Source organism: Streptomyces daqingensis (genome assembly GCF_014645895.1).
Classification (GTDB): domain Bacteria; phylum Actinomycetota; class Actinomycetes; order Streptomycetales; family Streptomycetaceae; genus Streptomyces; species Streptomyces daqingensis.
In genome coordinates, this window is sequence record NZ_BMMP01000001.1 from 225760 (window position 1) to 283430 (window position 57671).

The 57671-nt window shown below is 72.4% G+C and carries 41 protein-coding genes and 1 pseudogene; 32 read left to right on the forward strand and 10 right to left on the reverse strand.

Annotation, left to right across the window (positions count from 1 at the left end; all coding sequences use genetic code 11):
* The first annotated feature begins 104 nt into the window (after window positions 1-104).
* From IEY56_RS01055 to IEY56_RS01115, 13 genes and pseudogenes are all read left to right on the forward strand, one after another.
* Window positions 105-1115, forward strand: a complete 1011-nt coding sequence (locus tag IEY56_RS01055) for an aspartate carbamoyltransferase catalytic subunit (protein WP_189035112.1) — start codon at window positions 105-107, stop codon at window positions 1113-1115.
* 2 nt (window positions 1116-1117) lie between these two features.
* Complete coding sequence (locus IEY56_RS01060; protein ID WP_189035113.1) at window positions 1118-2425, forward strand: dihydroorotase; 1308 nt, start codon at window positions 1118-1120, stop codon at window positions 2423-2425.
* Window positions 2422-3093, forward strand: coding sequence for a PH-like domain-containing protein (locus tag IEY56_RS01065; protein ID WP_229711439.1), 672 nt, complete (start codon window positions 2422-2424; stop codon window positions 3091-3093). Before IEY56_RS01060 ends, IEY56_RS01065 begins: the two co-directional genes overlap by 4 nt.
* Window positions 3093-4247 (forward strand): annotated as a pseudogene (gene carA / locus IEY56_RS01070) (glutamine-hydrolyzing carbamoyl-phosphate synthase small subunit); the annotation flags it as partial. The gene IEY56_RS01065 and the pseudogene carA, both read left to right, overlap by 1 nt.
* A gap of 73 nt (window positions 4248-4320) precedes the next feature.
* A complete protein-coding gene (gene carB, locus IEY56_RS01075; protein ID WP_189035114.1) occupies window positions 4321-7635 on the forward strand; it encodes a carbamoyl-phosphate synthase large subunit in 3315 nt (1104 codons plus the stop codon).
* A gap of 112 nt (window positions 7636-7747) precedes the next feature.
* On the forward strand, window positions 7748-8890 hold the full coding sequence (locus IEY56_RS01080; RefSeq protein WP_189035115.1) for a quinone-dependent dihydroorotate dehydrogenase: 1143 nt from the start codon (window positions 7748-7750) through the stop codon (window positions 8888-8890).
* Window positions 8887-9747, forward strand: coding sequence for an orotidine-5'-phosphate decarboxylase (gene pyrF, locus IEY56_RS01085; RefSeq protein ID WP_189035116.1), 861 nt, complete (start codon window positions 8887-8889; stop codon window positions 9745-9747). The genes IEY56_RS01080 and pyrF overlap by 4 nt, the downstream gene beginning before the upstream one ends.
* A 341-nt stretch (window positions 9748-10088) precedes the next feature.
* On the forward strand, window positions 10089-10412 hold the full coding sequence (gene mihF, locus IEY56_RS01090; RefSeq protein ID WP_028431629.1) for an integration host factor, actinobacterial type: 324 nt from the start codon (window positions 10089-10091) through the stop codon (window positions 10410-10412).
* 83 nt (window positions 10413-10495) lie between these two features.
* Window positions 10496-11092, forward strand: a complete 597-nt coding sequence (gene gmk / locus IEY56_RS01095; RefSeq protein ID WP_189035117.1) for a guanylate kinase — start codon at window positions 10496-10498, stop codon at window positions 11090-11092.
* Between the two features lie 48 nt (window positions 11093-11140).
* Window positions 11141-11416 (forward strand): DNA-directed RNA polymerase subunit omega, encoded by a 276-nt coding sequence (gene rpoZ / locus IEY56_RS01100; protein WP_028431631.1) that lies wholly within the window; start codon window positions 11141-11143, stop codon window positions 11414-11416.
* A gap of 132 nt (window positions 11417-11548) precedes the next feature.
* Window positions 11549-12787: a bifunctional phosphopantothenoylcysteine decarboxylase/phosphopantothenate--cysteine ligase CoaBC gene (coaBC, locus tag IEY56_RS01105; protein ID WP_189035118.1), complete on the forward strand. Its 1239-nt coding sequence runs from the start codon at window positions 11549-11551 to the stop codon at window positions 12785-12787.
* A 284-nt stretch (window positions 12788-13071) separates the two neighbouring features.
* Window positions 13072-14280 (forward strand): methionine adenosyltransferase, encoded by a 1209-nt coding sequence (gene metK / locus IEY56_RS01110; RefSeq protein ID WP_045862252.1) that lies wholly within the window; start codon window positions 13072-13074, stop codon window positions 14278-14280.
* A gap of 179 nt (window positions 14281-14459) precedes the next feature.
* Window positions 14460-16598: a primosomal protein N' gene (locus IEY56_RS01115; RefSeq protein WP_189035119.1), complete on the forward strand. Its 2139-nt coding sequence runs from the start codon at window positions 14460-14462 to the stop codon at window positions 16596-16598.
* A gap of 208 nt (window positions 16599-16806) precedes the next feature.
* On the opposite strand, the gene IEY56_RS01120 is transcribed toward IEY56_RS01115, so the two are convergent.
* Window positions 16807-17406, reverse strand: a complete 600-nt coding sequence (locus IEY56_RS01120) for a hypothetical protein (protein ID WP_189035120.1) — start codon at window positions 17404-17406, stop codon at window positions 16807-16809.
* A gap of 263 nt (window positions 17407-17669) precedes the next feature.
* Here IEY56_RS01120 and fmt point away from each other — a divergent pair, with 263 nt between their 5' ends.
* On the forward strand, window positions 17670-18614 hold the full coding sequence (fmt, locus tag IEY56_RS01125) for a methionyl-tRNA formyltransferase (RefSeq protein WP_189035121.1): 945 nt from the start codon (window positions 17670-17672) through the stop codon (window positions 18612-18614).
* A gap of 168 nt (window positions 18615-18782) precedes the next feature.
* Entirely contained in the window at window positions 18783-20240 is a 1458-nt protein-coding gene (locus tag IEY56_RS01130) for an RsmB/NOP family class I SAM-dependent RNA methyltransferase (RefSeq protein ID WP_189035122.1), read from the forward strand.
* Between the two features lie 58 nt (window positions 20241-20298).
* Here IEY56_RS01130 and IEY56_RS01135 read toward each other — a convergent pair whose 3' ends face one another.
* From IEY56_RS01135 to IEY56_RS01150, 4 genes are all read right to left on the reverse strand, one after another.
* On the reverse strand, window positions 20299-21108 hold the full coding sequence (locus IEY56_RS01135) for an enoyl-CoA hydratase (protein ID WP_189035123.1): 810 nt from the start codon (window positions 21106-21108) through the stop codon (window positions 20299-20301).
* On the reverse strand, window positions 21105-22268 hold the full coding sequence (locus IEY56_RS01140; protein WP_229711441.1) for a CaiB/BaiF CoA transferase family protein: 1164 nt from the start codon (window positions 22266-22268) through the stop codon (window positions 21105-21107). The genes IEY56_RS01135 and IEY56_RS01140 overlap by 4 nt, the downstream gene beginning before the upstream one ends.
* Entirely contained in the window at window positions 22265-25291 is a 3027-nt protein-coding gene (locus IEY56_RS01145; protein ID WP_189035124.1) for an FAD-binding and (Fe-S)-binding domain-containing protein, read from the reverse strand. The genes IEY56_RS01140 and IEY56_RS01145 overlap by 4 nt, the downstream gene beginning before the upstream one ends.
* Window positions 25292-25370: 79 nt before the next feature.
* Complete coding sequence (locus IEY56_RS01150) at window positions 25371-26543, reverse strand: pyridoxal-phosphate-dependent aminotransferase family protein (protein WP_189035125.1); 1173 nt, start codon at window positions 26541-26543, stop codon at window positions 25371-25373.
* A gap of 98 nt (window positions 26544-26641) precedes the next feature.
* Between IEY56_RS01150 and IEY56_RS01155 the strand changes: the two genes are divergently transcribed.
* The 6 genes from IEY56_RS01155 to IEY56_RS01180 all read left to right on the forward strand — a co-directional run bounded on the left by IEY56_RS01155 (window position 26642) and on the right by IEY56_RS01180 (window position 33160).
* Window positions 26642-27406: an IclR family transcriptional regulator gene (locus IEY56_RS01155; protein ID WP_189035126.1), complete on the forward strand. Its 765-nt coding sequence runs from the start codon at window positions 26642-26644 to the stop codon at window positions 27404-27406.
* Between the two features lie 231 nt (window positions 27407-27637).
* Window positions 27638-29095 carry an SLC13 family permease gene (locus IEY56_RS01160; protein WP_189035127.1) on the forward strand — a complete coding sequence of 486 codons (1458 nt, stop codon included), beginning with the start codon at window positions 27638-27640 and terminating at the stop codon, window positions 29093-29095.
* Window positions 29096-29217: 122 nt separating this feature from the next.
* Window positions 29218-29910 carry a ribulose-phosphate 3-epimerase gene (rpe, locus tag IEY56_RS01165; protein ID WP_189035128.1) on the forward strand — a complete coding sequence of 231 codons (693 nt, stop codon included), beginning with the start codon at window positions 29218-29220 and terminating at the stop codon, window positions 29908-29910.
* Window positions 29911-30160: 250 nt separating this feature from the next.
* On the forward strand, window positions 30161-31150 hold the full coding sequence (locus IEY56_RS01170) for a sugar-binding transcriptional regulator (RefSeq protein WP_189035129.1): 990 nt from the start codon (window positions 30161-30163) through the stop codon (window positions 31148-31150).
* A gap of 233 nt (window positions 31151-31383) precedes the next feature.
* On the forward strand, window positions 31384-31860 hold the full coding sequence (locus IEY56_RS01175; protein ID WP_189035130.1) for a cation:proton antiporter regulatory subunit: 477 nt from the start codon (window positions 31384-31386) through the stop codon (window positions 31858-31860).
* A gap of 58 nt (window positions 31861-31918) precedes the next feature.
* On the forward strand, window positions 31919-33160 hold the full coding sequence (locus IEY56_RS01180) for a cation:proton antiporter (protein ID WP_189035131.1): 1242 nt from the start codon (window positions 31919-31921) through the stop codon (window positions 33158-33160).
* A gap of 62 nt (window positions 33161-33222) precedes the next feature.
* Here the strand turns inward: IEY56_RS01180 and IEY56_RS01185 are convergent, their stop codons facing one another.
* Window positions 33223-34017 carry a S1 family peptidase gene (locus IEY56_RS01185; RefSeq protein WP_189035132.1) on the reverse strand — a complete coding sequence of 265 codons (795 nt, stop codon included), beginning with the start codon at window positions 34015-34017 and terminating at the stop codon, window positions 33223-33225.
* Window positions 34018-34514: 497 nt separating this feature from the next.
* Here IEY56_RS01185 and IEY56_RS01190 point away from each other — a divergent pair, with 497 nt between their 5' ends.
* The 10 genes from IEY56_RS01190 to IEY56_RS01235 all read left to right on the forward strand — a co-directional run bounded on the left by IEY56_RS01190 (window position 34515) and on the right by IEY56_RS01235 (window position 51605).
* Complete coding sequence (locus tag IEY56_RS01190; RefSeq protein WP_189035133.1) at window positions 34515-36509, forward strand: AfsR/SARP family transcriptional regulator; 1995 nt, start codon at window positions 34515-34517, stop codon at window positions 36507-36509.
* Window positions 36510-36584: 75 nt separating this feature from the next.
* Entirely contained in the window at window positions 36585-38921 is a 2337-nt protein-coding gene (locus tag IEY56_RS01195) for a TOMM precursor leader peptide-binding protein (RefSeq protein WP_189035134.1), read from the forward strand.
* A complete protein-coding gene (locus IEY56_RS01200; RefSeq protein WP_189035135.1) occupies window positions 38911-40896 on the forward strand; it encodes a TOMM precursor leader peptide-binding protein in 1986 nt (661 codons plus the stop codon). The genes IEY56_RS01195 and IEY56_RS01200 overlap by 11 nt, the downstream gene beginning before the upstream one ends.
* A 58-nt stretch (window positions 40897-40954) precedes the next feature.
* On the forward strand, window positions 40955-42598 hold the full coding sequence (locus IEY56_RS01205) for a nitroreductase family protein (protein ID WP_189035136.1): 1644 nt from the start codon (window positions 40955-40957) through the stop codon (window positions 42596-42598).
* Window positions 42599-42618: 20 nt separating this feature from the next.
* Window positions 42619-45399, forward strand: coding sequence for a lantibiotic dehydratase (locus IEY56_RS01210; RefSeq protein WP_229711443.1), 2781 nt, complete (start codon window positions 42619-42621; stop codon window positions 45397-45399).
* The gene (locus tag IEY56_RS01215; RefSeq protein ID WP_189035137.1) at window positions 45399-46571 is read left to right on the forward strand and encodes a lantibiotic dehydratase C-terminal domain-containing protein; all 1173 of its coding nucleotides are present in this window, start codon (window positions 45399-45401) and stop codon (window positions 46569-46571) included. The genes IEY56_RS01210 and IEY56_RS01215 overlap by 1 nt, the downstream gene beginning before the upstream one ends.
* The gene (locus IEY56_RS01220) at window positions 46568-47722 is read left to right on the forward strand and encodes a M50 family metallopeptidase (RefSeq protein WP_189035138.1); all 1155 of its coding nucleotides are present in this window, start codon (window positions 46568-46570) and stop codon (window positions 47720-47722) included. The genes IEY56_RS01215 and IEY56_RS01220 overlap by 4 nt, the downstream gene beginning before the upstream one ends.
* A 144-nt stretch (window positions 47723-47866) precedes the next feature.
* Window positions 47867-48850, forward strand: a complete 984-nt coding sequence (locus IEY56_RS01225; RefSeq protein WP_189035139.1) for an ABC transporter ATP-binding protein — start codon at window positions 47867-47869, stop codon at window positions 48848-48850.
* Window positions 48847-49602, forward strand: coding sequence for an ABC transporter permease (locus IEY56_RS01230; RefSeq protein WP_189035140.1), 756 nt, complete (start codon window positions 48847-48849; stop codon window positions 49600-49602). The genes IEY56_RS01225 and IEY56_RS01230 overlap by 4 nt, the downstream gene beginning before the upstream one ends.
* The gene (locus tag IEY56_RS01235) at window positions 49599-51605 is read left to right on the forward strand and encodes a TOMM precursor leader peptide-binding protein (protein WP_189035141.1); all 2007 of its coding nucleotides are present in this window, start codon (window positions 49599-49601) and stop codon (window positions 51603-51605) included. Before IEY56_RS01230 ends, IEY56_RS01235 begins: the two co-directional genes overlap by 4 nt.
* A 176-nt stretch (window positions 51606-51781) precedes the next feature.
* Here IEY56_RS01235 and IEY56_RS01240 read toward each other — a convergent pair whose 3' ends face one another.
* On the reverse strand, window positions 51782-51958 hold the full coding sequence (locus IEY56_RS01240) for a thiazolylpeptide-type bacteriocin (RefSeq protein WP_045862230.1): 177 nt from the start codon (window positions 51956-51958) through the stop codon (window positions 51782-51784).
* 164 nt (window positions 51959-52122) lie between these two features.
* Between IEY56_RS01240 and IEY56_RS01245 the strand changes: the two genes are divergently transcribed.
* Window positions 52123-53433 (forward strand): amidohydrolase, encoded by a 1311-nt coding sequence (locus tag IEY56_RS01245; RefSeq protein WP_229711444.1) that lies wholly within the window; start codon window positions 52123-52125, stop codon window positions 53431-53433.
* Window positions 53434-53733: 300 nt separating this feature from the next.
* Here the strand turns inward: IEY56_RS01245 and IEY56_RS01250 are convergent, their stop codons facing one another.
* The 3 genes from IEY56_RS01250 to IEY56_RS01260 all read right to left on the reverse strand — a co-directional run bounded on the left by IEY56_RS01250 (window position 53734) and on the right by IEY56_RS01260 (window position 56999).
* Window positions 53734-54636 (reverse strand): SCO0930 family lipoprotein, encoded by a 903-nt coding sequence (locus tag IEY56_RS01250; protein ID WP_189035142.1) that lies wholly within the window; start codon window positions 54634-54636, stop codon window positions 53734-53736.
* A gap of 189 nt (window positions 54637-54825) precedes the next feature.
* On the reverse strand, window positions 54826-56397 hold the full coding sequence (locus tag IEY56_RS01255) for an NADH-quinone oxidoreductase subunit NuoF family protein (RefSeq protein ID WP_189035143.1): 1572 nt from the start codon (window positions 56395-56397) through the stop codon (window positions 54826-54828).
* Complete coding sequence (locus IEY56_RS01260) at window positions 56394-56999, reverse strand: hypothetical protein (RefSeq protein WP_229711506.1); 606 nt, start codon at window positions 56997-56999, stop codon at window positions 56394-56396. The genes IEY56_RS01255 and IEY56_RS01260 overlap by 4 nt, the downstream gene beginning before the upstream one ends.
* Window positions 57000-57671 lie beyond the last annotated feature (672 nt).

Below are 57671 nucleotides of genomic sequence, written 5' to 3' on the forward strand. Positions count from 1 at the left end.
CGCTCGCCGGCCCACCTCCGGCGAGCCCGTGCGCGGCCGCACAACGCCCACACCGCCCGCACGCCTGACCTGCGCCCACGGGCGACCATCCATGGAAGGCAACGATGAAGCGCCACCTCATCTCGGCCGCCGACCTCACCCGCGACGACGCCGTGCTCATCCTCGACACCGCCGAGGAGATGGCCCGGGTCGCGGACCGGCCGATCAAGAAGCTGCCGACCCTGCGCGGCCGCACCGTCGTCAATCTCTTCTTCGAGGACTCGACGCGCACCCGCATCTCCTTCGAGGCCGCGGCCAAGCGCCTCTCGGCGGACGTCATCAACTTCTCCGCCAAGGGCTCGTCCGTCTCGAAGGGGGAGTCGCTGAAGGACACGGCGCTGACCCTGGAGGCCATGGGCGCGGACGCGGTCGTCATCCGCCACCCCGGTTCCGGGGCACCGCACCGGCTCGCCACCTCGGGCTGGATCGGCGGCTCCGTCGTCAACGCGGGCGACGGCACCCACGAGCACCCCACGCAGGCGCTGCTCGACGCGTTCACCATCCGCCGCCGCCTCTCGGGCGGGGAGGGCGACCTGGCGGGGCGGCGGATCACGATCGTCGGCGACGTGCTGCACAGCCGCGTCGCCCGGTCGAACGTGTACCTGCTGAGCACGCTCGGAGCGGAGGTCACCCTCGTCGCGCCGCCCACGCTGGTGCCCGTCGGCGTCGGGGCGTGGCCCTGTGAGGTGAGTTACGACCTCGACTCCGTCGTCGCCAAGTCCGACGCCGTGATGATGCTGCGCGTCCAGCGCGAGCGGATGAACGCGGCGTTCTTCCCCACGGAGCGCGAGTACTCCCGCCGCTACGGCCTGGACGGGCAGCGCATGGCGCGGATGCCCGAGCACGCCGTCGTGATGCACCCCGGCCCGATGAACAGGGGCATGGAGATCACGGCGGAGGTCGCCGACTCGCCGCGCTGCACCGCCGTCGAGCAGGTCGCCAACGGTGTGAGCATCCGCATGGCCGTGCTGTACCTGCTGCTGGGCGGCGCCGAACCCGCCGTCTCAGGCTCCCTTCCGCCGGAGGCAGCGTCGTCTGCACCCGGGACCGCCGCCCGTACCGAGGAGAACGAGTGACGATGACAGGCAACACCGGCAACAACGGCAGGACGCTCCTCCGCGGCGCACGCGTGCTGGGCGGCGAGCCCCTGGACGTACTGATCGACGGCGAGAGGATCGCCGAGGTGGGCAGCGGCCTCGACGCGGCCGGCGCCGAGGTGGTGGAGGCGGAGGGACGGGTCCTGCTGCCCGGCCTCGTCGATCTGCACACGCATCTGCGCGAGCCCGGCCGCGAGGACTCCGAGACCGTGCTGACGGGCACCAGGGCCGCCGCGAAGGGCGGCTTCACCGCGGTGCACGCGATGGCCAACACCTTCCCCGTCGCCGACACGGCCGGCGTCGTCGAGCAGGTGTGGCGGCTGGGCCGCGAGTCCGGCTACTGCGACGTGCAGCCCGTCGGGGCGGTCACCGTCGGCCTGGAGGGCAAGCAGCTCGCCGAGCTCGGCGCCATGCACGACTCCGCCGCTGACGTGCGCGTCTTCTCCGACGACGGCAAGTGCGTCGACGACGCCGTGATCATGCGCAGGGCGCTGGAGTACGTGAAGGCCTTCGACGGCGTCGTCGCGCAGCACGCCCAGGAGCCGCGCCTGACCGAGGGCGCGCAGATGAACGAGGGCGTCGTCTCGGCCGAACTCGGCCTGGGCGGCTGGCCGGCCGTCGCCGAGGAGTCCATCATCGCGCGGGACGTGCTGCTGGCCGCGCACGTCGGATCGCGGGTGCACATCTGCCACCTGTCCACGGCGGGCTCCGTCGAGCTGGTGCGCTGGGCGAAGTCCAAGGGCTGGCAGGTGACGGCCGAGGTCACCCCGCACCACCTGCTGCTGACGGACGAGCTCGTCCGCTCCTACGACCCGGTCTACAAGGTGAATCCCCCGCTGCGGACCGAGGCGGACGTCCGAGCCCTGCGCGAGGCGCTCGCGGACGGGACCATCGACTGCGTGGCCACCGATCACGCCCCTCACCCGCACGAGGACAAGGACTGCGAGTGGGGCGCGGCGGCCATGGGGATGGTGGGCCTGGAGACCGCGCTGTCGGTCGTGCAGCACACCATGGTGGAGACGGGCCTGCTGGACTGGGCAGGAGTGGCCGAGCGCATGTCCGGCCGCCCCGCCGCGATCGGCCGGCTCGAGGGCCAGGGCCGCCCCGTCGCCGCTGGTGAACCCGCGAACCTGGTGCTCCTGGACCCGGACTACCGTGGAAGCGTGGATTCCGCATGCTTCGCCTCCCGCAGCCGCAACACCCCCTACCAGGGCCGTGACCTGCCGGGACGCGTCACTCACACCTGGCTGCGGGGACGCGCGACAGTCGTGGACGGGAAGCTGGCGTGAACGTACGACCCGGACCTGCGCTCCTGACCGCGCTGCCGGCCGCCGAACCCCGGTCGCAGGAGGTCACCGACTGGGCCGCCCGCATCGGCTGGGTCGTCGGGCTGCTCCTGTTCGTCGCCCTCCTGTACTGGCTCATGCGTCAGGGCTGGAAGTGGCGGGGGACGCTCCAGGGCGACCTGCCCGAACCGGCCGCGCCGCCAGCCGACGGGACGTCCGGCGGGACGCTGCTCGCCGCGGCCGGCCGCTACCACGGCTCCACCAGCGCGGGGCAGTGGCTCGACCGGATCGTCGCCCACGGCCTGGGCACCCGCAGCCGCGCGGCTCTGACCCTCACGGCGGCGGGGCTCACGGTCGAACGGCCGGGGGCGAGGGACTTCTTCGTGCCCGTGGAGAAGTTCCGCGGTGCGCGCCTCGAGAAGGGCATCGCGGGCAAGGTGCTCACCGAGGGAGGCCTGCTGGCCGTCACCTGGGAACTCGGGGACCGGCTCCTCGACTCGGGGTTCCGCCTCGACCACCCGTCCGAGCAGGCCGCCTGGGTGGAGCAGATCACCGGCCTCGCGGCGGACGGATCCGCCACCCCGGGAGCGGAACCCGGGACGGCCCCCGCCGGTGACAGTGCGGTCACCGGCCCGTACCACCACGCAGTAACCCCGGAGAGGGACACATGATGACGACCGTCACCGGCCCAGCCGCACCTGCTCCCGCAGTGCTCGTCCTCGAGGACGGCCGCAGCTTCCGCGGGCGCGCCTACGGCGCCGTGGGGGAGACCGTCGGCGAGGCCGTCTTCAACACCGGCATGACGGGGTACCAGGAGACGCTCACCGACCCCTCGTACCACCGGCAGGTGGTCGTCATGACGGCGCCGCACATCGGCAACACCGGCGTCAACGACGAGGACCCGGAGTCCGCCCGCATCTGGGTGGCCGGATACGTCGTACGCGACCCCGCCCGCACCCCCTCCAACTGGCGCTCCGTACGCACCCTCGACGAGGAGCTGACCGCGCAGGGCGTCGTGGGCATCAGCGGGGTCGACACCCGCGCGCTCACCCGCCACCTGCGGGAGCGCGGCGCGATGCGCGCCGGGATCTTCTCCGGCGAGGCCGCCGCCGCGAGCGAGGGCGAGCTGCTGGAGCGGGTGCGGTCCGCTCCCGCGATGGCGGGCGCCGACCTGTGCGGCGAAGTCGCCACCAAGGAGGCGTACGTCGTACCGGCCCAGGGCGCCAAGCGCTTCACGGTCGCCGCCGTCGACCTCGGCATCAAGGGCATGACGCCGTACCGCATGGCGGAGCGCGGCATCGAGGTCCACGTACTGCCCGCCGACGCGAGCGTCGAGGACGTCTACGCGGTGCGGCCCGACGGCGTCTTCTTCTCCAACGGTCCAGGCGACCCCGCCGCGGCGGAGCACCCCGTCGCGCTGATGCGCGCCGTGCTGGACCGGGGCACGCCCCTGTTCGGCATCTGCTTCGGCAACCAGATACTGGGCCGTGCACTGGGCTTCGGGACCTTCAAGCTCAAGTACGGCCACCGCGGCGTCAACCAGCCCGTACAGGAACGCACCCCCTCCGGGGAGTGGACGGGCGGCAAGGTCGAAGTGACCGCGCACAACCACGGTTTCGCCGTCGACGCCCCGCTGGACGGACCGAGCCCCACCCCGTACGGCCCGGCCGAGGTGACCCACGTCTGCCTCAACGACAACGTCGTGGAGGGGCTGCGGCTGCTGGAGCGGCCGGCGTTCAGCGTCCAGTACCACCCAGAGGCGGCGGCCGGACCGCACGACGCCTCCTACCTCTTCGACCGCTTCGTCGCGCTCATGGGCGGCGAGGGCCCCGGCGCCGGCGCCGGCCACCGGAGCGGCGGAACCCCTCACAGCACCACCCAGCACATGGAGGGCCAGAGTGCCTAAGCGCACCGACATCCAGTCCGTCCTGGTCATCGGGTCAGGCCCGATCGTCATCGGCCAGGCCGCAGAGTTCGACTACTCGGGTACGCAGGCATGCCGGGTCCTCAAGGCCGAGGGCCTGCGCGTCATCCTGGTGAACTCCAACCCGGCCACGATCATGACCGACCCGGAGATCGCCGACGCGACCTACGTCGAGCCGATCACGCCCGAGTTCGTCGAGAAGATCATCGCCAAGGAGCGTCCCGACTCGCTGCTGCCCACACTCGGCGGCCAGACCGCGCTGAACACGGCGATCTCCCTGCACGAGTCGGGGACGCTCGCGGAGTACGGCGTGGAGCTGATCGGCGCCAACGTCGAGGCGATCAACAAGGGCGAGGACCGCGACCAGTTCAAGGACGTCGTGGCGGCCGTGCGGGAGCGGACGGGCCACGGCGAGTCCGCCCGCTCCGTCATCTGCCACTCCATGGAAGAGGTGCTGGACGGAGTCGAGGGCCTCGGCGGCTACCCCGTCGTCGTGCGGCCGTCCTTCACCATGGGCGGCGCGGGCTCCGGGTTCGCACACGACGAGGAGGAGCTCCGCCGCATCGCGGGCCAGGGGCTGACCCTCTCGCCGACGACCGAGGTGCTGCTGGAGGAGTCCATCCTCGGGTGGAAGGAGTACGAGCTGGAGCTGATGCGCGACAAGCACGACAACGTCGTGGTCGTCTGCTCCATCGAGAACTTCGACCCGATGGGCGTCCACACGGGCGACTCCATCACTGTGGCGCCGGCGATGACGCTCACCGACCGCGAGTACCAGGTGCTGCGGGACATCGGGATCGCCGTCATCCGCGAGGTCGGCGTCGACACCGGCGGCTGCAACATCCAGTTCGCCGTGAACCCCGCCGACGGACGCGTCGTCGTCATCGAGATGAACCCGCGTGTCTCCCGCTCCTCCGCGCTCGCGTCGAAGGCCACCGGCTTCCCCATCGCGAAGATCGCGGCGAAGCTGGCCGTGGGGTACACGCTCGACGAGATCCCCAACGACATCACCGAGAAGACGCCCGCGTCCTTCGAACCCACCCTCGACTACGTGGTGGTGAAGGTTCCGCGGTTCGCCTTCGAGAAGTTCCCGGCCGCCGACGACACCCTCACCACCACGATGAAGTCGGTGGGCGAGGCGATGGCGATCGGGCGCAACTTCCCCGAGGCGCTGAACAAGGCGCTGCGCTCGCTGGAGAAGAAGGGCAGCCAGTTCGACTTCGTCACCCCTCCCGGGGACAAGGCGGAGCTGTTGGCGAAAGCCGCGCGTCCCACCGACGGCCGCATCAACACCGTCATGGAGGCCATCCGCGCCGGGGCCGCCCCCCAGGAGGTCTTCGACGCCACGAAGATCGACCCCTGGTTCACCGACCAGCTCTTCCTGATCGACGAGATCGCCGGGAAGCTCGCCGGCGCCCCGGAGCTGAGCGCGTTCCTGCTGGCCGAGGCCAAACGTTACGGCTTCTCCGACGCCCAGATCGCGAGCCTTCGTTCGCTGCGCGAGGACGTGGTCCGCGAGGTGCGCCACGCGCTGGGCGTGCGCCCCGTCTACAAGACGGTCGACACCTGCGCGGCCGAATTCGCCGCGAGCACGCCCTACTTCTACTCCTCGTACGACGAGGAGACCGAGGTGGCCCCGCGCGAGAAGCCGGCCGTGATCATCCTCGGGTCGGGCCCCAACCGCATCGGCCAGGGCATCGAGTTCGACTACTCCTGCGTCCACGCCTCCTTCGCCCTCGGCGAGGCCGGCTACGAGACCGTGATGGTCAACTGCAACCCCGAGACCGTCTCCACCGACTACGACACCTCGGACCGGCTCTACTTCGAGCCGCTCACCCTCGAGGACGTCCTGGAGATCGTCCACGCCGAGCAGGCGGCGGGCCCGGTCGCCGGGGTGGTCGTGCAGCTCGGCGGGCAGACGCCGCTGGGCCTCGCCCAGGCGCTGAAGGACAACGGCGTGCCCATCGTGGGCACTTCGCCCGAGGCGATCAACCTCGCCGAGGAGAGGGGCGCGTTCGGACGTGTACTGGAGGAGGCCGGCCTGCCGGCTCCCAAGTACGGCACGGCCTACTCCTTCGAGCAGGCCAAGGGAATCGCCGCGGAGATCGACTACCCCGTGATGGTGCGCCCTTCGTATGTGCTCGGCGGACGGGGCATGGAGATCGTCTACGACGAGGCCTCGCTCGCCGTATACCTGGAGCGCCACGCCGGCCTGATCTCCGAACACCCCGTCCTCATCGACCGGTTCCTCGACGACGCGATCGAGATCGACGTCGACGCCCTCTACGACGGCGAGGAGCTCTACCTCGGCGGCGTGATGGAGCACATCGAGGAGGCCGGCATCCACTCCGGGGACTCGGCGTGCGCGCTGCCGCCCATCACCCTGGGCGGCCACGACATCAAGCGGCTGCGCGCGTCGACGGCGGCCATCGCGCGGGGAGTCGGCGTACGCGGACTGATCAACATCCAGTTCGCCATGGCCGGCGACATCCTCTACGTGCTGGAGGCCAACCCGCGCGCCTCCCGCACCGTCCCCTTCACCTCCAAGGCCACCGCCGTCCCGCTGGCGAAGGCCGCGGCCCGCATCTCCCTGGGCGCCACGGTCGCGGAGCTGCGTCAGGAAGGGATGCTTCCGGCGGAGGGCGACGGCGGCGACCTGCCGCTGGACGCCCCCATCTCCGTGAAGGAGGCCGTGCTGCCCTGGACCCGCTTCCGCGACGTCCAGGGGCAGGGCGTGGACACCATCCTCGGCCCCGAGATGCGCTCGACCGGTGAAGTCATGGGCATCGACTCGGTGTTCGGCACCGCCTACGCCAAGTCGCAGACGGCGGTCTACGGCGCGCTGCCCACGAAGGGGCGCGCGTTCGTCTCCGTCGCCAACCGCGACAAGCGCTCGCTGATCTTCCCGGCCCGTGAACTGGTCGCCATGGGGTTCGAGTTGCTGGCGACGTCCGGCACCGCGGAGGTCCTCAAGCGCAACGGCATAAACGCCACCGTCGTACGCAAGCACAGCCAGGGGCCGGGCCCCGACGGCGAGCCGACGATCGTCCAGCTCATCCACGCCGGGCGGGTCGACCTGATCGTCAACACCCCCTGGGGCACCGGCGGCCGCCTCGACGGGTACGACATCCGCACCGCCGCGGTCGCCCGCGCCGTCCCCTGCCTCACCACCGTCCAGGCCCTCGCCGCGGCGGTCCAGGGCATCGAGGCGCTCACACGCGGCGAGGTGGGGGTCCGTTCGCTCCAGGAGCACGCGGACCGCCTCACCGCGGCGCGCAGCTCCGGCTGACGCCCGGCGGGGCGGGGAGTAGCGGCCCGCTCAGCGCGACCGCTCCTCCCCGCCCCGCGGCCCCGCCGCACCCACCGCCCCCGACACCGCCCGTACTCATGCGAAGGCCGCCATGTACCACCTGCTGTTCGAGACCGTCCTGAGACGGCTGGACCCCGAGAGGGCCCACCGGCTGGCCTTCGCGCTGATCCGCGGGGTCTCGCGGCTGCCGCTGCTGCGGACGTGCGTCGCGGCGAGGTTCGCCGCCCGCCCGGGCGAGCTGCTGACCGAGGCGCTGGGGCGCAGCATGCCGGGCCCCTTCGGGCTCGCCGCCGGGTTCGACAAGAACGCCGAAGGCATCGACGGACTGGCGATGCTGGGCTTCGGCCACGTCGAAGTCGGCACCGTCACGGGCCAGGCCCAGCCGGGCAACCCCCGGCCGCGTCTCTTCCGCCTCCCCGCGGACCGCGCCCTGATCAACCGGATGGGCTTCAACAACGAGGGCTCGGCCGCGGTCGCCGCCCGGCTCGCTGCCCGCGCCCGGCGCCGTGGAGCGGGAGGCGCACGGGGAGCTGCCGCGTCCCCGGTGGTCGGGGTCAACATCGGCAAGACGAAGGCCGTTTCCGAGGAGGAGGCCGTCAGGGACTACGTCACATCCACCGAGCGCCTCGCCGTCCACGCCGACTACCTCGTCGTGAACGTCTCCTCGCCCAACACCCCCGGTCTGCGCGCCTTCCAGGCCACCGACGCGTTGCGCCCGCTGCTGAGCGCCGTGCGCGAGGCCGCCGACCGTGCCGTCGAGGGACGCCGCGTGCCGCTGCTGGTGAAGATCGCGCCCGACCTCGCCGACGAGGACGTCGACGCCGTCGCCGACCTCGCGGTGGAACTGGGCCTGGACGGCATCATCGCCACCAACACCACCATCGCCCGCGACGGCCTCGGCCTCACCGCACCGCCGTCGCTCACGGCGGAGACCGGCGGCCTCTCCGGGGCGCCGCTGCACGACCGGTCCCTCCAGGTGCTGCGGCGGCTGTACGCCCGGGTCGGCGGACGCGTCACGCTCGTCGGCGTCGGCGGCGTCACGACGGCGGACGACGTGTGGGAGCGCATCCTCGCCGGCGCCACCCTCGTGCAGGGTTACAGCGCCTTCGTCTACGAGGGCCCCGGCTGGGCCCGGGCCGTCCACAGGGGGCTGGCCGCGCGCCTCGCCGCCAGCCCGTACGCCACGCTCGCCGACGCCGTCGGCGCCGGACACCGGAAGGCCGAGGCAGCATGAACCAGCAGGCTCCGCACCAGGAACCCTTCGGCGCGCGGCTGCGCCGCGCCATGGACACGCGCGGTCCCCTGTGCGTCGGCATCGACCCGCATCCCGGGCTCCTCGCCGACTGGGGCCTGACCGACGACGTCGCGGGTCTGGAGCGCTTCACCTCCGGCGTCGTCGAGGCGCTGGCCGGCCAAGTCGCCGTGCTCAAGCCGCAGTCGGCGTTCTACGAACGGTTCGGCTCCCGCGGCGTCGCCGTGCTGGAGCGCGCCGTCGCCGAAGCGCGCGCCGCCGGTGCGCTGGTGCTGACGGACGCCAAGCGGGGCGACATCGGCTCCACCATGTCCGCCTACGCGGACGCCTACCTCGACCCCGCGTCGCCGCTCTTCTCCGACGCGCTGACGGTGAGCCCGTACCTGGGGTTCGGTTCCCTGCGCCCGGCGGCCGAGCGTGCCCGCGCGAGCGGCTGCGGCCTGTTCGTCCTCGCGCTCACCTCCAACCCGGAGGGCGCCGAAGTACAGCACGCGGTACGGGAGAACGGCCGGAGCGTGGCCGCGACCGTCCTCGCGCACCTCGCGCAGGAGAACGCCGGCGCGGAGCCCCTCGGTTCGATGGGCGCGGTGGTCGGTGCGACTCTCGGCGGCACGCTCCACGCCGCGGGCGTGGACCTGGCCGTCAACGGGCCGCTGCTCGCACCGGGGATCGGAGCGCAGGGAGCCACGGCGGCCGACCTCCCGCGCGTCTTCGGGGCCGCGAAGGGGAACGTCCTGCCCAGTATCAGCAGGGGCGTGCTCCGTCACGGGCCGTCGCCGAAGGCGCTGCGCGAGGCGGCCCTCGCGGAGGCGGAGGCCCTCGCGGAGGCACTGGCCTGACGGGCGCGAGGTCCCGGACCGGACGTATGAGGGCGGTACGTCCCTTCCTGTACTGCTCCGTACCTGCTTCGTACCTGCGGTGATGCGCGGCCGGAACCCCGACAGCCGTGAATTGAGGCGGAGTTGAGCCGAGAACTGGGGGTATTTGTCCATTAATGTACCGATCGACTTGAGTCTGACCAGGACTTTTCCGCAGTTCTCGCTGACTCAGGCGCCACAGGCCGCTAGTCTCCGTCGGGAGCAGCGCGAACAGGCGCGTTGCTCGTTGCCCCGTGCTGGCGGGGCTATGAGAAAGCTCCTCACGAATCCATTCCGACAGTTCTAACTGAGGTGACGTAGGCGTGGCTCTTCCGCCCCTTACCCCTGAACAGCGCGCAGCCGCGCTCGAAAAGGCCGCCGCGGCTCGCCGGGAGCGCGCCGAGGTCAAGAACCGGCTGAAGCACTCCGGCGCGACCCTGCACGACGTGATCAAGCAGGGCCAGGAGAACGACGTCATCGGCAAGATGAAGGTCAGTGCTCTCCTGGAAAGCCTCCCGGGCGTCGGCAAGGTCCGCGCCAAGCAGATCATGGAGCGTCTCGGGATCTCCGAGAGCCGCCGAGTGCGCGGCCTGGGCTCCAACCAGATCGCCGCTCTGGAGCGGGAGTTCGGCGGAGCCTCCGCCTGATCGCCCCGTGACGAGGACGCCGCGGGCCACGGCCTGCGGCGTCCTGGTGGCAAGGCACTGCTCCGAACCGGGATAATCACTGCATGAGTTCTGCAGTTCCCCGGGGGGACACCCCGGAACCTCCCGCCGGCAAGCCTCGGCTGACCGTGCTCTCCGGCCCTTCAGGGGTCGGGAAGAGCACGGTCGTCGCACATCTGCGCAAGGCCCATCCGGATGTCTGGCTGTCCGTGTCCGCGACGACGCGCAGGCCGCGCCCCGGTGAGAAGCACGGCGTGCAGTACTTCTTCGTCAGCGACGACGAGTTCGACAAACTCGTCGCGAACGGGGAACTGCTGGAGTGGGCCGAATTCGCGGGAAACCGGTACGGCACCCCCCGCGCCGCCGTTCTCGAGCATCTGGAACGGGGCGAACCCGTCCTTCTCGAGATCGACCTCCAGGGCGCCAGGCTCGTACGGAAGGCCATGCCCTCCGCCCGGCTCGTATTCCTCGCCCCGCCCAGCTGGGAGGAGCTCGTCCGCCGCCTGACCGGCAGGGGGACGGAGCCCCCCGAGGTCATCGAGCGGCGGCTGGCGGCGGCCCGTACGGAGCTGGCGGCCGAAGAGGAATTCGACACCACCCTCGTCAATACCTCGGTCGAGGACGTCAGCGCCGAGCTGCTAGCCTTGATGCGGATCGCTTGATTCTCGATCTCTTTCTGAACTTCACCACACCCCTCCGGAAGGCAGAGCGTGTCCTCTTCCATCTCCACGCCCGAGGGCATCATCAATCCGCCCATTGATGAGCTGCTCGAAGCCACCGACTCGAAGTACAGCCTCGTGATCTACGCCGCCAAGCGTGCGCGCCAGATCAACGCGTACTACTCGCAGCTCGGTGAGGGTCTCCTCGAGTACGTGGGCCCCCTCGTGGACACCCACGTCCACGAGAAGCCGCTCTCGATCGCGCTCCGCGAGATCAACGCCGGCCTGCTGACCTCCGAGGCCGTCGACGTCCCGGTGACGCAGTAGGCACCGGCAGGAACCACCTCCACGGGCCCGGCAGCCGCGCTGCCGGGCCCGTGGTGTGTCATGTGTAGGTGGTAGGCAGCCCGCCTGACGCCCGTCAGGCACCGTCGGGCACCGCATGGGGAGAGGTCGGCGATGGAGCAGCGCCAGCACGGCAGTCCGCAGGAGAGCAGGCCGCGGGTCGTACTCGGAGTCAGCGGCGGCATCGCCGCCTACAAGGCGTGCGAGCTGCTGCGGCGGCTGACGGAGAGCGGGCACGATACGCAGGTCGTGCCGACGGCCTCCGCGCTGCGCTTCGTCGGGGAGGCCACGTTCTCGGCGCTCTCGGGCCGTCCCGTGAGCACCGACGTGTGGGAGTCGGTGCACGAGGTGCCCCACGTGCGCATCGGGCAGAGCGCCGACCTGGTCGTGGTCGCGCCCGCGACGGCCGACATCCTCGCGAAGGCCGCCCACGGCCTCGCCGACGACCTGCTGACGAACACCCTGCTCACCGCGCGGTGTCCGGTCGTCTTCGCCCCCGCCATGCATACCGAGATGTGGGAGCACCCGGCCACGCAGGAGAACGTCGCCACGCTGCGCCGCCGGGGCTGCCTCGTCATCGAGCCCGCGGTGGGACGGCTGACGGGAGCGGACACGGGCAAGGGGCGCTTCCCGGAGCCGGAGGCGGTCTTCGAGTTCTGCCGCGGGGTGCTCGCGCGCGGTACGGCCGCGGAGCGGACGGACCTCACGGGCCGGCACGTGGTCGTCAGCGCGGGCGGCACGCGCGAACCCCTCGATCCGGTGCGTTTCCTGGGCAACCGCTCGTCGGGGAAGCAGGGCTTCGCCCTGGCTCGTACCGCCGCCGCGCGCGGCGCCCGCGTCACCCTGGTCGCGGCGAACAGCGAGCTTCCCGGCCCGGCCGGCGTCGACGTGGTCCGGGTGGGGACGGCCGCACAGCTCCGTGAGGCGGTGCTGGAGGCGGCCGCCGACGCGGACGCCGTCGTGATGGCGGCAGCGGTCGCGGACTTCCGTCCGGCGGCCTACGCCGAAGGCAAGATCAAGAAGCGGAAGGACGCGGAGCCCGAGCCCCTGGAGCTGGTGCGCAATCCGGACATCCTCGCCGAGCTGTCCACCGACAGGGCCCGCGCCGGCCAGATCGTCGTCGGCTTCGCGGCCGAGACCGACGACGTCCTCGCCAACGGCCGGGCCAAGCTGGCCCGCAAGCGCTGCGACCTGCTCGTCGTCAACGAGGTGGGGGAGGGCAAGACGTTCGGGGCGGAGGAGAACGAGGCCGTCGTCCTGGGTGCGGACGGAAGTGAGACGGCGGTTCCGTACGGACCGAAGGACGTCCTCTCCGACAAGGTCTGGGACCTGGTGGCCCTGCGCTTCCCCTGACCGTTTCGCCCTTTTCGCCCGTCCGTCGCAAGCGAGCGGAATCAGTCCGTCCGCGGGATCCGTTATGTCTGTGATGGCGTGATATGACGCACACTCCGCAGGCCCGTCAAGAGCGCACCGCATCTCCTGGTGGATGAGCTTGCGCAGGTCATGGCCTGTATCGAAGTTCGGGACTACGTGATTGGATACGGCTCCAGATGGATAAACTGGCGGCGGACCGTGCTTGGGCCCCCGACCGGTCCGCCCATTGATAGCCAGCAGCCGCTGCAACCCCAGGGAGCGATGTGTCCCGCCGTCTGTTCACCTCGGAATCCGTGACCGAGGGTCACCCTGACAAGATTGCTGACCAGATCAGCGACACCATCCTCGACGCGCTGCTCAAGGAAGACCCGCACTCGCGGGTCGCCGTCGAGACTCTGATCACCACCGGGCTCGTGCACGTCGCCGGTGAAGTGACCACCAAGGCCTACGCACCCATCTCGTCGCTCGTGCGCAACAAGATCCTCGAGATCGGCTACGACTCGTCGAAGAAGGGCTTCGACGGCGCCTCCTGCGGCGTCTCGGAGTCGATCGGCGCGCAGTCCCCCGACATCGCGCAGGGCGTCGACACCGCGTACGAGAACCGCGTCGAGGGCGACGACGACGAGCTGGACAAGCAGGGCGCCGGCGACCAGGGCCTGATGTTCGGCTACGCCTGCGACGAGACCGCCGAGTACATGCCGCTTCCCGTCCAGCTGGCTCACCGCCTCTCGGAGCGCCTCTCCGACGTGCGGAAGAACGGCACCATCCCCTACCTGCGCCCGGACGGCAAGACGCAGGTGACGATCGAGTACGACGGCGACAAGGCCGTCCGCCTCGACACCGTCGTGGTCTCCTCGCAGCACGCCGCGGACATCGACCTGGACTCGCTGCTCGCCCCCGACATCCGCGAGTACGTCGTCGAACCGGAGCTCAAGCGCCTCGTCGAGGACGGCGTCAAGCTGGACACCGCCGGCTACCGGCTTCTGGTCAACCCCACCGGCCGCTTCGAGATCGGCGGCCCGATGGGCGACGCGGGCCTGACCGGCCGGAAGATCATCGTCGACACCTACGGCGGCATGGCCCGCCACGGCGGCGGCGCTTTCTCCGGCAAGGACCCGTCCAAGGTCGACCGCTCGGCGGCGTACGCGATGCGCTGGGTCGCCAAGAACGTCGTCGCGGCAGAGCTGGCCACGCGCTGCGAGGTCCAGGTCGCCTACGCGATCGGCAAGGCCGAGCCCGTCGGTGTCTTCGTGGAGACCTTCGGCACCGCCACCGTCGACGTCGAGAAGATCGAGCAGGCGATCAGCGAGGTCTTCGACCTCCGCCCCGCCGCGATCATCCGCGACCTCGACCTGCTCCGCCCGATCTACGCCCAGACCGCGGCCTACGGCCACTTCGGCCGTGAACTCCCCGACTTCACCTGGGAGCGCACGGACCGCGTCGACGCGCTGCGCAAGGCCGCGGGGCTGTAACTACCGCTTGTCGGCGGGCGTTTGAGGCGTCCACGGCCCGCAGGGCCCGGTCGTTCCGCGTCACGCGGGGCGGCCGGGCCCTGCGCGTGCCAGGGTGCTTGCCGTAAGCCGTGTGGGGAGTGTCCTCCGGGCCGGTGGGGCCCCGCTGGTGTCCGCGCCGTCTGCTAAGACTGAAAGCTGTGAGCAGCGATGACGAGCAGCGGGGGACCTCCGGGGAGGCGCCGGAGCAGCTTGCGCTGCTGCGCGAGACCGTGCGGAAGAGCAAGCCGCCGAAGGCGAAGCCGAGGACGTGGCGCGGGGCGGCGCTCGCCGGGGAACTGCCGGTAGCCCGCGTCCTGGTGGACAAAGGGCTGGTCCACCTGGACAGGTACTTCGACTACGCGGTTCCCGCCGCCATGGACGCCGAGGCCCAGCCGGGGGCCCGGGTGCGGGTGCGCTTCGGCGCGGGGGAGCGCGAGGGCCGGCGCGAGGGCGGCGGGCTGATCAACGGGTTCATCGTCGAACGCGTCGCGCAGAGCGACTATCCGGGTGCTCTGGCCCCGATCGCGCAGGTGCTCTCCCCGGAGCCTGTGCTCTCTCCGGAGTTGCTGCGGCTGTGCCGGGCGGTGGCCGACCGGTACGCGGGGTCGCTCGCCGACGTGGTGCAGCTTGCCGTGCCGCCGCGGATGGCGAGGGCCGAGAAGCGGGCCTCGCCCGAGGCCCAGCCGCCGCCGTCAGCACCTCAGCCCGGCGGCTGGGAGCGGTACGTCGACGGGCCCGCCTACCTGGAGAGGCTCGCCGAGGGCGGCAGCCCCCGCGCCGTATGGACGGCGCTGCCCGGCCCGGAGTGGCCGCAGGAGCTGGCCCGGGCCCTCGCCGCCGCGCTCGCCTCCGGACGCGGCGCCCTCGCGGTGCTGCCGGACGGCCGTGCGGCGGGACGGGTCGACGCCGCGCTAGCGGAGCTGATCGGTGACGGGCGGCACGTCCTGCTGACCGCCGAGTCCGGCCCCGAGCAGCGCTACGCCCGCTGGCTGGCGGTGAGCCGCGGCGCCGTGCGGGCGGTGGTGGGGACGCGCGCGGCGATGTTCGCTCCGGTGCGCGATCTCGGCCTGGCGGCCCTGTGGGACGACGGGGACGCGGCGCACAGCGACGACCACGCGCCGCAGCCGCACGCCCGGGAGGTGCTGCTGCAGCGCGCCGTCACCGAGCAGGCGGGTTTCCTGGCGGGCGGCCACGGGTGCACCGTCGAGGCGGCGCAGCTGGTGGAGACCGGCTGGGCGCGGCCGCTGACGGCGTCCCGCGAGACCGTGCGGGAGACGGCCCCCCTGATCCGTACGGTCGGCGACCTCGACGAGGCCCGCGATGCGGCGGCCCGCACCGCCCGGCTGCCGACGCTCGCATGGAACACGGCCCGGGACGCTTTGAGCCGGGGGCCCGTCCTGGTGCAGGTGCCACGGCGCGGTTACGTCCCGCGGCTCGCGTGCGCGCAGTGCCGGGCGCCCGCGCGCTGTGCCCGGTGCTCCGGCCCGCTGGAGGCCACCGACGACCGGGGGAGCCTCCGGTGCGGCTGGTGTGCGCTCGAGGTTCCGGACTGGCACTGCCCCGACTGCGGCGGGACGCGGCTGCGCGGGCAGGTCTTCGGCGCCCGGCGGACCGCGGAGGAGCTGGGACGCGCCTTTCCGTCCGTCCCGGTGCGCACCTCGGGCCGCGATCATGTCCTTGAGAGCGTGCCGGACGCGCCCGCGCTCATCGTCTCGACTCCCGGCGCCGAGCCTCCCGCGGACGGCCCCGGCTATGCGGCCGCGCTGCTGCTCGACGGCTGGGCGCTGCTGGGCCGGCCTGATCTGCGTGCCGGTGAGGAGGCGCTGCGCCGCTGGCTGTCCGCTTCCGCGCTGGTACGGCCCCAGGGGGAGGACGGCACGGTCCTCGTCGTTGCCGAGCCGACTCTGCGCCCTGTGCAGGCGCTCGTGCGCTGGGACCCGTCCGGGTTCGCGCTGCGGGAGCTGTCGGAGCGGGCGGAGCTGGGGTTTCCGCCGGTCTCGCGGATGGCCGCCGTCAGCGGGCGGGCGGAGGCGGTCGCCGAGCTGCTGGGTCAGGCCGGGCTGCCGGCGGACGCGGAGGTGCTGGGCCCTGTGGGGCTTCCCGTCGTCGAACCCGGACGGCCCCGGCGTCCCGGCGATCCGCCTGTGGGGGAGCGGTGGGTGAGGGCGCTGGTGCGGGTGCCGCCGGGGTCGGGTGCGGCGATGGCGGCGGCGCTGAAGACGGCGCACGCTGCCCGCCTTGCGCGGCGCGAGGGGACCCCCGTTCAGATCCGCGTCGATCCGCCCGACATCGGCTGACGAGTGCGGTCCCACCGCTGCTGCCGACTGCCCCGCGCGGAGCGGCAGTCGACGGGGTATGCCGGTCAAGTGCGTGGTGAGCGGGGGCCGGACGGGACTCCGTTCGTGCCGGCGGTGTGATGAGCCGGCAATCCGTACGGGCTGCGGACGTCGCACCGCCCGGTGCGTGCGGCGCGCACCGGGCGGTGGGGCAACGGCCGAGGAGGAGTCAGCCGTTGCGAGGGCCGGGGAATGCCCCCGGTCTGTGGTCACGTGAGGGCTGCCCGGGAACGGGCGGCCGTGACGGGGTGAGCGCGGTGCCCTGGACGGTGCCGGTCTGTGCGGACGCGGCAGGCGCGGCGGCCGGCAGGGCCGGACCCGACGGGCCGTTCCCTGCCGCTGCGGGGAGGGCGGGCGCTGCCGGCGCCGAATCGGACGGGAAGTCGGACTGCCCGCCGGCGTCCGCCAGTTCGCGGGACGCGTTGCGCCGCGAACCGTAACGACGGTGCACGGCCTGCTTGGTGACGCCGAGCGCGGAGCCGACGGCGTCCCAGGAGAAGCCCAGCGACCTGTCGAAGTCCACCGCGGCGGTGACCAGGGTCTCCACGCTGTCCCGCAGTTCCTGTGCCAGCCGCACGGTGGGTGCGGGCGCGCGCCCGTAGACGACGAAGCCCGCTGACGGGGCGGAGCGTCGCGGTCGGTAGACGTTGCCGAGCTGGGCGGTGAGGGTGCGCAGCGCGTCCACCTGGCGGCGGACCCGCTCGATGTCCCGCACCAGCAGGTGCAGGCTCGCCCTGGCCTGGGCGTCGTGGGTTGCGTGGTCGGCCATTGAAGAAGCCTCTCGAAACCGTTGTGCAGCGGATACGGAGCCGCGAACGGCTCGTTTCGGTCAATCTGGTTTGACCAACGCGATAGGGGCGTTCGGGTCACGCCCGGAGGCGTGCCGACGGTCGGCGCGGGTGTGCGCGCCTCTACGTACGCCCCCTCGGGTGGCGCAACGGAACACCAAGTGCGGCCCGTAGACTGGCGCGTCGTCCATGACCGCGGGTTCCGCGGTGCCGCCGCCGTTCCGTGAGAGGTGGACCCCAACCGATGAAGCTCGTCTTCGCCGGCACCCCCGAGGTCGCCGTGCCCGCGCTCGACGCCCTGATCGCCTCGGAGCGGCACGAGGTGGCGGCCGTGGTGACGCGCCCCGACGCCCGTGCCGGACGGGGACGGCGGCTGGTGCCGAGCCCCGTGGCGCAGCGCGCCGAGGAGGAGGGCATCGAGGTACTCAAGCCCGCACGCCCCCGCGACGAGGACTTCCTCGCCCGCCTCCGCGAGATCGGGCCCGACTGCGCTCCCGTCGTCGCCTACGGCGCGCTGCTGCCCCGGGTCGCCCTGGACGTGCCGGCGCGCGGTTGGGTCAATCTGCACTTCTCCCTGCTGCCCGCCTGGCGCGGTGCGGCACCCGTCCAGCACGCCCTGCTGGCGGGGGACGAGATGACGGGCGCGTCCACGTTCCTCATCGAGGAGGGCCTGGACTCCGGGCCGGTCTACGGCGTGATCACGGAGAAGGTGCAGCCCACCGACACCAGCGGCGACCTGCTGACCCGGCTCGCGTTCGCGGGCGCCGGACTGCTCGCCGCCACGATGGACGGCATCGAGGACGGCACCCTCCGCGCCGTGCCGCAGCCCGAGGAGGGCGTCTCGCTCGCTCCGAAGATCGGCGTCGAGGACGCGCGGATCGACTGGGAGGCCCCGGCCCTGCGCGTCGACCGGCTCGTGCGGGCGTGCACCCCCGCTCCCGGTGCCTGGACGGTCTTCCGCGGCGAGCGGCTGAAGGTGCGGTCCCTGACGCCCGAGACCGGGCAGCCGTCCGGGGGCGGCGGCCTCGGCCCGGGGGAGCTGGCCGCCGGGAAGAACTCCGTTCTGGTGGGCACCGGTTCGCATCCGGTGGAGCTGCAGTGGGTGCAGCCGCAGGGCAAGAAGCCGATGCCCGCGGCCGACTGGGCGCGCGGCGTGCGAGTGGCCGAGAGCGAGCGGCTGGGCGTGTAGGGGGGAGGCGGCGGTCCGGTCCTGCCCCTGGCCTTCCGGCCCCTCGTCTGCCCGTTCCTGCCACCGGTCCCGGCCCTGCTCGTGTGCCGCCGCCCGTGACGCGGCGTCCGGCCACCGGCGTAGGCTGAACGGGCACCTCGTCATCGCAGATCCGGAGCACCTTTCCCCGTGAGCAACAGGCCGCGCCGCCCGTCGAAGCCCTACCGCCGTCCCCGCAAGGACCCGGTCCGCATCCTCGCCTTCGAGGCGCTGCGCGCCGTCGACGAGCGCGACGCGTACGCGAACCTCGTGCTGCCTCCGCTTCTGCGGAAGGCCCGCGACAAGGGCGACTTCGACTCCCGGGACGCGGCCCTGGCCACCGAGCTGGTCTACGGAACGCTGCGCTGGCAGGGCACCTACGACGCGATTGTCGCCGAGTGCGTGGACCGTCCGCTGCGCGAGGTCGACCCGCCCGTGCTCGACGTGCTCTCTCTCGGCGTGCACCAGCTGCTGAACACCCGCATCCCCACCCATGCGGGAGTGAGCGCCACCGTCGAACTGGCCCGTGTCGTACTGGGGGACGGGCGTGCGAAGTTCGTCAACGCGGTGCTCCGCAAGGTCGCCGCGGACGACCTGGAGGGCTGGCTGGAGAGGGTGACGCCTTCGTACGACGAGGACCCGGAGGAGCACCTGGGAATCCGTCACGCGCATCCGCGCTGGGTGGTCTCCGCGCTCTGGGACTCCCTCGGCGGCGGCAGCAACGGCATGGAGGACCTGCTGGCCGCGGACAACGACAGGCCGGAGGTGACCCTGGTGGCCCGTCCGGGCCGTGCCACCACGGAGGAGCTGCTCACCGGCGATGCCGTCCCCGGCCGCTGGTCGCCCTACGCGGTGCGGCTCGCGGAGGGCGGCGAACCCGGTGCGATCGACGCCGTGCGCGAGGGGCGGGCCGGCGTGCAGGACGAGGGGAGCCAGCTCGTCGCGCTGGCGCTCGCCGGCGCACCGCTGGAGCCTCCCGCCGAGGACGGCGCGAGCGCGTCCGGCGAGGAGCGGGACGGGAGCGGCCGGGGCGAGCGGTGGCTGGACGGCTGCGCCGGGCCCGGGGGCAAGGCCGCGCTGCTCGGGGCCCTCGCCGCGCAGCGCGGCGCCGTGCTCCTCGCCGCGGAGAAGCAGCAGCACCGTGCGGGCCTCGTGGCCCGCTCCCTGGACGGCAACCCGGGCCCGTACGCGGTGGTCACCGCGGACGCGACGCGTCCCGCGTGGCGGCCGGGCTCCTTCGACCGCGTCCTGGTCGACGTGCCCTGCACGGGGCTGGGTGCGCTGCGCCGGCGCCCCGAGGCGCGCTGGCGCCGCAGCCCCGAGGACGTGACCGGCTTCGCGCCTCTCCAGCGCGACCTGCTGCGGCAGGCCCTGAACTCGGTGCGCGTGGGCGGGGTCGTCTGCTACGCCACCTGCTCACCGCACCTCGCGGAGACCCGGGCCGTCGTCGGGGACCTGGTCAAGGAGACGGGCGCCGAACAGATCGACGTCAGGCCGCTGCTGCCCGAGATGCCCCACCTGGGCGACGGACCGGACGTGCAGCTGTGGCCCCATCTCCACGGGACCGACGCGATGTACATGGCGCTGCTGCGCCGTACCCCTTCCTGAGCGGGACGAGGGCCTGGACGAGGGTCTGCACAAGCGCTTCCCGGGACCGCGTCCCGTGTCAGTTCCCCTGCCAGTCGGGGGTGCGCTTGTCGAGGAACGCGGTCACGCCCTCGCGGAAGTCGCGGCTCCCGTAGCAGAGTTCGTACAGGTCGTCGGCGGGGCCGGGGGCCGAGGCGGCCAGCACCCGCCGGTCGGCCTCCTTCAGCGCGGCGAGCGTGAGGGGCGCTCCGCGGGCGATGCCGGCGCACGTCGCGGCGATGCGCTCGTCGAACTCCTCACGTTCCACGACCTCCTGGACGAAGCCGGCCGTCAGCGCCTCCTGCGCGCCGATCAGTTCGGCGGTGAGCAGCGCCCGCAGCGTGCGGGCCCTGCCGAGCGAGGCGTAGAGACGCGCGACGACGGCCGGTGCGAGGCAGTTGCCGAGCGTGCGGGCGATGGGTGCGCCGAACACCGCGTCCGGCGTGCACAGTACGAGGTCGCAGCAGGCGGACAGGGCGATGCCGGCGCCCACCGCCGGTCCTTCGACGGCGCCGACGACCGGCATGCGCACCGAGGCGAGACGTTCCACGGCCCGCCCCACGCGCTTCTCGTAGGCGACGCCGTCGGCGCCCGACGTGAACCCCCGGAACTCGCGGATGTCGGTGCCCGCTGCGAAGGCGCGGCCGCCGGCGCCGCGCAGCACGGTCACCTGGACCTCCGGGTCGGCGTCGATCTCCTCGCAGGCGAGTTCGAGCTGGTCGTACATGCCCATCGTCAGGGCGTTCCGCTGACGCGGGTTGGAGAGCGTCAGATGCGCCGCGGAGGAACCTGTGCCGGGTACCTCCTGCTTCGTCCAGCGGGCGGACGGCGGATGGACGTCGGTGGTCATGCGTCCCCCAGCAGTTCCTCGTTGTGCTCTCCGAGCAGCGGCGGATGGCGGCGCACGCGGGCCGGGGTGCGGCCCAGTTTGACCGGGAAGCCGAGGACCTGCGCCCTGCCCTCGACGGGGTGCTCGTACTCCTCGACCATGCCGCGTGCCTCGGCGTGCGGGTCGCCTCCGAGGATCTGCCCGTAGTCGAGGATCGGGCCGGCGGGGATGCCCGCGTCCAGGAGCAGCCGTACGCACTGCTCCGTGGTCTCCGTCGCCAGCCGCCCCTCCAGCAGGGCGATCAGCTCGGCCCGGTGCTCCATCCGGTCGGTGTTGGAGGCGAAGCGCTCGTCGCCGGCGAGGTGCTCCAGGCCGAGGGCGTCGCACAGGCGGTGCCACAGTCGCTGGTTGTTGGCGGCGATGGTGACGTGGCCGTCGGCGGTGCGCACCGCCTGGTACGGGGCCGCCATGCGGTGGGCCGAGCCGAGCGGCCGGGGCGTGCGCCCGGAGGCGAAGTACTCCGTCGACTCCCACACCGACATCGCCAGCACCGCCTCGTACAGGGACGTCTCCAGGTACTGGCCCTCGCCGGTGCGCAGCCGGTGGTGGTACGCGCCGAGGATGCCGATCGCGCAGAGCATCCCCGCTCCCAGATCGCCCACGGGCAGACCGCACTTGACGGGGTCGCCGCCGGGCTCGCCGGTGACGCTGAGGGAGCCGGCCATGGCCTGCGCGATCAGGTCGTAGCCGGGCCGGTCCGCGTACGGGCCGTACTGGCCGAACCCGGAGATCGAGGCGTAGACGACGTCCGGCCGGATCCGCCGTGCCGCTTCGTAGCCGACGCCGAGGCGGTCGGCGACACCGGGGCGGAAGTTCTCCACGACGACGTCGGCATCGGAGACGAGCCTGCGGAAGCCCTCCTGCCCGTCGTCCGAGCGCAGATCGAGGGTGACGCTGCGCTTGTTGCGGTTCAGCGCGTGGAAGGCGGGGCTGTCGCGCCCGGGGAGGGGGGTGTCCCAGGAGCGCCGGATCTGGTCGCCGGTGCCGGCGGGCTCGACCTTCACCACGTCCGCGCCGAGGTCGGCGAGGAGCATCGTGCAGTAGGGGCCCGCCATGACCTGGGTGAAGTCCACGACGCGTACGCCTTCGAGCGCCCCGGGCGGGAGGGGGGTGGGGGTCACGTGCGGGCTGCTCCCTCGTCGTCGGCTCCGGCTTCCGTGGCGGGACCGGTCAGCAGCGCCTCCCGCACGAGTTCCACGGGATGCCAGGCGCTGCGCTCGGTGCCGTGGAAGATCTGCTGGCGGCAGGAGACCCCGGTGGCGGCGAGGACGGTCGCGCCGGACTCCGCGGCGATGGCGGGGAAGAGGCGGTCGCCGCCGACCGTCATCGACAGCTCGTAGTGCTCGGACTCGAAGCCGAACGAACCGGCCATGCCGCAGCAGCCCGCGTCCAGTTCGACGACCTCCGCGCCCGGTATCCGCTTCAGCAGCTCCACGGTGGCGGCCGTCCCGACCTCCGCCTTCTGATGGCAGTGGCCGTGGTACAGGATTCTGCGGCCCGCGGGCCAGCTCGCCCCGTCCAGGCGCAGCCTGCCGTCGTCGACCGCCTCGGCGAGCATCTCCTCGACCTGCCGCACCCGTCCGGCCACGTCCTGGACGGCGGGGTCGTCCGGGAGCAGGGCGCGGTGTTCGTCCCGCAGCGTCATCAGGCACGACGGCTCGCAGCCCACGACGGGGGAGCCCGGCTCCCCCGACTCGGCCAGCAGCGACGCCAGGTGCCGTGCCTCGTCCTTGGCCTGCTCGACGAGCCCCTTGGAGAAGGCGGCACGTCCGCAGCAGCCGCGAGTCTCCAACTTCACGTTCCAGCCCGCGAGTTCGAGAAGCTCGATGGCCGCACGGCCGATGCCCGGCTCGGTGTATGTGGTGAAGGAGTCGGCGAGGTAGGTGAGGGTGCCGGGTCCGGACGGGTCCGCACCGGCGGCCGCTGTGGTCGCGTCCCCGGGCGGGACGTGCCGTTCGCGGAACCAGCGCACAAGGTTCCTGCGCGTGAAGCGCGGCAGCGGACGGGCCGGTGTGATGCCCAGCAGGCGGTCCATCAGCAGGCGCACGGGACGGATGCGCCCCGGGAGGTTGGACAGGGGGGCGGTGGCGGAACCGAGCCTGTTGAGACGGCGGATGGAGCCGAAGACCTTCGACCTTCGGGGTATGCCGTGCTGCTCGTGCCGGTGGGAGAGCGCCTCCGCCTTCAACGTCGCCATGTCGACACCGAGGGGGCACTCGCTCTTGCACGCCTTGCACATCAGGCACAGGTCGAGGACCTCGTGCAGCCGCTCGTCGCCCAGCGCCGTGTGCGGATCGGGCTCGGAGAGCGCCTTGACGAGGGCGTTGGCGCGTCCGCGTGTGGAGTCCTCCTCCTTCAGGGTGGCCATGTAGGAGGGGCACATGGTGCCGCTCTCGCTCTTGCGGCACAGCCCGATGTTCATGCAGCGGTCGGCGGCGCCGCGCATCCCGCCGACGACCTCGAACTCCAGCTGGGTGCGCAGCGGTCCGGCGGGCGGCAGCGCGGGGTCGCGGAGGTTGTCGGTCATGGCGGGGGCGTCCACGATCTTGCCGGGGTTGAGACGTCCTTGGGGATCGAAGAGGCCCTTGACCTGGCGCATCGCCTCGTACAGCTCGTCGCCGAAGATCTCGCGGTTGAACTCGCTGCGGGCCAGCCCGTCGCCGTGCTCGCTGGAGTTGACGCCGCCGTACTCCCGCACCAGGTCCTTGACCTCCTCGGCGACCGCCCGCATCGTGGCGACCTGCCCCGGGTCGGCGGCGTCGACGAACGGACGGATGTGCAGGCATCCGACCGAGCAGTGCCCGTAGAAGCCCGCGGAGAGCCCGTGCCGGTCGAGCACCTCCTTGAACCGCCCCGTGTACTCGGCGAGATGGACCGGGTCGACGGCGGTGTCCTCGACGAAGGCCAGCGGGCGGCGCGTCCCCTCACCCGCGGCCATCAGCAGTCCGAGGCTGGACTTGCGGACCTTCAACAGCGAGCTCTGCTGCGCGGGGGTGACGGCCTTGAGGGTGTGGTAGCCGTGGCCGTGGCGCGACCAGAGGGACGTGAGCCTGTCCAGCGCGCCGGTCAGCGCCGCCTCGTCGTCGCCGGTGAAGGAGACGAAGAGCAGCGCCTCGGGGTCGCCTTCGAGGATGCCGCTGAGCGAGGCGTACTCGATCTTGCCGCGGGCCAGGTCGAGGATCTGCCTGTCCATGAGCTCCACGGCGGCCGGGTCGCAGGCCAGGGCGTCCTCGGTGGCCGCGATGGCGCCGGCGACGGACGTGAAGTGCCCTACGGCGATGACGGTACGGGCGGGTTTGGGCACCAGGTCGACGAGCGCGCGCGTGGCCAGCACGAGGGTGCCCTCCGAGCCGACGACGAACTTGGCCAGGTCGAACTGCCGCTCTCCGGGGCCTGCTTGACCGGGGACGGGCAGCCGGTCGAGACGGTAACCGCAGGCGCGGCGCCAGAACTGCGGGAAGCCGGAGGCGATGGCGTCCGCGTTCTCCGCAGCGATCCGGGGGAGTTCGCGGTAGAGCCGCCCCTCCAGCGTCAGCTGCCCGGCGCGCCGCCTGCGTTCGTCCTCGTCCACGGGTGCCAGGTGTGCTTCGCGGCCGTCCGCGAGCACGACGTCGAGTTCCCGTACGTGGTCGATGGTCATGCCGTAGCGGATCGAGCCGCTGCCCGCGGAGTTGTTGCCGATCATCCCGCCGACGGTGGCCCGGTTGCTGGTGGAGGTGTCGGGCCCGAACATCAGGCCGTGCGGCGCGGCCGCCCGGTTGAGCTGGTCCTGCACGACACCCGCCTCCACGAGCGCTGTCCGGCCCTCGGGGTCCAGCTCGACGATGCGGTTCATGTGGCGGGAGAGGTCCAGGACGAGTCCGGGCCCGACGGTCTGCCCGGCGAGGCTCGTCCCCGCGCCCCGCGGGACGACCGGAACGCCGTACTGGCCGGCGATCTCCACCGCTGCCCGTACGTCCCCGGAGTGCCTGGGGAAGAGGACCCCCAGCGGCTTGATCGCGTACATGCTCGCGTCGCGGGAGAACAGGTGGCGCGTGTAGTCGTCGAACTGCACCTCGCCGTCGCACTCCCGGCGGAGCCTGGAGGCCACCTCACGTGCCGGTACGGCCTCCGTCGCCGGGGCGTCGCCGCTCATCGCTGTCATGTGCCGGTGACTCCATGGGGTCGGGGGAGGGTCGGGTCGGGGCGTAGGCGGGGGTGGGGCGCAGTCGGGTGCGGGGCGTTCACCCGGAGCGCAGCACGTCCAGGGCCGCGCTCAGTCCGTCCTGCTCGACGGGCACGCCCGCGAGCTCCAGCCCCATCTGCACCCCGGCGAGAGTGCCGGCGAGCGTGAGGTCGTTGAAGTGGCCGAGGTGGCCGATGCGGAAGACCTTGCCGGCGAGCTTGCCGAGGCCGGCGCCCAGCGACATGTCGAACCGCTCCAGCACCGTGCCCCGGAACTTGTCGGCGTCGTGGCCCTCGGGCATCAGTACCGCGGTGACCACGCCGGACGCCTCGCGTTCGTCCGCGCAGAAGACCTCGAGTCCCCAGCCGCGCACGGCCGCCCTGGTGGCGGCGCCGTGACGGGCGTGCCGGGCGTAGACCTCCGGCAGGCCCTCGGCGTCCAGCATGCGCAGGGCCTCCTCCAGCCCGTAGAGCAGGTTGGTGGCGGGGGTGTAGGAGAAGGATCCGCGACGGTTCGCTTCGAGGACCGGCCCCCAGTCCCAGTACGACTTGGGCAGCCGGGCGTCCTCGGCCGCCCGGAGTGCCTTGCCGCTGACGGCGTTGAAGCTCAGTCCGGGCGGCAGCATCAGCCCCTTCTGCGAGGCGGAGACGGTGACGTCGACGCCCCACTCGTCGTGCCGGTAGTCGAGGGAGCCGAGCGAGGAGACGGTGTCGACGAGCAGCAGCGCCGGGTGGCCGGCGGCGTCCATGGCCCGGCGGATGTCGGCGACGCGGCTGGTGACGCCCGTCGAGGTCTCGTTGTGCACGACGCACACGGCCTTGACGGCGTGGCCGGTGTCCGCGGAGAGGCGCTCGGCCAGCGCGTCGGGGTCAGCGCCGTGCCGCCAGTCGCCCGGCACGTGGTCGGTGTCGACGTCCAGGCCGAGGGACCGGGCGAGGTCCCGCCAGAGCGTGGCGAAGTGGCCCGTGTCGAAGGACAGCACGCGGTCGCCCGGGCTGAGCGTGTTGACGAGGGCGGCCTCCCAGGCGCCCGTTCCGGAAGCCGGGTAGATCACGACGGGTCCCGTGGTCCCGAACACCGGTTTGACGGCTTCGAGGAGACGGAGCGTCAGCGCGGAGAACTCCGGACCGCGGTGGTCGATGGTCGGCGCGGACATGGCCCGCAGGACCTGGTCCGGAACGTTGCTGGGGCCTGGGATCTGCAGGAAGTGACGACCGGTGCGGGGTGTCATGGGCCCGACTCCTCGAAGGGGTTGTGCCGTCTAGCGGCACGCTGTATCGTCTCGCGGCACAGCGGAGCATAGGGTTCCCCTTCGGAACGAGTCAATGGATGCAGAACGTCGTCAACGCCCTGAGGGCCCTGGAGGAAGTCGCCGTCCGGCAGCCGGTCGGCGTCGCGGACCTGGCCAGGGCCCTGGAGCTGCCCAAGAGTTCGGTGCAGCGCACCCTCGTGACCCTGCACGGCGCCGGGTGGATCCGGCCTGCCGGCGGCACCCCCACGCGGTGGCTCGTGACCACCAAGGCCCTGCACGTGGGACGTCACGCCACGGGTGAACTGGGGCTGCGTGACGTGGCGTTGCCGGTGATGGAGGAGCTGCGCCGCAGCACGGACGAGACGATCCACCTGGCCGTCCGTGAGGGCGGCAACGTGGTGCTGGTCGAGCGGCTCGAGACGAGCCAGCCCGTGCGCATCATCCTGCCGCTGGGTCAGAACCTTTCCATGCACGCCTCCGCCAACGGCAAGGCGGTGCTCGCCGCGGACCCGCCCGAGGCCGCCGAGCGCTACATCGCCGAAGGGCTGCGGTCGTTCACCGGGACGACGATCACCGATCCGCAGAAGCTGCGCGAGGAGCTGGAGGAGACCCGGGCGAGGGGCTACGCGACCAACAGCGGCGAGTGGCGCGCCGACGTCTCCGCGGTCGCCTGCGCCGTGGTGGGGGAGAGCGGCCTGCCCTTCGCGAGCATCAGCGTCAACGTGCCGACTTCCCGGATGACGCCCGGAGTCCTGCCCGAATTCGGCGCTCTGGTGAACGCGGCGGCGAAGCGTGTGAGTGCCGCATTGGGACGCGCGCACGAGGGAGGCGGTGCCCGCTGAGGGATCCTGCCGAGAAGTCTTGACTCGCCTCCACCCCCCTCCCATACTCGCCCAAGGCGAAAACCGGATTCCGTATCGCGGAATTGCCTTGCCATGCACTCCTGGCCCCGACTGGGCCCGCACAGGGCGGAGTTGACGAGTCGTACGGAGCTTCCGAGTGCTTCTGGTCTCCATTCAGGAAGGTGCCGGCACGCCTGTGAAGTGACCGTTCGACCGAAGGCGAGGAGCCTCGTGTCAGATCAAGTCATATCCATCATCGGATTGGTGCTGGTATTCGCCGTCGCCACATTCTCCTCGGTCCATATGGGCGCCCTCGCGATCGTCGCCGCATTCGTCGTCGGCACCGCATTCGTCGGCGAATCCGCGGACGATATATTCGGGGGTTTTCCGGGCGACCTGTTCGTGGTGCTCGTCGGGGTGACATTCCTCTTCGCCATCGCCAAGAACAACGGCACGGTCGACTGGCTGGTGCACAGGGCGACAGGAGCGGTCGGCGGCAGAATTGCCCTCATCCCCTGGGTGATGTTCCTGGTCACGGCGGTACTGACGGCAACGGGAGCGGTCGTTCCGGCGGCGGTCGGAATCATCGCGCCCATCGGCATGGGATTCTGCGTGCGCTACCGGATCAACCCGGTGCTCATGGGCCTGCTCATCATCAACGGAGCCAGTGCGGGCGGCTTCTCGCCGATCAGCATCTTCGGGAGCATCACGAACGGCGTGGTCTCCAGGAACGACCTCGCGGGGAATCCGACGCTGCTCTTCGTCAGTTCCTTCGTCTTCAACGTCGTCCTCAGCATCGGGGTGTTCTTCCTCTTCGGCGGTCGCGGCCTCATCGGACGGCGCGCGGAGGACGGGGCGGAGACAGGCAGCGAGAAAGCCGGCAAGGACGGCGGCGGGGAAGGGGAAGGCGGCACGCTCGTCTCGGCGGGCGTCTCCGGCGCCGACACGCCTGGCGGCGGCGGGAGTTCGCCGGAGAGCACCGGAGGCACCGGAATCTCCGCGGGCGCCGGTACCGGTACGGCGACCCGGACGGCCGCCCCCGCACCGGCCGGCACGGCGGCGACGGAGGAGATCCCCCCGGAGGACCTGCGCCTGGACGGGCCGCGCGTCCTGACCCTCCTGGGCCTGGTGGCCCTCGTCGTCGGATCGCTCTTCTTCGAGCTGGACGTCGGCCTGATGGCCCTGACGGTGAGCGTCGTGCTGACCCTGGTCTCACCGGCGTCCGCGAAGGGCGCCGTGGACCGCTGCGCCTGGTCCACGGTGCTGCTGGTCTGCGGGATCGTGACCTTCGTCAGCATGATGGAGCGCATCGGGACCATCGACTACCTCGGGGACAGCGTCGCCTCCATCAACGCCCCGCTGCTCGCGGCGCTCCTGATCTGCCTCATCGGCGCCGTGGTCTCGGCGTTCGCCTCCACGACGGGCATCCTCGGCGCCCTCATCCCGCTTGCCGTTCCGTTCCTGCAGGGCGGTCACGTGGGCGCCGTCGGCATGATCATCGCCCTGGCGATCTCCTCGTCGGTGGTCGACTCCTCGCCCTTCTCCACCAGCGGCGCCCTGGTGACCGCCAACGCGCCGGAGGCGGACCGCGAACGGGTCTTCAAGCGGCTGATGGCCTGGGGTCTGAGCATGTGCGCCGTGGCACCGGCCGCGACGTGGGTTCTGTTCGTGGTGCCCGGCTGGCTGTGACGGGCCGCCCGCGGCCCGCGGTGTCCGCGGCGGGCGTGCCCGGAGGGACGCCCGCCGCAGGCGGACGACGCCGAACCCACGCCCGCCGGACAGCGCGAACTACGTACCGGGATACTGGAGCCATGGTTCAGATCAACCCCAGCATCCTCTCCGCCGACTTCGCCCGACTCGCCGACGAGGCCGAGGCGGTGCGAGGTGCCGACTGGCTCCATGTCGACGTCATGGACAGCCACTTCGTACCCAATCTCACCCTGGGGACCCCCGTCGTGGAGGCGCTGAGCAAGGCGACCAGCACGCCCCTGGACTGCCATCTGATGATCGACGAGCCGGACCGCTGGGCCCCGCAGTACGTGGAGGCGGGAGCGGGTTCCGTCACCTTCCACGCCGAGGCCGCGGCGGCGCCCGTCCGGCTCGCCCGCGAGATCAAGGCGCTGGGCGCCCGCGCCTCGATGGCGCTGAAGCCCGCGACCCCCGTCGAGCAGTACGAGGACCTCCTCCCCGAACTGGACATGCTGCTGATCATGACCGTGGAACCGGGCTTCGGCGGTCAGGCCTTCCTCGACATCATGCTTCCCAAGATCCGGCGGGCGCGGCGGCTGATGGACAAGCACGGACTGCAGATGTGGCTCCAGGTGGACGGCGGGGTCTCCGCCTCCACCATCGAGCAGTGCGCCGAGGCCGGAGCGGACGTCTTCGTCGCGGGCTCTTCCGTCTACGGGACGGACGACCCGGCAGCGGCGGTGCGGGCGCTGCGTGAGCAGGCCGAGGAGGCGGCGCGCCGGGCCGCGGACGCCCCTCCGGCGCCGTCGGCGTAGGGATCCCGCCGGTCGGCGCGCGGCGGCCGCTCCGCGGCGCCTTCGGGGGAGCGGCGCCGTGCGAGCACACTGGAATCGGGCGCTGCCGCTCGCTCCGGTAGTGCGTGGTCCTTGCACGAGTGGGATCAAGGCCACGCGAGATCTGCAAGGATGAACGCCCCGCGCTGATGCGTACGTAAGGCAACGGCCCTGCGGCGAGACGGGGCAAGACAGTGAGGTGAGTACGGTGTCGTCGGGTCGGACCACACGTATGGGGCCCGCCGAGCTCATGCAGGCGGCAGCCATGGCACGCCGCTTCTACCTTGAGGGCAAGTCCAAGATCCAGATCGCGGACGAGTTCGGAGTGAGCCGCTTCAAGGTGGCGAGGGTGCTGGAGACGGCGCTGGAGAGGGACCTGATCCGCATCGAGATCTCCGTCCCGGCAGAGCTCGACGCCGACCGGTCCGACGCGCTCCGGGCACGGTACGGACTGCGGCACGTCGTCGTCGTCGAGTCGCCCTCCGAGGCCGCGGACGACGGCGCCGACCCGGAGAACCTGGGCGAGGTGGCCGCCGACCTCCTCGGCGAACTCGTGACCGACGGCGACGTCCTCGGACTGGCCTGGGGGCGCTCCACCATCCACATGGCCGCCGCCCTGCGTCAGCTCCCCCCGTGCACCGTCGTGCAGCTCACCGGCGTCTACGACGCGGGCACCGCCGACCGCGGCTCGGTCGAGGCGGTCCGGCGGGCCGCTGAGGTCGCGGGCGGTGAGGCGCACCCGATCTACGCCCCGATGCTGCTGCCCGACTCGGCCACCGCGGCCGCCCTACGGAGCCAGACGGGCATCTCCCGGGCCTTCGAGTACTTCGACAAGGTGACGGTGGCGGCCGTGTCCATCGGCTCCTGGGAGCCGGGCATCTCGACAGTCCACGACATGCTCAGCGACACCGAACGTGAGCACTACTCGTCGCTGGGCGTGGCCGCCGAGATGTCCGCCCACCTCTTCGACACCGGCGGGCGGCGCATCGGCCGCGACCTGGGGGAGCGCTGCATCACCGTCGAGGCGGAGCGGCTGCGCCGCATCCCCGAGGTGGTCGCCATCGCCGGAGGACAGCGCAAGGCCGCGGCCATCGGCGCGGTGCTGCGTTCCGGCCTCGTCACCAGCCTGGTCACGGACACCGCCGCCGCCGACTACCTGCTGACGGAGACACAGCCCGGTCCCAGGCCCGCCCTGGAGCGCGCCGACCCGGACGGCCCCTGACCCGCAGCAGTTCCCGACCCGCCGCGACTCCCGGCTTCCCGGGGCTCACGGCCCGCCCGAGGTGCCCCGCCGCACCCGTCGTGCCCTCTCCGGGAACGGACAGCGGGGCAGCCGGGTGAGGCCCGCCCCGACGGGGGAGTTAGTCTCGTGACGGCCGTGAGCCGCGGCCCTCCCCCTGGGCCTCCGGCCCGGGCGGTACCCGAAGTGCACTCTCCGAGGAGGCAGAGGCAGCCATGACCACGCAGCGCACGAAGCTGCCGGGAGTCGGCACGCAGTACGACATCGAGACCCGGGCCGGCCGCCACATCTCCGTCGTAGTGCATCAGGACGGACGGCGCTTCCTCGGCTTCTACGAGCCGGACGACCCCGACGCCTGCCAGGCGACCGTCCCGCTGGACGCCGACGAGGCGTCCTCGCTGGCCGAGCTGCTGGCGCCGCAGGACACGCCCCGCCTGGGCGCCAGCGAGATGGACATCGATCTGGTGACGGAGCGGATCCCGGTGACGACCCAGTCCCCGTACCGCAGCCGCCAGCTGGGCGAGACGCGCGCCCGCACCCGGACCGGGGCGTACATCGTCGCAGTGCTCCGGCGAACCGGGCCGCACCCCTCGCCCGGTCCGGATTTCCGGCTGGAGGCGGGGGACGCCGTCGTCGCCGTCGGCACCCGCGAAGGCGTCGACGAACTGGCCCGCATCATCAGCGGAACCTGACGGGGCACCGGCGGGGCGTCGCGGCCGGCGCTGAGACAGAGAGGGACAGGTCGGGCTCATGCACGACAGCACCGTTCTGCTGATCGAACTGGGCGCCGTGATCCTCGGCCTGGGCCTCGTCGGACGCTTCGCCGGCCGCATCGGCATGTCGCCGATCCCGCTCTACCTCCTGGGCGGCCTCGCCTTCGGGCACGGCGGCCTCTTCCCGCTCAGCGCGACCGAGGGGTTCATCGAGGTCGGTGCGGAGATCGGGGTGCTGCTGCTCCTGCTGCTGCTCGGACTGGAGTACACCGCCGCGGAACTGGTCACGAGCCTGCGGACGCAGTACCCGTCGGGCATCGTCGACTTCGCGCTCAACGCCACGCCGGGCGCCCTCGCGGGGCTCCTCCTCGGATGGGGCCCGGCGGGGGTGCTGGCGCTGGCGGGCGTCACCTGGATCTCCTCCTCGGGCGTCATCGCGAAGGTCCTCACCGACCTGGGGAGACTCGGCAATCGCGAGACGCCGGTCGTGCTGGGCGTCCTCGTCATGGAGGACCTCTCCATGGCGGTGTACCTGCCGCTGCTGACCGCGCTGCTCGCGGGAGTCGGCCTGGCGGGCGGCAGTGTCACCCTGCTCATCGCGCTCGGGACGGTCGGGACCGTCCTGTATCTCGCGCTGCGGCACGGGCGGCTCATCAGCCGCGCCGTCAGCTCCAAGACGCCCGAGATGCTCCTGCTCGTGGTCCTCGGCCTCACGCTGCTGGTGGCCGGTGTGGCGCAGAAGCTCCAAGTCTCCGCCGCCGTCGGTGCGTTCCTCGTGGGCATCGCGCTGTCGGGGGAGACGGCGGAGAACGCGCGCGCCCTGCTGACTCCGCTGCGAGACCTGTTCGCCGCGGTCTTCTTCGTCTTCTTCGGGCTCTCGACGCGACCGGGCGAGATCCCGCCCGTGCTCCTCCCGGCGCTGCTGCTCGCCGCCGTCACCGTCGTCACCAAGATCCTCACCGGCTGGTACGCGGCCAGGCGGGCCGGAGTGAGCAGGCGGGGGCGGCTGCGCGCGGGCGGTGCCCTGGTGGCGCGCGGCGAGTTCTCCGTCGTCATCGCCGGACTCGCCGTCAGCGCCGAGCCGCGGATCGGCCCGCTCGCCACGGCGTACGTCCTGCTGATGGTCATCATCGGCCCGTTGGCCGCCCGCTGGACGGAGCCCGCCGTGAGCGGGCTGCGCCGCCGCCTCGGGCGCGAGCAGGCCCGTACGGGGGACCGGGCAGCACCGCCCGCGCCCAGCCCGGAGACGCCAACAGGGACGGAGTCCCTCAAGAGCTGAGGCCCGCACGCCTCCGCCAGGGCGGTGACGCCCTCGCGGAGACGCGGAGCCGGCGGCGCGGGTCAGAGCAGGCTCAGCCCGTAGGCGGAGAGCACTTCCGTGAGGGGCTGGTAGTACGTGGCCCCCGCGGAGGAGCCGACGACGAGCCCGAGCCCGGTGTTCCCCGAGAAGGCGGGTGTGCCGCCCTCGCGCGGTTCGGTCTGGATGTTCGAGCTGAAGAGGCCGTACACGACACCCTCGGGATAGCTGATCGTGATGTTCAGGGCCGTCACGATCCCGCAGTGCATGCCCGTGACCTGCCCCGATTGGCACACGGTCGATCCCACGGCCGGGGAACCGCTGCCCGTGATGTCGACGGGGCCGCCGGCGGTGTCGATCTCACCGGGGGTGGCGACGTCGGGGTTCGTGTAGCGGATCAGGCCGTAGTCGTTGCCCGGGAAGGAGGAGCCGGCGGTCGTGCCGGCGGGGATCGTCAGGGCGGCGTCGGCGTACCAGGTCGCGGCGCCGCCCAGGCAGTGGCCGGCGGCGATGCCGTAGTCGTCCGAGCCGTCGGTGGCGTTGAAGCCGATGGTGCAGACAAGGCCGCCGGGGGCGTACACGGGGTCGCCGCCGCGGATCACCGACTGCCGTGCGTCGGCGGGGCGTTGGGAGCCCGGTCGATCGGAGTCCGCGCGTGCGGAGGCGTCCGGGCCGGCGGCGGAGCCGGTGCGGGCCGGTGCGGGGGAGGAGGGTTCGGCCGCGCCCGCGGCGGGCGCGGAGACGAGCAGTAAGACGGCCAGTGCGGCGCAGGCGGCGGCCGCGCGCCCGTACGACGCGGCGCGCGGGACGGGAGCGGATGCGGATCTTCGGAATTCCAAGGTCGGTCCTTCGGCAAGTGACGGACGGCCCCGGGGAATTGTCCGCAGCGGGACGGCGGGACCGTTTTGACCCGCACATTGTGTGATGACGCGGATACGTCGCACCAGACGTCCGAATTCTGGCTGTTGTCATGTACTGCGGAGAAAAGCACCACACCGGGCAGCTTGTTGTTTGCACGCACGTGACAGAAGTCTCGACCAGCAATCCTCTGCTCCATAGAATGCGTTCGGGACTTCCCACATGTCGGAATCGCGGGTGATGCCCGATTTCGCGTGCCCGAACGGCAGGCAGTCCGGACCGATCTGCTTTCCGCGGTGGGAGAGCCCCGGGGAGATTTCCACGGCATCGTGACGACAGGCGCGCTGTGCTGCCTGCTGACGGAGGCGGCGCATGAAAGCGGACGGGAAGAACCACTCGGCCAGGAGCGGTGATTCCGGCTTGGAGTCGGCAACGGCCATGTACGGCCTGGGCAGAACGGAAAACAGGGGGCAGGCCGATGCGTTTTCAGCTGCTGGGGCCGTTGAGCATCGCAGACGGACACAACGTCGTCGTCCTCCAGCCCTCCAAGCCCACCAGCCTGCTCGCCGCGCTGCTCGCCCACCCCAACACGGTCGTCGCCACCGGCTATCTGCTCCGGGCCCTCTGGGACGATGAACCGCCGGCCACGGCAAGGGCCGCCCTGCAGACCTGCGTTCTGCGGCTGCGCAAGATCTTCTCCAAGTACGGCATCGCCGACAGCGCCATCGAGGCCGTCCCGGGCGGGTACCGCATGCCCGCCGACGCCGCGACGCTCGACCTGGTCCGCTTCCGCGAACTGGTGCGGGAATCCCGGGAGTCGGAGGACGGCGAGACCGAGCTGTACAAGCTCAAGGAGGCGCTGTCCCTGTGGCAGGGGCCGCTGCTGGCGAACGTCTCCTCGCAGATGCTCCACCGCGACGAGGTGCCCCGCCTCACCGAGGAGCGGCTGCGCGCCCTGGAGCGTGCCTGCGACATCGAGCTGGCGATGGGACGCTGCCGCCAGGTCCTGGTGGAGCTGTGGGAGGCGGCACGTACGCATCCCGGCCACGAGCGCTTCTCCGAACAGCTCATCGAGGCGCTGTACCGGACGGGCCGTCAGGGCGAGGCCTTCGCCGAGTACCGCAGGGTCAAGACGCGGCTGAAGGAGGAGCTCGGCGTCGACCCCGGGCCGTCGCTGCAGCGCCTGGAGCTGTCGATCCTCCGCGGCGAGGACCTGGGCCGTACGGTCACGGACCGCAGGCCGGCGCTGCCCGCCGGCGGCACCGCCACGGGCGGGGAGACGTCTTCCGGGGAGGCCTTCTCCGGGGAGGGTGCGACCGGCGCCCCCGGCAGCCGTGCGGCCGTGCTCGCGGACACGGGCCCGGCGGCGACCGCGAGCCGCCGCGTACCGGCCGCCCGTACCGCCACGTCCCCCACGACGGCGGCCCCCGCTCCGCCCGCACCCGTACGCGCCGTACGGCCCGCTCCCGTCTCGTGCTTCACCGGCCGCGCCGCCGACAGCGAGGCCATCGGGCAGTGGCTGACCGCGAAGGGGGACGCCGCCCCGGCTCTCGTGGTCGTCTCGGGCGCTCCCGGAGTGGGCAAGAGCGCCCTCGCGGCGCACACGGCGCACCGGATCAGGAGTGCGTTCCCCGGCGGCTGCCTCGTCCTGCCCCTCGTGGGTCCCGACGGAACGGGCGTCACCACGGAGGAGGCGCTGACGGCGCTTCAGACGCAGCGGCAGGAGACGGAGGCCGGGCAGGGCCCCTCCGGGGAGGGCCGGGGACGTTCGCTGCTGGTGCTCGACGACGCGCTCAGCGCCGACCAGGTGCGTCCGCTGCTGCCCGCCTCGGAGGGCAGCGCCGTCCTCGTGACCAGCAGGCGCGGGCTGGCGGGGCTGGTCGCCACCCACGGCGGGCTCGTGCACCGGCTGGGCACGCTCCGCCCCGAGGAGTCGCGGCAGTTGCTGATCAGCACCCTCGGTGAGGAGCGCGTCGCGGCGGAGCCCGAGGCAGCGGACCGGCTGGCCTCGCTGTGCGGCCACTTCCCCCTCGCCCTGCGTATCGCCGCAGCCCGCCTGCTGACACGGCCGGGTCTGCGCATCGCGGACTGCGCCGAGTGGATCGCCGCGGACGTGCCGGGCCGGCTGGCTCTCACCGACGACCCCCGCATGTCCGTGCCGAACGTCCTCGACGGTGCCCTCCGCCGTCTGGAGCCGCGGCTCGCCGAGGCGTTCCTGCGCGTCGCCGCCGGGCGGAACGAGGCGGGCCGCGAGCACGGGCACGGCGGTACCGAAGGCCTCTCCGGTCTCCGGCCGGTCGCCGCGCGACCGCCCGAGGCCACCGAGGAGATGCTCGAACAGCTCGCGGACGCGGGCCTGTTGGAGGACGGTCCGCCCGGCCCGTACCGCATGCACGAGCTGCTGCGCCGCTACGCGCGTCGATCAGCCGGCGAACCCGACGACGGGGATCTGCCGGAAGGTCATCCGGGCTGACGCCCTTCCGCCACCGCACCGCACCGACCGCGCAGCCGCCTCGACCGCGCCCGACCACGCAGGGGTGTCACACACATGGCAACAGCCGCCTACGAAGCCGTAGCCGCGACCCGTCCGCGCATCCGCCGCGACGTGCTCTACACAGAGACGCCGGAAGGGGTCCTCTTCCACAACGCCGACGGCGGGTTCCAGCTCACCGCCAAGTCCGCCTACAGGTTCGCCACTCTGATCGTCCCCCACCTCGACGGGTCGCACTCGGTGAGCGAGATCAGCGAGGGCTTCGGGGACAGACAGCGCGCCATGCTCGGCGAACTCGTCAGAACGCTCTACGCCCGCGGCTTCGCCCGCGACGTGCCCGAGCCGGACGGCGCCCCCGGGGACGAAGGATTCCCCTCGCCCGAGGCTGCCCGCCGCTTCGCGCCGCAGATCGCGTACGTCGACCACTACGCCGACGACGCCGAGCGGCGCTTCGAGCGCTACCGCAGCGCCCGCGTGGCCGTCCTGGGAGAGGACGAGGTCGCCCGCTGGTGCGTGCTGAGCCTGATACGCAACGGCAGTTCGGCCGTCGGCGTACTGCCGGGCCTGGACCGTGCCGGGATCGACGAGGAGGCCGCCGAGGCGGCCGCCGACGGCTGCCCGGTCCGGCTGACCACGCTGCCCGGCGGCGATGCGGAAGGCCCGGCGGCCGGGGACGGCTGGGCCGGCCTGGACTCCTACGACGTCGTCCTCGTCACCGGCGGACCGCTCGCCGCGCAGCGGCTCTTCCCCCTGCTCAAGGCGGGCATCCCCAAGGGGTCCGCCGTCATCGCCGCCTGGTCCTACGGGGAGCAGGCCGTCGTGGGGCCGCTGATGGCGCAGGGGCGCAGCGGCTGCTTCTCGTGCGCCGTGCTCCGGCTCGGGGCGGGGGACGGCGCCGCCGCCGCGGCCGACGTGTGGAGCGCCCTGGCGATGCCGGGCGCCGTCCCGGCGGGCGGGAGCCCGGGCGGGCCGCTCGCGGCGATGACCGGCAACATGCTCGGCTACGAGGTCTTCCGGTTCACCACGGGGGCGCTGCGGGCGGAGACCGACGGCCAGTTGATCGTCCAGGACACCGCTTCGCTCGACGTCACCTCGGAGCCCCTGCTGCCGCACCCCCGCTGCACCATGTGCTCCCCGGCCGCCGCCTCGCCTTCTGCCTCAGTCTCGGCCTCCGCCTCCGCCTCCGTCGCCGCCGCGGCGCACCCGGCGGGCGGGGCCGTCACCTTCGACCTGGACGAGGCCGGCTCCGGGGGCGTGCCCATGCCGACCGTGGAGACCGCGCGGGACGCCGACGGCCTCGTCGAGGAGCTGAACCGGCGGTCCGTCCTGGTACGCGAGCACGCCGGGGTCTTCAAGCGGTTCGGCGACGAGGCGCTCACGCAGCTCCCGCTCAAGGTCGGGATCGTCGAACTCGGCGTGGGGCACGGCCGGTCGAGGACGGTCGCGGCGTTCGACACCCACCACGTCGCCGGCGCGCGCATGCGGGCACTGAACGCGGCCGCCGCCGTCTACGCGGAGCACGTCGTACCCTCCGGGCCTCTCGTCCCGGGCAGCCGGCTGGAGGCCGCGAGGGAGTCCATGAGCGTCGTGGCTCCCGGGCAGCTGACCATCGCCGCCGGCACGGGGGCGAAAGCGCCCGACGTCGCGGCGTGGACGGTGGCGACGTCGCTCGTCGGCAAGGAGCAGGTCCTCGTCCCCGAGGCCGCGGTCCGCACGTTCACACCGGCCAACTCAGCCCGGCTCTTCGAGGCCACGAGCGCGGGTACCGGTGCCGGCGCGTCACCGGCCGAGGCAGCGGCCCGCGGCCTGCTCTCCGCGCTGGGCCACGACGCCCTGATGCGGACGGTGCGGGGCGCGCCCGCGCGGCGCGTCGAGCCGGCAACGGCCGCCGCGGACGGCACCCCCGCCGCCGACGGAACGGCCGCCGCGGACGCCGAACTCACCTTCCTCGCCCGGTCGCTGGACCAGCTGGGCCTCGACTGGGAGCTGCTGGACCTCCGCGAGGAGAGCCGCAGCGGGGTGCACGTGCTCCTCGCCCGCGCCGGACAGGAATGGGCGGTGGGCAGCGAGACCGGCCGGACGGCCGCAGCCTCGGCGGCCCTCCGGGACCTGCTCGGACGGATACAGCTGAGCCGCGAGGAACACGCCGCGCCGGCCGACGCGGGCGACCCGCTGCTGCGGGACCTCGCCCCGGGCACGCTGCCGGTCGAGGAGGCCGCCGGGACGTTCGTGCCCGGAGCCGACGGGCCCGCCGTGTGGAGCGACGTGTTGGAGCGGCTGCGCGCGGCCGGCAGGGACGCCCTCGTGGTGCCGACCGGCTCGGCCGACCTGCAGAGCGCCGGCATCAGCACCGTCCGCGTGCTGCTCACCCGGGGCGCGGACCATGCCGGCTAGCGCGGCCGAGACCGCCCGGACCGGAGCGCAGCAGGCCGGGTCGCCGGGAGAGCCCGTCGCCCTGCTGGAGCGGAGCCTGTCCCGGCTGGACGGGGCCGGGGTGTCCCTCGCCGTCCTCGGACGCCGGGACGAGTTCGCCGCCGGGGAGGAGGGCCCGCGGCCCCGGGACCCCGCCGCGGTGCCCGTCCACGTCTACGGGCAACACGTCCTCGTCGGCCCTGTCCCCGCCGAGGGGGAGGGCGGCCGTGCCGCGCCGGGGTGCCGCCGCTGCCTCGCCCGCCGGTGGCAGTCCGTCCGGTCGGTGTCCCTGCGCGATGCGCTGGAGACCGGCGGGGCGACCCACGCGGCGGGGGAGTGGCCGTACGCCCTCCCGTTCGCGGCGGACGCCGTCGCCGCGCTCGTCGCGGCCGTACGGGACCGTGCGGCGCGCCGCGGGAGCGGCGACGCGGGTGACGACCCGTTCCCCGAGGTGCACCTGCTGGACCTGCGGGCTCTGACCGTCCGCCACTACCCCCTCGTCCCGGACCCGCAGTGCCCGGAGTGCGGGGTGCCGGCCGACGACAGCGAGGACGCGGCACGCATGCCGCTCAAGCCCGCGCCCGAGCACAAGGCCGGTTCGTTCAGGGTGCGTTCGCTGGATGACTACGCCATCGACGTGGCGGCCTTCGCCAACCCGGTGTGCGGGGCGCTGGGGCCGTCCGTCGTGCACGACGTCTCCTCGACGTCGACGTCCGCGACCATCGGCTGCTTCTCGATGCGCTCCGGCGACTACCTCCGCGAGACGTTCTGGGGCGGCCACGCCGACTCGTTCCAGGCGAGCGCCCGCATCGGGGTGCTGGAGGGACTGGAGCGCTACGCGGGCATGCGGGCCCGCGCCAAGACCACCCGTGTCAGGGGCGCACTGCGGGAGTTCGGCGACCTCGCCGTGGACCCCCGCGTCGTCGGCCTGTACTCCGAGGAGTTCTACAGCGCCAACCCCCGGGTGGTGCCCTTCACCCCGGACCGCGAGATCCCCTGGGTGTGGGGCTACTCCCTGCGAGACGGCGTCCCGCGCCTCGTGCCGGAGGTGCTGACGTACTACCACGCGCCGGGCCTGGAGAACCGGTTCGTGCAGGAGAGCTCCAACGGCTGCGCGTCGGGCGGGTCGTTGGAGGAGGCCGTCTACTTCGGCCTGATGGAGGTCCTGGAGCGCGACGCGTTCCTGCTCGCCTGGTACGGGATGCAGCCGCTGCCGGAGATCGACCCCTCGACCAGCGAGCGCCGCTCGACCCGGCACATGGTCGACCGGCTCGCGATGTACGGATACCGCGCCCGCTTCTTCGACACCCGCGTCACCTTCCCGGTGCCCGTGATCACCGGTGTCGCCGAGCGGTTCGACGGCGGTCCGGGCCGCATGTGCTTCGGGGCGGGGGCCGGACTCGACCCCGAGGCGGCGCTCGACGGCGCGCTGTGCGAGATCGCGACCGACGCCGTCAACCTGCCGGGCCGCACGGAGAAGGACGAGCAGCGGCTGCGCGCCATGGCGGAGGACTTCGGCCGCGTCACCGCCCTCCACGACCACCCCCTGCTGTACGGCATCCCGGAGATGGGCCGGTACGCCGACTTCCTGCTGCGCTCCCGCCCCGCGGGTTCGGCCGGGTGCCGGGTCGCGGACCTGCGCTGGGACGAAGCCGGCCGAGGGCGGAACGACGGCGGGCCGGCGGACATCCGCGAGGAACTGCGGCGCTGCGTGGGGTCGGTGACCGACGCGGGCTTCGACGTGGTCGCCGTCGACCAGACGCTGCCGGAGCAGCGCACGCTCGGCCTGCATACCGTCAGCGTCCTCGTCCCCGGCCTGCTGCCCATCGACTTCGGCTGGTCGAGGCAGCGGGCGCGCACCATGCCGAGGATGCGCACCGCGCTGCGGGAAGCCGGGCTCCGCGAGGACGACGTGGGCCCGGCGGACCTCAATCCGGCGCCGCATCCCTTCCCCTGACAGCCCGTCCGCCGCCTCGCCGATCAGACCGACCGCCCAGCAGAGAGGAGTGTCTCCCGTGGGATACGCCCGTGACTACGCGGACGCCATCAAGCACCGGGCCAGAGTGCCGATGGAACCCGCAGACTTCGTCCCCGACTGGGCCGACCGCCCGAGGAAGGGCAAGTACTACCCGGGAACCGAGTCCTTTCCGCTGCCCGCATCGGACTACCCGTCCGGGGCCACCGCCGAGGCGGGCTGCCTTCCCGGCCGCCAGCCGCTGCCCGAGAGCTCCTTCACGCTGCCGCTGCTGTCGGGGATGCTGCGGGACTCCTACGGGCTGGTCGGACGGCGGCTGGGAGTACAGGCCAACAGCGACCTGGCCGCGCTGCCGCACTACACTCAGACCAACTGGTCGCGCGGGACGGCCTCCGGGGGAGGGCTGTACCCCGTCAGCGTCTACTGGGCCTGCGGTCCCAGCGGTCCGCTGGCACCGGGCGTCTACCACTACGCCAACCAACTGCACGCCATGCAGCGCCTGCTGGCCGGAGACGTGACGGGCCACGTGCGGGAGGCCGCCGGCTGCGGCGGAGCCGGCCCGGAGACCGACCAGTTCCTGATCCTGGGCGTCAAGTACTGGCAGAACTCCTTCAAGTACAACAGCTTCTCCTTCCACGTCGTCAGCATGGACATCGGCACCGTCCTGCAGAGCTGGCGCATGTGGGCGCGGGCCCGCGGCCTGCGGATCGAACCGGCGATGTGGTTCGACGAGCCCCGCCTGAACAGGCTGCTGGGCACGGCGGAGGAGGACGAGGGCGTCTTCGCCGTCGTGCCGCTGACGTGGGACTCCGGCGTGCCGCGCGAGCCCGCGGGGGACGGCGCCGGAGTCTCCGGGCGTCCCGCCGCCGACGGTGCCCGCGCCGGTGCGGGAGAGCTGCCGTCCGTGCGCCACAAGGACGTCGAACTCTCCCGCAGAGTCCTCTCCTTCGACATCCTGGAGCGGGTACGCGAGGCGACCGCCGCGGACCCCGGGGCCCGTCCCGCCCCCGGCGCCCTCGCCGGCGCCGAAGCGGTGCCGCTGCCGGGCACGGGCGACCCGCTGCCGCTGCCCCCTCCGCGGACGGAACCCATGACCGTGCGGGAGGCCCTGCGCGGCCGCCGCAGCAGCTTCGGCCGCTTCGACGCCGGCCGTCCCGTCAGCGCCGAACAGCTGGGCACCGCCCTGGCGGCCTCCGCCGGGGTCACGCTGGAGACGGACGCCGAACCGCCCGGCGGCGCGCGCCTGGTCAAGCTGTACGCCTTCCTCAACCACGTCGAGGGCTTCGAACCGGGCGCCTACGAGTACGACGCGGACGCCCACGCGCTGCGCCCCGTCGTACCGGGCCCGCACGGCGAGTTCCTCCAGCGCAACTACTTCCTCGCCAACTACAACCTCGAACAGAGCGGCGCGGTGCTCGTCCCCACGGTCCGCACGGAGGCGGTGCTCGACGCCGTCGGCGACCGCGGATACCGCCTGTACGGAGCCACCACCGGGGCCGTCTCGCAGGCCTTCTACACCGTCTGCACGGCGCTCGGCCTCGGCTGCGGTGTGGCGCTGGGCTTCGACAACGTCTCCTACGTCGAGCAGCTGGGCCTGGAGCGCACCGGGGAGACCCCGCTGCTGATCATGCTGCTCGGCCACGAGCGGTCCCGGCCCGCCGACTTCCGCCACGAGATCGCCTGACGCCGATGAGGGAGAACGCCATGACCTCCGTGATGACGGCCTGGGAACCCGGCCGGCGCTTCATGCTCCGGGTCGCGGGGCTGCCGGCCGAATCCGTCCACGCGCTGCGCTGCCCCGGCAGCGTCGGCTGGGCCGAGCGGGTGCTGGCCGAGGAGGACCGGCTGCGCGAACGGGCGGCCGAGCTGTCCGACGTCCTGTACGGGCTCGTCACCACCACGGACACCGCCGTGCGCGGAGAGGGGGACCAGCGGCGCCGGCGGCTGCTCTCCCTGCGCCGCGAGATATTCAACAACCGCCTGCCCGCCGACCCGGACGCCGCAGCCCGGTTCATCGCCGAGCTCGACGGGGACGCCGGCCGGCAGGTCGGCGAATGGCTCGACGGGCGCCGCCGGTTCGAACAGCTGCGAGCCGAAGGGGAGGACCTGCTCCTCTCGGACGTCGACCGCAGCCGCACCGCCCTGCGCGAGCTGGTGGGCGAGGAGCGCCTCAGGCGGGGTCTGCTGCTCGCCTCGCCGACACTGGCCGGCCAGCTGGAGGGCTACCTGCGCAAACCCGTCACCGGCGCACGCCCCGACAAGCGGACGCGCAAGGTCGAACGCTCCCTGCTGTCCTACCTGTACCGGACGGCCTGCAAGACCAGCCCCTTCAGCACGTTCACCGGAGTGGCCACGGGGATCTTCAGCGGCGGCTCCCCGGCCGGCGCGGAGCGCGAGGACGGCGACGCGGCCGTGCGGCTGCCCGAGGTCTGGGAGAGCCGCGCCCGGCTCAACGTGCTCGTCCTCGGACGCCTGGCCGAACTCGTCCTCGCCGACCCCGCCCGCCGCGCCGACCTGCCCGTCCGCCTCGCCTCCGGCTGGGGCCGGGACGAGGACCGCGTCCGCTACGTACGCCGCTGGGTCACTGCGGGCGACGACGACGCGACCGTCACCTTCGACGCCGTGAAGGACCGGCTCTTCTTCCTGCGCCGCAGCGGCATCCTCGACCGGCTGCTCGCCCTCTTCGAAGGCCGCGCCGAACTGCGCTACCGGGAGCTCGCGGAGTGGCTCAGCAACGAGCACGACGCACCGCCCGAGCAGTGCGAGACGTACCTCGGGGCGCTGCTGCAGCTCGGCATGATCCGCGTGCCGTGCCTGGAGACGGACGTGCACAGCCCGGACCCGCTCCGCTCCTTCCAGGAGGCACTGCGGACGCTGGGCCGCCCCTGGGCGGAGCGGATCGCGGACGGACTCGACGCCACCGCGGACGCCGTCGCCGCCTTCCCCGAGGCCGACGCCTCCCGGCGGCCCGGGATCCTCCGCGAACTGCGCGAGGGACTGCACGCGCTGCAGAGGCAACTCGGCGCCCAGGAGCCGAGCCTGCCGCAGACCGTCCTCTACGAGGACACAGCCGCAGGAGAGGACCTGGAGTGCCGGTGGCCGGCGTGGGAGGGGCAGGTGGCCGAGGACCTGCAGGCGCTGGAGGGCGCCCTGCCGGCCTTCGACCTGACGCTTCCCCAGCGGATCACCTTCAAGGGCTTCTTCCTCGCCCGGTACGGCCGCGGCGGACGGTGCGAGGACCTGCTCGGCCTCGTGCACGACTTCCACGAGGACTTCTTCGACCAGTACCTGTCCTTCACCGCCAAACGCCGCGCCTTCGACGACCGCGGCGAGTACGTGCCGGAGGAGAACTGGCTGGGCCTGCCCGGCATCAAGGCCGTCGACTCCGCACGGCGCGTGTTCGTCGACCGGATGCGCAAGCTGTGGGCAGAGGCCGGCAGCGCGTCCGAACTCGTGCTGCAGCGTGCGCACCTGGAGGAGACCGCTGCCGAACTGGCCCCGGTCGCAGCAGACTTCGCACCGCAGAGCCACCATCTGCAGATCGCCGCCGCCGAGGGGGCCGACCCGCTGGCCGTGGTCAACCGCTCCTACGGCGGGCTGGCGTTCCCCTTCAGCCGGTTCACGCACCTCTACGACGCGCCCCGCGGCCGCTCCGCCCCCGCCGACTCCGCGCCCGGCCTGTCGGAGGCTCTGCGGGAGACCGCCGCGCGGGTCACCCCGCCCGGTGCGGTGCTGGCCGAGGTGACCGGCGGTCCCGTCGCCAGCAACCTCAACCTCCACGGCAGGCTCACGGACTACGAGATCGTGTGCCCGGGCGAGACCTCGACCGTCCCGGAGGAGGCCCGCCTCCACCTCGACGACCTCTACGTCGAGCACGACGAGGACGCCGACCGGCTGCTGCTGCGCTCCCGCCGCCTGGACCGCGAAGTCGTCCCCGTGTACCTGGGGTACCTGGTGCCCCTGGCGCTGCCCGAGATCTCGCGCACCCTGCTGCTGCTCTCCCCGTCCTCCATGTCCCGCACGGACGTGTGGGGCGGCGTACCGGAGGGCGAACCCCACGAGGGCGTCACGACGCGCCCCCGGGTGCGCTACGGGAGTCTCGTGCTGAGCCGGCGCAGCTGGACCACGACCGCCGGGCGCCTCCCCGTACGCCAGCAGCCCGGCGTCTCCGACGCGGAGTGGTTCCTGGGCTGGCAGCGCTGGCGCCGCCTGCACTCCCTGCCCGCCCGGGTGTTCGCGACCGTCAGCGGCTCGGCGGACGGCCGGGGAGGCGCCGGAGCCAAGCCGAGCTGCGTCGACTTCGACAGCCCGCTCTCCCTGACCGCCTTCGAGGCGCTGGTCAGGGAGGGGAACGACCGGATCGTCCTGCGGGAGATGCTCCCCACCGAGGACGGCCTGCACGTGCGTTCCGCCCGGGGCGGGCACGTCGCCGAACTCGCCGTCGAGACCTTCACCCTGAGAAGACCCGCGAAGGAAGTGCCCTGATGCCGCAGCCCCAGCCCGCCACGCACGAAGCGGCCGTCCCCGCGACCGGCGGCGCCCCCGCGGCCGACCAGGGCGCAACGGCCCCGGGCGAATGGCAGCCCCTCCACATCTTCTACGCCGCCAACCCGCAGCCCCTGCTGGTCAACTGCGTACGCCCGCTGATCGCGTCGCTGCAGGAGGACGGCCTGCTCGCCGGGCACTTCTTCCTCAACTACTGGCTGGAGGGGCCGCACGTGCGCCTCCGGCTGAGGCCCGCGAGCGAGGAGGCCACGGCCGAGGTGCGCCGCCGTGCCGAGGAGGCGGTCGACGCCTTCCTGAAGTCGCGCCCGGCGCTGTACGAGGTCGACACCGGCTTCCTCAACGAGTTCTACAACGCGCTGTTCGAGATCGAGTTCCCGCAGGGCGACCGCGGCGATTTCATGGGCGAGGACGGCCGCATGAACCTGCGGCCCAACAACTCCCGCTCCTGGGAGCCCTATTCGCCGGAGTACGCCAAGTACGGCGGTCCCGCCGGTGTCGAGCTCGCCGAGTGGCACTTCGCGCACTCAAGCGACCTGGTGATCAACGCCTTCGGCACCATGAACCTGCATCTGCGCACGGTCCTGCTGGGCACCTCGGCGCAGCTGATGATGGTGATGCTCAGCTGCTTCCTCCCCGACGCCCGCAAGCAGGCCGACTACCTCGACCAGTACTACGAGTTCTGGCACCGGGCGTTCCCCGGCACGGGGTTCATCGGCTCCAAGGAGTACGACCGCAACTACGCCGAGACCGCCCCCGGCCTCCGCCGCCGCTACCGGGAGATCCGCGGAGCGGTCGCGGCGATGCGGGACGCCCGCCAGGGGGCGGCGGACGACGCGTCAGGCGCACCGGTACGGCTTCCCGCCTTCCTGCAGGGCTGGTCGCAGCACTGCCTCGAACTGCGCAGCCGCGTGGTGTCGCTGGCGGAGAGCGGACGGCTGGTCTTCGCCGCTCCCGAGGACGACACCGCCCGGCCCACGACCGATCTGGCCCACGTCCTGCCGACGCTCCTCTCGCCGTACATGCATATGACCAACAACCGCCTGCACGTGACGATCAGGGACGAGGCGTACCTCGCCAACGTCCTCGGCCGGGTCCTGCGCGAGGACCTCGACGCGGAGGCGGAACCCTCAGGCCCGGCGGTGTCGCCGTGACCGTCGACTCCTCCGGAACCGCCGGGTCGTCGGCGCTTCTCGCGCAGCGGCCCGCGCTCAGGCGGGACGTGCTCGTCAGCCCGCCGCTGCTGCGCGCCGCGGCCACCGTCCACCTGGTCAAGAACCCGTACACGGGGCGGTCGTTCGAGGTCGGCGAGAAGGAGCACTTCCTGATCTCCCGCCTGGACGGCGCCCGCACCCTCCAGCAGGTCGGGGCGGAGTACGCGCAGCACTTCGGGAAGCGGCTGGGCGAGGCCAACTGGCGGCAGCTGCTGGGACTTCTCGGAAGCCGCGGTCTCCTCGCCGGCGCTCCGGAGCCCGGCCCGGCCGCCCGGCAGCCGTCCCCCGCCCCGGCGGAGACGGGCGGCATGGTCTCCGGGGGCGTGCTGCGCGGACGGGTGCGCATGGTGGCCGACGCGGAGGCGGCCACCGCCGTGCTGCACCGCGGTCTGCGTCCGCTGCTGCGGCCCGCCGTGCTTCTTCCGCTGCTCGCCCTCACCGTGGCCATGGAGGTTCTTCTCGCGCTGCGGGTGGGGGAGTTGGGTCGCGACACCTGGTGGCTCGTGCAGCGTCCCGTGGCCCTGCTGGCGGTGTGCGTGACCATCTGGTTCAGCATCGCCCTGCACGAGCTCGCCCACGGCGTGGCGGCCCGTCACCACGGCGCCGCCGTCAAGGAGATCGGCCTGCGCTGGCGCCTCCCGGTGGCGATCATGTACTGCACCGTCGGGGACTACGTGTTCCTGCGGCGCCGACGGCAGCAGCTCGCCATCGCCGGCGCGGGAGCCTTCGTCAACCTGGTCGTCCTGCTGCCGGCCGCCGCATGGTGGCTCGCGCTGCCGCCGGACGACTCCACCCGGAAGGTTCTTTCCGGACTGCTGCTGCTCGGCAGCTTCCAGGCGCTGGTGAATCTCGTTCCGCTGCCGCCTCTGGACGGCTACGCCATGCTCAGCCATGCTCTGCGGATCTCCGGCTACGCCCCGGAGAGCGGCCGGTACCTCAGGCTGCGGATGCGTGACCGAGCTGCCGCTGCCGCCTACCCGCGCCGGGCCCGCACTCTCTACGCCGCTTACGCGGCCGGTTCCGCCGTCCTCGTCTGCTGCGCGCTGGCAGGGGCGGCAGCCGCCGTGTACGCGCTTCTGACCACGTACTAGCCGAACGACCGCCTCCGACCCCCCACCGCCTCCTACACCCCCCCACAGACCCCGATACACCGACCAGCCGCCCGACCAGCCGCCGACGACCACCTGAGAGCACCGACCCATGAGCACTGCCAGCACCGAGGGGCACGAACACACATGACCGACGCAACGGCCGTGCCGGCCGAACGGCACGAAGCAACAGAGCAGACCACGATCGTCATCGAGGAGATCCGCAAACGCTACGGCGACCGCGACGCCGTGGCAGGGGTCTCCCTGCAGGTGCGACGGGGCGAGTTCTTCGGCCTGCTCGGACCCAACGGGGCGGGCAAGACCACCCTGGTGGAGATCATGGAGGGGCTGCGGGAGGCGGACTCCGGGAAGGTCACCGTCCTCGGGCAGCAGCCCTGGCCCCGGAACGTCGCGCTGCTGCCGCGCATGGGCGTGCAGACCCAGTCGTCGGCTTTCTTCGTGCGGCAGACCGCCCGCGAGCATCTGACCACCGTCGCCGCCCTGTTCGGAGCGGGCCACGACGCCGCGGACAGCGCCCTGGCGGACGTCGGGCTGACCGGACAGCGCGATGTGATGGTGGAGAACCTCTCCGGCGGCCAGCGCCAGCGCCTCGCCATCGCCTCGGCCCTCGTGCACGGACCGGAACTGATCTTCCTCGACGAACCGACGGCCGCCCTCGACCCGCAGGCCCGCCGGGACCTGTGGGAAGTGCTGCGGGGCCTCAAGCGCCAGGGGCGCACGATCGTCTACACCACCCACCACCTCGACGAGGCCGAAGCGCTCTGCGACCGCGTGGCCATCCTCGTCGACGGGCGCATCGCCGCGCTGGACTCGCCCCACAACCTCGTCTCCTCGGCCGGTGTCCCCACCCGTCTGATGATCCCCGAGGGCCGGCTGAGCCCCGAGGACGCGCTGGCCATCGAGGGAGTCGACAGCGCGGAGCTGCAGGGCGGTTCGCTCGTCCTGGAGACCCGGGTGTCGGGGCAGGTCCTCACGGCGGTCGACAAGCTCGCGGGCCTCAACGACGTACAGACGCGCACCGCGACCCTCGAGGACGTCTACCTCGAACTCACCGGCTCCCTCGCGGGCACGGGCCAGGACGGCGACAACGACACGGAGCAGCAGGCATGAGCGCGTACGCAGCACTTACGGGAGCCGGATTCCGGGCCCAGGTGAGGGACAAGGCCACTCTCTTCTTCACCTTCGCCTTCCCGCTCATCTTCCTCGTCGTCTTCGGGCTGATCTTCAGCGGTCAGGACGTGAAGGCGTCCGGGCGGCCCTACATCTCCTACATCGCCCCCGGCGTGATGTCGTGGGGCGTGGCCAACGCAGCCGTCTTCAGCGTGGCGTTCACCCTCATGCAGTGGCGACGCGACGACCTTCTGCGGCTCATCAGGATGACGCCGACGAGGCTCCCGGCCGTCCTCGGGTCCCGCTACGTCCTGGCGCTGGGCGTCGGGGTGGTGCAGGCGGTGCTCTTCGTCGGCATCGCGCTGCTGCCGCCCTTCGGGCTGGAACTCAAGAGCAGCTGGCCGCTGGCGCTTCCCGTGCTGGTCTTCGGGATCACCGCGTTCCTGACCATCGGCGTGGTGATCGGCTCCCTGGCGGACACTCCGGAGGCCGTCGCCGCCATCGCCAACTGCCTGATGGTGCCCATGGCGTTCCTCTCGGGCTCCTTCATGCCGATGGACATGCTGCCCGACTGGCTGCAGACCGGCTCCCGGATTCTGCCGCTGCGCTACCTCAACGACGCGGTGTCCGCTGCCCTTTCGGGACGGGGCGACATGGGCGACATCGTGCTCGGATGCGGCGGGCTGGTCGTCTTCACCGTCATCTTCGGCGCCGTCTCACTGAAGACCTTCCGCTGGAGCAACCGGGCATGACCGCGACGGCCGCCCTCGGCGGCACCACAGCGGACGCACCGGCGGTCGGCGTCCCCGGCCCCCTGCGGGCCGCTCGAGACCGGCTCCAGCGCGCCCTGGAGCAGCGCCGCGACGGCACGCCGGCGCCCCTCGTGGTGCCGCTGGGGGCGGCCGACGCCCTCGGCGGCGGCCCCACCGCGGGCACGGGCCGCGGCGGGGCGCCCGCCGACCCCTTCGCGGAGCAGCGCTCCGCCGCCACCGTCCACCTCACCGCGCAGGCCGTCCTGGTGGGGCCCTGGGGCGGCGACGGCACCGCACCAGCCTGCGGGCGCTGCCTGGCCATGCGCTGGCAGCGGCTGCGCACCCGCACCGAACGGGACGCGCTGGAGACGGGCGGCGCCGTGCGGGCCGCGGGGGAGTGGCCCGTGCTGCCGGCCCACGTCCTTGACGCCGTCCGCGCCCTCCACGAGGCCGCCGCCGGGGGCGAGTTGCGGCCCGGCGGGCAGCAGTCACCCGCCGACCGCGCCCTGCCGCAGGTCTCCCGGCTCGACCTGGAGACCCTGGCGGTACGCACCTTCCCGCTGCTCGCGGAACCCCTCTGCCCGCACTGCGGCCCGAGCGGAGCCGACAGCCCCGAAGCGGCCGCCCGGCTGCGTCCCGTCGCGCGGCCCAAACCGGACGCCGGCTCCTACCGGCTGCGCCCCGCGTCCTCCTATCCGATGCCGCTCCAGGCACTGGCCAACCCGGTCACGGGAGTGCTGGGCGCGGGCACGTGGATCAACGTCACCTCGCCGACGACGGCACCCGTGGCCGGCAGCGTCTTCATGCGCGGTTACGCGGGTCTGACGGACGTCACCTGGAGCGGACAGGGCAACGGCTTCGACACCAGCCGCGAACTCGCCTTCCTGGAAGGCCTGGAGCGGTACGCGGGAACCCACAGGCGGCGCCGCGGCGCCCTGCTGACCGCCGCCTACAGCGACATCCGCGATGAGGCCCTGGACCCGGCGGAATGCGGCCTGTACGCACCGGAGACCTACCGCGACGACCCGATGGTCGCCCCGTTCGACCCGCACCGGGAGATCCCCTGGGTGTGGGGCTTCTCGCTGCGCGACGAGCGCCCCGTCCTGGTGCCGGCGCGCCTCGCCTACTACAGCGCGGGCCTGGCCGCCGACAACTTCGTCTTCGAGTGCTCCAATGGTTGCGCCATCGGCAGTTGCCTGGAGGAGGCGGTGCTCGGCGGGCTGCTCGAACTCATCGAGCGGGACGCGTTCCTGCTCGCCTGGTACGGCGGTACGCCGCTCACCGAGATCGACCTCCGCACGGCCGGCGGCGCGGTCGCCGCGATGGCGGCACGGGCGGCGATGCAGGGCTACGACGTGCACGCCTTCGACAACCGCATCGATCTGGCCGTCCCCGTGGTGACCGCTCTCGCCGTGCGCAGGGACGGCGGTCCCGGAAGTTTCTCCTTCGGAGCCGGGGCGAGCCTCGACCCGTGGGCCGCGCTGGAGGGCGCGCTGTCGGAAGTCCTCACCTACATCCCGCACCTGCCCCGCCAGGTGGCCGAGCGCCGGGGCGAACTGGAGGCGATGGCCGACGACTTCGGGAAAGTGCTGCATCTGAAGGACCACGCGCAGCTCTACGGCCTGCCGAGGATGACCCCGCACGTGCGCACGTACCTGGAGCCTCCCCGCAAGGAGCCGGCGGAGTCGCTGTGGGAGGGGTGGGAGCGGCGGCAGCGGCCCCGTACCGGGGACCTGGCCGACGACCTCGCGCTGTGCCGGGACGAGCTCGTACGGGCGGGCCACGACGTGATCGTCGTGGACCAGACGACGCCCGAGCAGGAACGGATCGGGCTGTGCACCGTCGCCACCCTCGTCCCCGGGCTGCTGCCCATCGACTTCGGCTGGAGGCGCCAGAGGGCCCCGCTGATGCCGAGGTTGCGCACGGCGGCACGGCGGGCGGGTCTGCGCTCGGCGGACCTCACGGACAGCGAGATCCGGATGGTCCCGCATCCCTTCCCGTAACTGCCGGGCGGGGCGACGGGAGTCGGGGCCGGCGGGGGCAGGCGTGCGGGGGCGTGAAGGCGGCTGTACGCGCCGCTGAGCGCCTCGCGCGCCCCGCGCGTCCCGTGAACGGCGAACGGCTCTCTCCGCGCGGGAGAGAGCCGTTCAGGGGCTCGGTGTTGCTCAGTCCGAGACCGTCAGGCGCTGCACGAGGTGGTGCTGGTGGTCGACGAGCAGGTCGAGGTGGACGAGCAGCTCGTCGAACCGGCGAGGACGACCTCGCTCGCGTCCGAGTAGTCGGAGATCTCGAAGGTCTCCGACTCGAGTTCCAGGATCTCGTCGGCGAGCGAGGCGAGGGAGGACTTCTCAGTCATGGGGGCTCCTTCAGTCGGCCACAGGTACCACCGGTGGCGAGGTGTGCCGTCATTCCATCCGAGGCCGCTGGCAGATGGCTCGATGTTCCGCTCACACCTCGCTGACACCTGGTGTCAGCGGACTGAGAGCACCCCGGCTCCGGGAGTGCTGAAAGGATGAACGCGTGAGCCGAAAAGGCGCCGTCACCGGCGAGAGAGCCCCCGTCCTGCAGGGACTGCAGGACATCCTCAGGCCGCTGGTGGCCTTCTACCTCGACCTGCACAGGAACCCCGAACTCTCCGGCCGCGAGAGCCGCACCGCCTCCCGGTTCGCGGAGTGGCTGGAGCAGGAGCCGTACCGGGTGACGAGGGGCGTGGGCGGCCACGGCGTCGTCGGCGTCCTGCACAACGGCACGGGGCCCTGCGTGATGCTGCGTGCCGAACTGGACGCGCTGCCGGTGACGGAGCGGACCGGCCTGGCGTACGCCGCCGAAGGGCCCGTCATGCACGCCTGCGGCCACGACCTGCATCTGGCGGCCCTGGCGGGGGCCGCGACGCTGCTGGCCCGTTCCGCGGACAGCTGGCGCGGCACGGTGCTGATCGTGGCGCAGCCCGCCGAGGAGACCCTGGAAGGGGCGCGGGCGATGCTGGAGGACGGGCTGTACCGGCGCTTCCCGCGGCCGGACACCGTGCTCGCGCAGCACTGCGCGCCCCTGCCTGCGGGGATGGTCGCCCACGCGGACCCGGCTGGGCACGCGCCGGTCCTGGGCGGCAGCGTGACGATGGAGGCGACCGTCCGGGGGCGGGGCGGTCACGCCGGAGCCCCCCACATGGCCGTCGACCCCCTGCTGACCGCGGCGTCCGCCGTGCTCAGGCTGCAGGGCGTCGTGGCGCGCGAGACGGCGCCGGGGGAGCAGGCCGTGCTCAACGTCGGTTCGCTGCACGCCGGTTCGGGGGCCAACGTGATCCCGGACGAAGCCGTCCTGGGCGTCACTGTCCGGGCCCTCTCGGAGGCATCCCTCGACCGGCTGGCGGAGGCGGTCGAGCGGATCGTGCGTGCCGAGTGCGCGGCCTCCGGCTGCCCGGAGGAGCCACGGATCGACGTCGTCTCCCGCTCGCCCGTCACGATGACGGACCGGGCGGCGACGGAGGCGGTGCGCGAGGCCCACCGGGAGCTGTACGGGCCGGAACGCGTCTCCGGGTGGCTTCCCACCCTCGCCACCGAGGACTTCCCCCTCTACGGCGACGCGGGCTCCCCGCTCCACGGGGAGGAGGGCATAGCGACCGTCTACTGGATGCTCGGCGCCGTCGGGGCGGGACAGTACGCCCGCGCCCCCGGTGAGACCGCCGCCGAGAAGCTCGCCGCCCTGCCGGCGAACCATGCACCGGACTTCGCGCCGGACGTGCGGGCGAGCCTCCCGGCAGGGGTGACGGCCATGACCAGCGCGGCCCTGGCCCGGCTGGGGGAGCCCCCGCGCACGGTCCGGAGCCGCTGACACGGCCGCACACACGGGAAGCGGGGCCCGGACTCCGACGAGGCGTCGGGGGAGGCCCGTCGAGGCGCGGGGTGCCGACTGCGGGACTCCGCGCGCAGCCTGCGCACGTAACCCCGCACGGCACACGTGGCCCGGACAGGCGCACGCAGCTGTGCCCGCACACGAAACCCCCAGGGCCCGCCTCCTGCCGGCTCACCCCGCGGTGCGGAACGGGGCGGGACGGGCGCGGAAGGGCGGGCCCTGGAGGGGTGGTGCGCCGGGATCCGGCCGGTCAGCGACGCGGCCGGGACGGGCCGGGGCTCAGCGAGCCGCGCCGGCCCTCTTGCCCTTGTCGGTGACGGCGTGCCAGTCGCCGTCCTTGCCCTGGCCGTTGATGTCACCCGGCTCCTTGTCGCCGGTGAACCAGTACAGCGGCCAGCAGTCGATGGTGAGCTGCTGGACTCCGTCGGGGCGCTTGTACGTGGTCAGCAGCTTCGGGTCGACACCGGAGATCTTGTTCTTGTCCACCGGCTTGGCGGGCTTCCAGCTCTTGAGGCACTCGCCCTTGCAGTTGGACTTCATCGGCCACGCCGAGTCCTTGTCGAACCGGTAGAGCGTGCGGCCCTCGCCGTCGGCCAGGATCTCGCCCAGCTCGGCGTTCTTGACGGTCTTGAGCTGGTCGGCGTTCGCGCCGCTCGCCTTGTTGCCGTCGGGGGCGAGAGCGTTCCACGTCTCGCCGACGCCGTGGCCCTTCACGTCACCCGGCTTGGTGTCCTTCGCGTAGCGGTACACCGGCCAGCCGCCGAGCGTCAGCTGCAGGGAGCCGTCGGTGCGCTTGACCTTGCCGATCTGGCTCTTCTCGATGCCCTTCGTCGCCTCGGCGTCCTCGGCGGGCACGGCGGGCCAGGCCTTCGCGCAGTCACCGTCACAGTTGGACTGGGAGGGGGAGGCGGTGTCGTCGTCGAACCGGTACAGCGTCCAGCCCTTGGAGTCGGTGACGATGTCACCGAGCTTCGCACTGGCCTTGACCTTCAGCGTCTTGGCCGGCGCGTCCTTCTTGCCGGAGGCGCCGTCCTCGCCGCCGCCGTAGCCGTCGCCCACGGCCTGGTCGGCCGGCTTGATCTTCTGAGGAGGAGCGCCGCCACTGTCGGAGCCACACCCTGTCGCGAGCAGAGCTACGGCGACCGCGGTCCCCACCAGAGCCACGTGACGCTGCTTCTTCATGACCGCTCCTTCAGCACTCGACTGTGACTGGCATGTGAGTGTGGTGCAGGAGCGATGCAGGCGGCGAAAAGTTGTCATGTCGCGCCAAAGCAGAAGGTTTGCGGGAGCCATCCCGCCGGGACCAGCGAAAGTGCCTCGTACGGCGGCCAGTTCGGCAGAGTGCAAACGCCGCCGCACGCGGCTGGGACCCTACTTCTCCACGATGCGGAGGGCGAGCGCCGGGCAGCGCCGCACGGCCCGCTGGGCCTGCTTGTTCATGTAGTCGGGGATGGCGGCGGACGCCCCGGTCGGGTAGCCGTCGACATCGAGTTCGATCATGTCGGGGACGACTCCCGCGCACAGCCCGTGCCCCTGGCACAGCGTCCAGTCGACGACGAGCCGCCGGGACTTCTGCGGAGCGCCGGCCGCCGTGCGTCCGCGGTCCGCGCGGATGCCCCGGATGCCGCGGGCCTGGGAGACCTGTCCCTCGTCGGGGACGGAGAGCGAGCTGAGCACCGGCCTTCCGCATCCCTGCCCGAGAGCGTGGAGTTCGAACTCCTCGGGGAACGCGTCGAGCGTCGACTCGACGAGGCGCGACGTGCCGTCCGGGTGACTGCACGCGCCGCGCCTTTTCACGGCTTTGGCGCGCGCCCAGATGGCGTCGAGTGCTTCCTGGCCGCCGCCGTCGGCCGCCCAGGCGATCGTGTCCGCCAGCGCGGGCAGCCCCAGCACGCACGGCCCGCACTGCCCGGCGGACTCCTTCGCCATCCAGCGGGCGACCAGCTCCAACTCGCCCGCGGGGCACGTCCCTTCGGGCAGCGGAAGGATCGCTCCGGCGCCGAGGGTCGAGCCGTAGGAGTCCAGCGACTCCCGGGAGATGCGCGCCGACCAGGCGAGGTCGCGCTGCAGCCACCGCCCGTGGTACCCGCCGACGAGCACGCCCTGGCCCGGGTCCATGCCGCACAGGCCCAGGATGTACGACAGCGGCGCGCCGAACGGTGCCTCCACCACCCGCTCACCGGCCACGGTCAGCAGCACCGTGCCGGGCTCGGTCGGCAGGCCCACGTTGCGGAAGTCGAGCGCACCGAGGCGGGCGGCGATCGCGAGCTGCGCGTACGTCTCGGTGTTCGACAGCATCGTCGGCAGGCCCGCGACACCGCTCTCGCTGGCGCGTACGCCCGTCCCGGACGGCGCCACCGGCAACTGGTTGAGACCGTTGACGAGAGAGGAGGACTCACCGGTGACGAACGCCTCCGGCATCCGTGCCACACGGACGCGCGGCGCGCCCGGCCCGCGTTCGGCCACGGCGTCCCGTACGGAGCGCTCCACGTCGGGCCGCGTGACGCAGATGCTCACCTCCTCCGCCTTCAGTGCGCGTGCCACCAGCAGCGCACCGTCGATGACGAGGTGCGGCGTGTACAGCAGCAGCGCCGTGTCCTTGAGGCAACTCGGCTCGCCCTCGCTGCCGTTCACCACGACCACCGTGCGTGCGTCCTGCCGCCGGCGGGCGCTGTCGATCACGGACTGGAGCTTGCGGGCGAAGGGGAAACCCGCGCCGCCGCGGCCGCGCAGGTCGATGTTCTCGGCGAGGTCGACGACTTCCTGGAGCCGCAGTTCGGGCATCTGGCCGTGCACCGTCAGATGCCCCACGCGGTCGAGACGCCTGTGCCACGCCCCGCCGGTGCCCAGGCCCGCCAGCAGCCGCGGCGGCCCGAAGGAGGCGAGGGACGGAACCGCGTCGGCGCTGGAAGCGGACACGGGACTCGGCACGACAGAGGTCACCGTTTCTCCTTCTTGCTCGATCCCGGACGCTTGGTACGGCCTTGAGCGAGTCGCATCATCAGCACAACTGTGACTGCCGTCAAGCACAGGCCGTACCCGAGGTCCACGTAGTCGGCGACGGGACGGCCCGCGCGCAGACCGTGGATCAGTGCGGCCCCCCAGGCCAGATAAGCGCTCATGTGCAGGGCCCGCCACAGCCGCGACTGGCCCTTGCGGGCGAAGGCGCCGCGCACCGCACCCGTCATGGTGACCGCGACGAAGAGGTAGCCCGCGACCGATCCCAGTCCGACGAGTACCGGCTGCGCCCCGTCGGTGAACGGTATCGCCGCCGACTGCACGCTCGTCGAGCCGAGTGAGATCTTCGACCAGACGTGTAGACCGAGGAAACCGAGACCGCCGACAGCCGTACCGCGGTGGATCGCCTGCGCGATCAGACGGTGATTGGGGTCCAGCACGAACTGGTCCGCCGCGGCGAGGCCCCACAGGACCGTGAAGGTCAGCAGCAGCAGGGACACGACTCCGGAGCCGAAATCGATGAAGGCCCACACCCGTGCCATCGACTGATTGCTGATCGCGAATACGAGAGCGAGTGTGGCGACCATCACGAAGGCCGTTATGCGAGGAACATAACGGGCTCCGCTGCTCTTTCGTGATATGTCTGCTTCGAGTCGTCGCTCGGGTGCGAAGCCCTGGGGAGGGCGGGCCTCGCCTCTGCGGGGCGCTACGGGCGGCGGGGACCGGCGCTCCGTAGGCGGTACACGAACTTTTTCTCGGGGCATCGGATCTTCCGATCGCACAGTCGCCTGGTCCGACCTGACCCTCGGTCCCGCATCTGCCGTGGGTCGCAAAGCAGTTGAACGGGAAATCACCAGTGACGTTCTGGTGTCTTGCTCTCTACTTTGCGCGACCAAAATGCGGTGGTCGGGATGCAGCAGCATCTCGAAACTCCCCAACCCCTTCACAGGATTTATCGCTCTGTGACAAATTCTGGCAGTGGGATCGCCGCCGCACCTCGCTGTGTCGATGATGCCCACTCAGGGGAAGCAGGGGGACCCTCAACTCCGCGACCGGGGCGGGATACCGGTTTCGGAGGCAACCTCCGCGGGCCTGCCAGTCCCGTGCTCGGGCAGGCCCAACCCGGCAGGAACGAGGTAAAGATGAGCGACGTTCTAAACCGCATCCGATCTCGCCCTCGTGGCGAGTGGACGCGTGTTCAGAGGAAGGAGCTGCCCGCCATCGCTGACCAGGTGGTGGATGCTCTGCAGCGCAGCATA

What these genes read in the sequence shown, in the direction of transcription:
- IEY56_RS01150 (WP_189035125.1), bottom strand. Translation starts at nt 26,543, where the DNA reads ATGACACCCCGCACCGGTCGTCACTTCCTGCAGATCCCAGGCCCCAGC.
- IEY56_RS01240 (WP_045862230.1), bottom strand. Translation starts at nt 51,958, where the DNA reads ATGACTGAGAAGTCCTCCCTCGCCTCGCTCGCCGACGAGATCCTGGAA.
- IEY56_RS01170 (WP_189035129.1), top strand. Translation starts at nt 30,161, where the DNA reads ATGGGGCCCGCCGAGCTCATGCAGGCGGCAGCCATGGCACGCCGCTTC.
- IEY56_RS01195 (WP_189035134.1), top strand. Translation starts at nt 36,585, where the DNA reads ATGGCAACAGCCGCCTACGAAGCCGTAGCCGCGACCCGTCCGCGCATC.
- IEY56_RS01225 (WP_189035139.1), top strand. Translation starts at nt 47,867, where the DNA reads ATGACCGACGCAACGGCCGTGCCGGCCGAACGGCACGAAGCAACAGAG.
- rpe (WP_189035128.1), top strand. Translation starts at nt 29,218, where the DNA reads ATGGTTCAGATCAACCCCAGCATCCTCTCCGCCGACTTCGCCCGACTC.
- IEY56_RS01235 (WP_189035141.1), top strand. Translation starts at nt 49,599, where the DNA reads ATGACCGCGACGGCCGCCCTCGGCGGCACCACAGCGGACGCACCGGCG.
- IEY56_RS01155 (WP_189035126.1), top strand. Translation starts at nt 26,642, where the DNA reads ATGCAGAACGTCGTCAACGCCCTGAGGGCCCTGGAGGAAGTCGCCGTC.
- IEY56_RS01215 (WP_189035137.1), top strand. Translation starts at nt 45,399, where the DNA reads ATGCCGCAGCCCCAGCCCGCCACGCACGAAGCGGCCGTCCCCGCGACC.
- IEY56_RS01200 (WP_189035135.1), top strand. Translation starts at nt 38,911, where the DNA reads ATGCCGGCTAGCGCGGCCGAGACCGCCCGGACCGGAGCGCAGCAGGCC.
- gmk (WP_189035117.1), top strand. Translation starts at nt 10,496, where the DNA reads ATGAGTTCTGCAGTTCCCCGGGGGGACACCCCGGAACCTCCCGCCGGC.
- pyrF (WP_189035116.1), top strand. Translation starts at nt 8,887, where the DNA reads ATGAACCAGCAGGCTCCGCACCAGGAACCCTTCGGCGCGCGGCTGCGC.
- IEY56_RS01175 (WP_189035130.1), top strand. Translation starts at nt 31,384, where the DNA reads ATGACCACGCAGCGCACGAAGCTGCCGGGAGTCGGCACGCAGTACGAC.
- fmt (WP_189035121.1), top strand. Translation starts at nt 17,670, where the DNA reads ATGAAGCTCGTCTTCGCCGGCACCCCCGAGGTCGCCGTGCCCGCGCTC.
- IEY56_RS01230 (WP_189035140.1), top strand. Translation starts at nt 48,847, where the DNA reads ATGAGCGCGTACGCAGCACTTACGGGAGCCGGATTCCGGGCCCAGGTG.
- IEY56_RS01080 (WP_189035115.1), top strand. Translation starts at nt 7,748, where the DNA reads ATGTACCACCTGCTGTTCGAGACCGTCCTGAGACGGCTGGACCCCGAG.
- IEY56_RS01210 (WP_229711443.1), top strand. Translation starts at nt 42,619, where the DNA reads ATGACCTCCGTGATGACGGCCTGGGAACCCGGCCGGCGCTTCATGCTC.
- IEY56_RS01135 (WP_189035123.1), bottom strand. Translation starts at nt 21,108, where the DNA reads ATGACCACCGACGTCCATCCGCCGTCCGCCCGCTGGACGAAGCAGGAG.
- IEY56_RS01055 (WP_189035112.1), top strand. Translation starts at nt 105, where the DNA reads ATGAAGCGCCACCTCATCTCGGCCGCCGACCTCACCCGCGACGACGCC.
- coaBC (WP_189035118.1), top strand. Translation starts at nt 11,549, where the DNA reads ATGGAGCAGCGCCAGCACGGCAGTCCGCAGGAGAGCAGGCCGCGGGTC.
- IEY56_RS01145 (WP_189035124.1), bottom strand. Translation starts at nt 25,291, where the DNA reads ATGACAGCGATGAGCGGCGACGCCCCGGCGACGGAGGCCGTACCGGCA.
- IEY56_RS01060 (WP_189035113.1), top strand. Translation starts at nt 1,118, where the DNA reads ATGACAGGCAACACCGGCAACAACGGCAGGACGCTCCTCCGCGGCGCA.
- IEY56_RS01180 (WP_189035131.1), top strand. Translation starts at nt 31,919, where the DNA reads ATGCACGACAGCACCGTTCTGCTGATCGAACTGGGCGCCGTGATCCTC.
- IEY56_RS01190 (WP_189035133.1), top strand. Translation starts at nt 34,515, where the DNA reads ATGCGTTTTCAGCTGCTGGGGCCGTTGAGCATCGCAGACGGACACAAC.
- IEY56_RS01250 (WP_189035142.1), bottom strand. Translation starts at nt 54,636, where the DNA reads ATGAAGAAGCAGCGTCACGTGGCTCTGGTGGGGACCGCGGTCGCCGTA.
- IEY56_RS01260 (WP_229711506.1), bottom strand. Translation starts at nt 56,999, where the DNA reads ATGGTCGCCACACTCGCTCTCGTATTCGCGATCAGCAATCAGTCGATG.
- IEY56_RS01120 (WP_189035120.1), bottom strand. Translation starts at nt 17,406, where the DNA reads ATGGCCGACCACGCAACCCACGACGCCCAGGCCAGGGCGAGCCTGCAC.